The organism is Priestia sp. JV24, from assembly GCF_025910025.1.
GTDB classification, from domain to species: domain Bacteria; phylum Bacillota; class Bacilli; order Bacillales; family Bacillaceae_H; genus Priestia; species Priestia megaterium.
Window position 1 is genome coordinate 1 of the sequence record NZ_JAPCIN010000016.1, and the last position, 57,671, is coordinate 57,671.

61 protein-coding genes and 1 pseudogene (1 of these 62 running past the window's edge) are annotated in these 57,671 nt (G+C 36.9%); 24 read left to right on the forward strand and 38 right to left on the reverse strand.

The features are described from left to right. Nucleotides 1-40: 40 nt before the first annotated feature. Both OK414_RS12435 and OK414_RS12440 read right to left on the reverse strand, forming a co-directional pair. On the reverse strand, nucleotides 41-505 hold the full coding sequence (locus tag OK414_RS12435; RefSeq protein ID WP_263045752.1) for a hypothetical protein: 465 nt from the start codon (nucleotides 503-505) through the stop codon (nucleotides 41-43). A gap of 49 nt (nucleotides 506-554) precedes the next feature. Next, complete coding sequence (locus tag OK414_RS12440) at nucleotides 555-1,055, reverse strand: hypothetical protein (RefSeq protein WP_263045753.1); 501 nt, start codon at nucleotides 1,053-1,055, stop codon at nucleotides 555-557. A 123-nt stretch (nucleotides 1,056-1,178) separates the two neighbouring features. Here OK414_RS12440 and OK414_RS12445 point away from each other — a divergent pair, with 123 nt between their 5' ends. Then, nucleotides 1,179-1,688, forward strand: a complete 510-nt coding sequence (locus OK414_RS12445) for a hypothetical protein (RefSeq protein ID WP_263045754.1) — start codon at nucleotides 1,179-1,181, stop codon at nucleotides 1,686-1,688. Nucleotides 1,689-1,850: 162 nt separating this feature from the next. Here OK414_RS12445 and OK414_RS12450 read toward each other — a convergent pair whose 3' ends face one another. After that, nucleotides 1,851-2,510 carry a hypothetical protein gene (locus OK414_RS12450; protein ID WP_254176971.1) on the reverse strand — a complete coding sequence of 220 codons (660 nt, stop codon included), beginning with the start codon at nucleotides 2,508-2,510 and terminating at the stop codon, nucleotides 1,851-1,853. A gap of 403 nt (nucleotides 2,511-2,913) precedes the next feature. Between OK414_RS12450 and OK414_RS12455 the strand changes: the two genes are divergently transcribed. The 11 genes from OK414_RS12455 (at nucleotide 2,914) to OK414_RS12505 (ending at nucleotide 9,353) form a co-directional block, all read left to right on the forward strand. Further along, the gene (locus OK414_RS12455) at nucleotides 2,914-3,204 is read left to right on the forward strand and encodes a hypothetical protein (RefSeq protein ID WP_230586555.1); all 291 of its coding nucleotides are present in this window, start codon (nucleotides 2,914-2,916) and stop codon (nucleotides 3,202-3,204) included. Nucleotides 3,205-3,653: 449 nt separating this feature from the next. Then, complete coding sequence (locus tag OK414_RS12460; RefSeq protein WP_263045755.1) at nucleotides 3,654-3,983, forward strand: hypothetical protein; 330 nt, start codon at nucleotides 3,654-3,656, stop codon at nucleotides 3,981-3,983. A 129-nt stretch (nucleotides 3,984-4,112) separates the two neighbouring features. Further along, on the forward strand, nucleotides 4,113-4,928 hold the full coding sequence (locus OK414_RS12465) for a protein-glutamine gamma-glutamyltransferase (RefSeq protein WP_034651922.1): 816 nt from the start codon (nucleotides 4,113-4,115) through the stop codon (nucleotides 4,926-4,928). A 432-nt stretch (nucleotides 4,929-5,360) separates the two neighbouring features. Then, nucleotides 5,361-5,831, forward strand: a complete 471-nt coding sequence (locus OK414_RS12470; RefSeq protein WP_128820634.1) for a DinB family protein — start codon at nucleotides 5,361-5,363, stop codon at nucleotides 5,829-5,831. A gap of 133 nt (nucleotides 5,832-5,964) precedes the next feature. Beyond that, complete coding sequence (locus OK414_RS12475; protein WP_013057146.1) at nucleotides 5,965-6,180, forward strand: DUF378 domain-containing protein; 216 nt, start codon at nucleotides 5,965-5,967, stop codon at nucleotides 6,178-6,180. A gap of 133 nt (nucleotides 6,181-6,313) precedes the next feature. Then, nucleotides 6,314-6,499, forward strand: coding sequence for a hypothetical protein (locus OK414_RS12480; RefSeq protein WP_013083262.1), 186 nt, complete (start codon nucleotides 6,314-6,316; stop codon nucleotides 6,497-6,499). A 122-nt stretch (nucleotides 6,500-6,621) separates the two neighbouring features. Beyond that, nucleotides 6,622-6,792 carry a hypothetical protein gene (locus OK414_RS12485; protein WP_263045756.1) on the forward strand — a complete coding sequence of 57 codons (171 nt, stop codon included), beginning with the start codon at nucleotides 6,622-6,624 and terminating at the stop codon, nucleotides 6,790-6,792. 100 nt (nucleotides 6,793-6,892) lie between these two features. Continuing rightward, nucleotides 6,893-7,699 carry a cobalamin-binding protein gene (locus OK414_RS12490; RefSeq protein ID WP_263045757.1) on the forward strand — a complete coding sequence of 269 codons (807 nt, stop codon included), beginning with the start codon at nucleotides 6,893-6,895 and terminating at the stop codon, nucleotides 7,697-7,699. 18 nt (nucleotides 7,700-7,717) lie between these two features. After that, entirely contained in the window at nucleotides 7,718-8,143 is a 426-nt protein-coding gene (fabZ, locus tag OK414_RS12495; protein WP_034651912.1) for a 3-hydroxyacyl-ACP dehydratase FabZ, read from the forward strand. A 137-nt stretch (nucleotides 8,144-8,280) separates the two neighbouring features. Next, the gene (locus tag OK414_RS12500) at nucleotides 8,281-8,556 is read left to right on the forward strand and encodes a hypothetical protein (protein WP_047932440.1); all 276 of its coding nucleotides are present in this window, start codon (nucleotides 8,281-8,283) and stop codon (nucleotides 8,554-8,556) included. Between the two features lie 176 nt (nucleotides 8,557-8,732). Then, nucleotides 8,733-9,353, forward strand: a complete 621-nt coding sequence (locus OK414_RS12505; RefSeq protein ID WP_263045758.1) for an NUDIX hydrolase — start codon at nucleotides 8,733-8,735, stop codon at nucleotides 9,351-9,353. A 35-nt stretch (nucleotides 9,354-9,388) separates the two neighbouring features. Here the strand turns inward: OK414_RS12505 and OK414_RS12510 are convergent, their stop codons facing one another. Continuing rightward, nucleotides 9,389-10,033: an SDR family oxidoreductase gene (locus OK414_RS12510; RefSeq protein WP_013083268.1), complete on the reverse strand. Its 645-nt coding sequence runs from the start codon at nucleotides 10,031-10,033 to the stop codon at nucleotides 9,389-9,391. A 411-nt stretch (nucleotides 10,034-10,444) separates the two neighbouring features. Here OK414_RS12510 and OK414_RS12515 point away from each other — a divergent pair, with 411 nt between their 5' ends. Next, entirely contained in the window at nucleotides 10,445-11,956 is a 1,512-nt protein-coding gene (locus tag OK414_RS12515; protein WP_263045759.1) for a class I adenylate-forming enzyme family protein, read from the forward strand. Between the two features lie 34 nt (nucleotides 11,957-11,990). Here OK414_RS12515 and OK414_RS12520 read toward each other — a convergent pair whose 3' ends face one another. Continuing rightward, on the reverse strand, nucleotides 11,991-12,449 hold the full coding sequence (locus OK414_RS12520; protein WP_013057155.1) for a MarR family winged helix-turn-helix transcriptional regulator: 459 nt from the start codon (nucleotides 12,447-12,449) through the stop codon (nucleotides 11,991-11,993). Between the two features lie 400 nt (nucleotides 12,450-12,849). Between OK414_RS12520 and OK414_RS12525 the strand changes: the two genes are divergently transcribed. Further along, nucleotides 12,850-13,824, forward strand: coding sequence for a VanW family protein (locus OK414_RS12525; RefSeq protein ID WP_034651904.1), 975 nt, complete (start codon nucleotides 12,850-12,852; stop codon nucleotides 13,822-13,824). Nucleotides 13,825-13,872: 48 nt separating this feature from the next. Here the strand turns inward: OK414_RS12525 and mbcS are convergent, their stop codons facing one another. Together mbcS and OK414_RS12535 are read right to left on the reverse strand one after the other, a co-directional pair. Further along, nucleotides 13,873-15,447 (reverse strand): acyl-CoA synthetase MbcS, encoded by a 1,575-nt coding sequence (gene mbcS / locus OK414_RS12530; protein ID WP_034651902.1) that lies wholly within the window; start codon nucleotides 15,445-15,447, stop codon nucleotides 13,873-13,875. 155 nt (nucleotides 15,448-15,602) lie between these two features. Continuing rightward, a complete protein-coding gene (locus OK414_RS12535; RefSeq protein ID WP_095379747.1) occupies nucleotides 15,603-16,301 on the reverse strand; it encodes a hypothetical protein in 699 nt (232 codons plus the stop codon). A gap of 1,507 nt (nucleotides 16,302-17,808) precedes the next feature. On the opposite strand from OK414_RS12535, the gene OK414_RS12540 reads away from it, so the two are divergent. Then, nucleotides 17,809-18,744, forward strand: coding sequence for a 3'-5' exonuclease (locus OK414_RS12540; RefSeq protein WP_263045760.1), 936 nt, complete (start codon nucleotides 17,809-17,811; stop codon nucleotides 18,742-18,744). Here OK414_RS12540 and OK414_RS12545 read toward each other — a convergent pair. The 3 genes from OK414_RS12545 to OK414_RS12555 form a co-directional block, all read right to left on the reverse strand. Further along, entirely contained in the window at nucleotides 18,730-19,059 is a 330-nt protein-coding gene (locus OK414_RS12545) for a hypothetical protein (RefSeq protein WP_034651898.1), read from the reverse strand. The genes OK414_RS12540 and OK414_RS12545 overlap by 15 nt on opposite strands. A gap of 184 nt (nucleotides 19,060-19,243) precedes the next feature. Then, on the reverse strand, nucleotides 19,244-20,257 hold the full coding sequence (locus tag OK414_RS12550; RefSeq protein WP_263045761.1) for a hypothetical protein: 1,014 nt from the start codon (nucleotides 20,255-20,257) through the stop codon (nucleotides 19,244-19,246). A 214-nt stretch (nucleotides 20,258-20,471) separates the two neighbouring features. Beyond that, entirely contained in the window at nucleotides 20,472-21,875 is a 1,404-nt protein-coding gene (locus tag OK414_RS12555; protein ID WP_263045762.1) for a glutamate decarboxylase, read from the reverse strand. A 224-nt stretch (nucleotides 21,876-22,099) separates the two neighbouring features. Between OK414_RS12555 and OK414_RS12560 the strand changes: the two genes are divergently transcribed. Beyond that, nucleotides 22,100-22,627 carry a hypothetical protein gene (locus OK414_RS12560; protein ID WP_263045763.1) on the forward strand — a complete coding sequence of 176 codons (528 nt, stop codon included), beginning with the start codon at nucleotides 22,100-22,102 and terminating at the stop codon, nucleotides 22,625-22,627. Nucleotides 22,628-22,686: 59 nt separating this feature from the next. Here OK414_RS12560 and OK414_RS12565 read toward each other — a convergent pair whose 3' ends face one another. The 10 genes from OK414_RS12565 to OK414_RS12610 form a co-directional block, all read right to left on the reverse strand. Beyond that, on the reverse strand, nucleotides 22,687-22,998 hold the full coding sequence (locus OK414_RS12565; protein ID WP_263045764.1) for a hypothetical protein: 312 nt from the start codon (nucleotides 22,996-22,998) through the stop codon (nucleotides 22,687-22,689). Between the two features lie 131 nt (nucleotides 22,999-23,129). Further along, nucleotides 23,130-25,031, reverse strand: coding sequence for a GTP-binding protein (locus OK414_RS12570; RefSeq protein ID WP_263045765.1), 1,902 nt, complete (start codon nucleotides 25,029-25,031; stop codon nucleotides 23,130-23,132). A gap of 116 nt (nucleotides 25,032-25,147) precedes the next feature. Further along, entirely contained in the window at nucleotides 25,148-25,330 is a 183-nt protein-coding gene (locus OK414_RS12575; RefSeq protein WP_230586613.1) for a hypothetical protein, read from the reverse strand. A 436-nt stretch (nucleotides 25,331-25,766) separates the two neighbouring features. Beyond that, nucleotides 25,767-26,561, reverse strand: a complete 795-nt coding sequence (locus OK414_RS12580; RefSeq protein ID WP_233335114.1) for a formate/nitrite transporter family protein — start codon at nucleotides 26,559-26,561, stop codon at nucleotides 25,767-25,769. Between the two features lie 188 nt (nucleotides 26,562-26,749). Beyond that, nucleotides 26,750-27,094: a DUF2294 domain-containing protein gene (locus OK414_RS12585; RefSeq protein ID WP_034651882.1), complete on the reverse strand. Its 345-nt coding sequence runs from the start codon at nucleotides 27,092-27,094 to the stop codon at nucleotides 26,750-26,752. Between the two features lie 398 nt (nucleotides 27,095-27,492). Next, nucleotides 27,493-27,684 carry a hypothetical protein gene (locus OK414_RS12590; protein WP_263045766.1) on the reverse strand — a complete coding sequence of 64 codons (192 nt, stop codon included), beginning with the start codon at nucleotides 27,682-27,684 and terminating at the stop codon, nucleotides 27,493-27,495. A 411-nt stretch (nucleotides 27,685-28,095) separates the two neighbouring features. After that, complete coding sequence (locus OK414_RS12595) at nucleotides 28,096-28,659, reverse strand: MFS transporter (protein ID WP_263045767.1); 564 nt, start codon at nucleotides 28,657-28,659, stop codon at nucleotides 28,096-28,098. Then, nucleotides 28,656-30,092 (reverse strand): FAD-binding oxidoreductase, encoded by a 1,437-nt coding sequence (locus OK414_RS12600; protein WP_263045896.1) that lies wholly within the window; start codon nucleotides 30,090-30,092, stop codon nucleotides 28,656-28,658. The genes OK414_RS12595 and OK414_RS12600 overlap by 4 nt, the downstream gene beginning before the upstream one ends. Nucleotides 30,093-30,288: 196 nt before the next feature. Continuing rightward, nucleotides 30,289-30,429: a hypothetical protein gene (locus OK414_RS12605; RefSeq protein WP_016764236.1), complete on the reverse strand. Its 141-nt coding sequence runs from the start codon at nucleotides 30,427-30,429 to the stop codon at nucleotides 30,289-30,291. A 74-nt stretch (nucleotides 30,430-30,503) separates the two neighbouring features. After that, a complete protein-coding gene (locus tag OK414_RS12610) occupies nucleotides 30,504-32,486 on the reverse strand; it encodes a methyl-accepting chemotaxis protein (protein ID WP_095379754.1) in 1,983 nt (660 codons plus the stop codon). Between the two features lie 149 nt (nucleotides 32,487-32,635). Here OK414_RS12610 and OK414_RS12615 point away from each other — a divergent pair, with 149 nt between their 5' ends. Beyond that, nucleotides 32,636-32,860: a hypothetical protein gene (locus OK414_RS12615; RefSeq protein ID WP_014459961.1), complete on the forward strand. Its 225-nt coding sequence runs from the start codon at nucleotides 32,636-32,638 to the stop codon at nucleotides 32,858-32,860. A 29-nt stretch (nucleotides 32,861-32,889) separates the two neighbouring features. Here OK414_RS12615 and OK414_RS12620 read toward each other — a convergent pair whose 3' ends face one another. Beyond that, nucleotides 32,890-33,390 carry a metallophosphoesterase family protein gene (locus OK414_RS12620; protein ID WP_034651868.1) on the reverse strand — a complete coding sequence of 167 codons (501 nt, stop codon included), beginning with the start codon at nucleotides 33,388-33,390 and terminating at the stop codon, nucleotides 32,890-32,892. A gap of 155 nt (nucleotides 33,391-33,545) precedes the next feature. Here OK414_RS12620 and OK414_RS12625 point away from each other — a divergent pair, with 155 nt between their 5' ends. Together OK414_RS12625 and OK414_RS12630 are read left to right on the forward strand one after the other, a co-directional pair. After that, nucleotides 33,546-33,845 (forward strand): hypothetical protein, encoded by a 300-nt coding sequence (locus tag OK414_RS12625; protein ID WP_013083290.1) that lies wholly within the window; start codon nucleotides 33,546-33,548, stop codon nucleotides 33,843-33,845. A gap of 148 nt (nucleotides 33,846-33,993) precedes the next feature. Continuing rightward, nucleotides 33,994-35,103 (forward strand): metallophosphoesterase, encoded by a 1,110-nt coding sequence (locus OK414_RS12630; RefSeq protein WP_095379755.1) that lies wholly within the window; start codon nucleotides 33,994-33,996, stop codon nucleotides 35,101-35,103. A gap of 20 nt (nucleotides 35,104-35,123) precedes the next feature. Here OK414_RS12630 and mug read toward each other — a convergent pair whose 3' ends face one another. The 11 genes from mug to pxpA form a co-directional block, all read right to left on the reverse strand. Next, nucleotides 35,124-35,636, reverse strand: a complete 513-nt coding sequence (gene mug, locus OK414_RS12635) for a G/U mismatch-specific DNA glycosylase (RefSeq protein ID WP_016764240.1) — start codon at nucleotides 35,634-35,636, stop codon at nucleotides 35,124-35,126. 68 nt (nucleotides 35,637-35,704) lie between these two features. Then, a complete protein-coding gene (locus OK414_RS12640; protein WP_016764241.1) occupies nucleotides 35,705-37,042 on the reverse strand; it encodes a coiled-coil domain-containing protein in 1,338 nt (445 codons plus the stop codon). Nucleotides 37,043-37,631: 589 nt separating this feature from the next. Continuing rightward, on the reverse strand, nucleotides 37,632-38,441 hold the full coding sequence (locus tag OK414_RS12645; RefSeq protein WP_095379756.1) for a uroporphyrinogen-III synthase: 810 nt from the start codon (nucleotides 38,439-38,441) through the stop codon (nucleotides 37,632-37,634). Nucleotides 38,442-38,468: 27 nt separating this feature from the next. Beyond that, the gene (locus tag OK414_RS12650) at nucleotides 38,469-39,233 is read right to left on the reverse strand and encodes an IclR family transcriptional regulator (RefSeq protein WP_034651862.1); all 765 of its coding nucleotides are present in this window, start codon (nucleotides 39,231-39,233) and stop codon (nucleotides 38,469-38,471) included. A 131-nt stretch (nucleotides 39,234-39,364) separates the two neighbouring features. Further along, nucleotides 39,365-40,729, reverse strand: a complete 1,365-nt coding sequence (gene accC, locus OK414_RS12655) for an acetyl-CoA carboxylase biotin carboxylase subunit (RefSeq protein ID WP_263045768.1) — start codon at nucleotides 40,727-40,729, stop codon at nucleotides 39,365-39,367. 28 nt (nucleotides 40,730-40,757) lie between these two features. Beyond that, entirely contained in the window at nucleotides 40,758-41,219 is a 462-nt protein-coding gene (gene accB / locus OK414_RS12660) for an acetyl-CoA carboxylase biotin carboxyl carrier protein (protein ID WP_034651857.1), read from the reverse strand. 22 nt (nucleotides 41,220-41,241) lie between these two features. After that, complete coding sequence (locus OK414_RS12665; protein ID WP_263045769.1) at nucleotides 41,242-42,237, reverse strand: biotin-dependent carboxyltransferase family protein; 996 nt, start codon at nucleotides 42,235-42,237, stop codon at nucleotides 41,242-41,244. Then, nucleotides 42,234-42,989 carry a 5-oxoprolinase subunit PxpB gene (gene pxpB / locus OK414_RS12670; RefSeq protein WP_263045770.1) on the reverse strand — a complete coding sequence of 252 codons (756 nt, stop codon included), beginning with the start codon at nucleotides 42,987-42,989 and terminating at the stop codon, nucleotides 42,234-42,236. Before pxpB ends, OK414_RS12665 begins: the two co-directional genes overlap by 4 nt. 17 nt (nucleotides 42,990-43,006) lie before the next feature. After that, nucleotides 43,007-43,798 (reverse strand): putative hydro-lyase, encoded by a 792-nt coding sequence (locus OK414_RS12675; protein WP_034651850.1) that lies wholly within the window; start codon nucleotides 43,796-43,798, stop codon nucleotides 43,007-43,009. Nucleotides 43,799-43,850: 52 nt separating this feature from the next. Further along, nucleotides 43,851-45,014: an NRAMP family divalent metal transporter gene (locus tag OK414_RS12680; protein WP_095379759.1), complete on the reverse strand. Its 1,164-nt coding sequence runs from the start codon at nucleotides 45,012-45,014 to the stop codon at nucleotides 43,851-43,853. 99 nt (nucleotides 45,015-45,113) lie between these two features. Continuing rightward, nucleotides 45,114-45,875 carry a 5-oxoprolinase subunit PxpA gene (gene pxpA / locus OK414_RS12685; RefSeq protein ID WP_258355830.1) on the reverse strand — a complete coding sequence of 254 codons (762 nt, stop codon included), beginning with the start codon at nucleotides 45,873-45,875 and terminating at the stop codon, nucleotides 45,114-45,116. A 425-nt stretch (nucleotides 45,876-46,300) separates the two neighbouring features. Here pxpA and OK414_RS12690 point away from each other — a divergent pair, with 425 nt between their 5' ends. Together OK414_RS12690 and OK414_RS12695 are read left to right on the forward strand one after the other, a co-directional pair. Next, nucleotides 46,301-47,863 (forward strand): alpha-amylase family glycosyl hydrolase, encoded by a 1,563-nt coding sequence (locus tag OK414_RS12690; RefSeq protein WP_263045771.1) that lies wholly within the window; start codon nucleotides 46,301-46,303, stop codon nucleotides 47,861-47,863. 574 nt (nucleotides 47,864-48,437) lie between these two features. Continuing rightward, nucleotides 48,438-48,668, forward strand: coding sequence for an alpha/beta-type small acid-soluble spore protein (locus tag OK414_RS12695; RefSeq protein WP_034651839.1), 231 nt, complete (start codon nucleotides 48,438-48,440; stop codon nucleotides 48,666-48,668). 652 nt (nucleotides 48,669-49,320) lie between these two features. Here OK414_RS12695 and OK414_RS12700 read toward each other — a convergent pair. Then, entirely contained in the window at nucleotides 49,321-49,824 is a 504-nt protein-coding gene (locus OK414_RS12700) for a peroxiredoxin family protein (protein ID WP_263045772.1), read from the reverse strand. A 308-nt stretch (nucleotides 49,825-50,132) separates the two neighbouring features. After that, nucleotides 50,133-50,564, reverse strand: coding sequence for an ASCH domain-containing protein (locus tag OK414_RS12705; protein ID WP_013056457.1), 432 nt, complete (start codon nucleotides 50,562-50,564; stop codon nucleotides 50,133-50,135). Nucleotides 50,565-50,736: 172 nt separating this feature from the next. Here OK414_RS12705 and OK414_RS12710 point away from each other — a divergent pair. The 3 genes and pseudogenes from OK414_RS12710 to OK414_RS12720 all read left to right on the forward strand — a co-directional run. Further along, nucleotides 50,737-50,844, forward strand: a pseudogene (locus tag OK414_RS12710) (peptidase M4 family protein); the annotation flags it as partial. 1,023 nt (nucleotides 50,845-51,867) lie between these two features. Beyond that, a complete protein-coding gene (locus OK414_RS12715) occupies nucleotides 51,868-53,073 on the forward strand; it encodes an MFS transporter (RefSeq protein ID WP_263045773.1) in 1,206 nt (401 codons plus the stop codon). A gap of 304 nt (nucleotides 53,074-53,377) precedes the next feature. Then, a complete protein-coding gene (locus OK414_RS12720; protein WP_016766056.1) occupies nucleotides 53,378-54,271 on the forward strand; it encodes a LysR family transcriptional regulator in 894 nt (297 codons plus the stop codon). Between the two features lie 484 nt (nucleotides 54,272-54,755). On the opposite strand, the gene OK414_RS12725 is transcribed toward OK414_RS12720, so the two are convergent. From OK414_RS12725 to OK414_RS12740, 4 genes are all read right to left on the reverse strand, one after another. Beyond that, nucleotides 54,756-55,646 (reverse strand): aldo/keto reductase, encoded by an 891-nt coding sequence (locus OK414_RS12725; protein ID WP_263045774.1) that lies wholly within the window; start codon nucleotides 55,644-55,646, stop codon nucleotides 54,756-54,758. A 257-nt stretch (nucleotides 55,647-55,903) separates the two neighbouring features. After that, the gene (locus OK414_RS12730; protein WP_234943522.1) at nucleotides 55,904-56,623 is read right to left on the reverse strand and encodes an SDR family oxidoreductase; all 720 of its coding nucleotides are present in this window, start codon (nucleotides 56,621-56,623) and stop codon (nucleotides 55,904-55,906) included. A gap of 99 nt (nucleotides 56,624-56,722) precedes the next feature. Continuing rightward, the gene (locus OK414_RS12735) at nucleotides 56,723-57,235 is read right to left on the reverse strand and encodes a type 1 glutamine amidotransferase domain-containing protein (protein ID WP_263045775.1); all 513 of its coding nucleotides are present in this window, start codon (nucleotides 57,233-57,235) and stop codon (nucleotides 56,723-56,725) included. Nucleotides 57,236-57,309: 74 nt separating this feature from the next. Further along, nucleotides 57,310-57,671, reverse strand: the 3' portion of a protein-coding gene (locus OK414_RS12740; protein WP_263045776.1) for an iron-containing alcohol dehydrogenase. The gene runs 805 nt beyond the window's last position; only the last 362 of its 1,167 coding nucleotides appear in the window; its start codon lies beyond the right edge, outside the window — the gene reads right to left on this strand; the stop codon is at nucleotides 57,310-57,312.

Genomic DNA, 57,671 nt, shown 5'->3' on the forward strand with positions numbered 1-57,671 from the left:
CCTCTTTGTAGAGGTTGGGGTTTATTAATTTCTATGTTATTTATTTAACAACAACGTTCCCTACATATTGGGCATAGCCTCTATCAGTTTGAAGTTCTAGCACATAAACATAATTCCCTTTTTTCCTTGGGAACGTAAAAGTTCTATCTTGTTCGTTTATTCTAATATCTTGCTTCGCATTACTAGTGCTTATTATATAAGAACTAATGTCATTAACAAGAAAATCTTCGCTATCAAACCTTAAATTTCCTTGTGTTTCAGGGGCTACAGCTAGCTGTTGCTGCTTTTTAGCTCCATTTATACCATTCCTTGTATTTGTTTCCTTTCTGTACTGTTTTCCTTCTTCTCCGCGCCAATCTACATTAGTTTCTTTCAGTTCAACATCCACAACATCATTGGCCGATAATGTAACCGTAGGGGGAGAGAAGTCATATTCCTCGCCTATACACCCTGATAATCCAACGATAATAAACGTAAACAGAGATAATTTTATAAACACTTTCATATATAATGTCCCCCTTAGTTGCGACTAGTAAAAAATAAAAAATTGCTACTTAATTTCTTGGGACAGGGGAGAGGTAGTAATAAATATCATATTCTTTATCAATATGAGGGACTACTTCAGTATCGGTACGGGTTTCAATTGTCATAGTTGATTTTGTTGGGGTACCGGCATAAAAATCGTACTTTACACCTTTTGGAGTCGTTATTTCACTAGTGATATCTGGATTTCCATTTGATTGTTTGATAATAGCTGGATTTCCATTAAAATACCAACGGATTTTTTGATCCTTTTGAGTTAATGTAGCTGTTCCTACACCTACATGTGATTTTTCTTTAATTGTATAGATAACAATCTTTTCGTTATCTACATATTTGCTTTCACCGATAATATCTTGTATTCCTGTAGACTCTTTTTTTGCATTTTCAAAAGCTTCATCTTCACTCGAATAAAATTCTCCGTCTTTTTTACCGTTTACGTCTATTTCTGAACAACCTGTTAGTATACTTGCCGACAGTAGAGGCGCGAGTAATGCAGAATATAACTTTTTCATATAAACCCCCATTTTATTAATTTCTTTAATTTTAATCTTAATATAAATAGTTAAAATAATCCATTTGTGTGATATAGTTGTTCAATATGTAAAAGTTAAACAACAAAGAAATGGAGTTTCACAATGAAGAATGTAAGGAAGATAGCAGCAGCAGCTGTTCTAACTGTTGCTTTTAGTCTAATGGGATGTACCTCAAAAGAATCAATTAGCAAAAGTACAAAACAAGAAGAAGCCCAAAAAGAAATAAAAATAGGGTTAACGTTTCTCCAAAATGAATGTGATCGTCTTATTAATAAAGATGAGGACATAGAAAGAACGTTTCAAAGTTATAAAAATAATTTTAATTTGTTATCTGCGTCCGTTAACAGTACTGCAAAGGTTAATAGAATGAATAATGACGAGTTAGAAATAAGTATTAATAACCTTGAAAAAGATGTAGACAAACTAAATGGAGAAGAGGCTTTAAAAGCTTATACGAAATACACTTCTTCTAACACAATATATAAAGTGACAATGATGGAAAATATGCATTCGGTTATAGAGGCCATTAGAGGTTGGGAGGACGGCAAGGATCTAGGTATATCATTTTTCTACGACCATCTCCATTCTTCTTACAGGTGTTTTCACGGATAATGAATAAGCATAGCAAAAACAATAGAATCGAAGTTTGATATGTTGAGCAAATAAATTAATGTTTTTTAAGTCTTTCGATGTTGTAATTGAGCCTATTCAAGAAATAAAAAAGCTGAGTTCTAGTGTAAATAGGAGCTCAGCTTTTTTAGTATAAACTAATATTTATATCTTCTTTCGTCTGACCAAAATGAAATGTCCTGCAACTGCTAAAGCAAGAGCTAATGAAATATTCTTTACAGCTAACAGGATAATCCTTGGATACAACTGCATATCTATAGAGAATGACATTACGTTATATATCGGAATGTCCCTAGTCGTCCAATACTTGACCGCTATATATGTTAATAAAATAAATAGCGGAATAGCAATGTTTCGTGACAATACCATAAGGAAAAATCCTAAGTAACAGTACAACACAGTTTGAGGAGCATAAATAATAGTTAAATTAAATAATGATATGTAAGGATAAGGGTACCTTAATGTAATAGAAATTAGTAATACAAAAAATGCCGCTAGAAAAATAAGAAAGAAAGCTGTCACTCTAATAAGGCCGTAAGACAAAATAGATGGCGAGGAGTTAGGTGTTAACTCAGCTGTTTTATCTTTATCAACAGAGTGATTTAAAAATAAGTATACGGACCACCAAGCGGCCATGGGACATACAACAAATTCTATTATTCTTGATATATATTGAAGACTTTCTAGATCAGGGGAAAAGCACGTATAAAGTATGGCAATTAAAATAATTAAAAAAGGTACATAGAAGTCTATACCCATTGATTTAGCTTCGGACGAGATGTTTATTTTTTTAACGAAGGCCATTAGCATTTTCCTTTCTCTTAATTATAAGGGCGTAGTTACAGAAATAACCAAGTTTAACTGGTAGAGTTCTTACGCATCAAATTAAGATGTTACTAGTGTATAATTAAAACATATTTAGAAAAACAAGTAAAATAAAAATGTGATAATTTGTTAATATAAAAATCGAAGAAGATTACGCGTTTAGTAAACCTCCCGTAGCTCCAAAAACGTATCCTTCCTATAAAGTTTTTGGGGGGATTAACAAAAAGTGCTTGTATATTTAAATATCCAAGCACTTTTTTTATAAATTATTTTAACTAGAAAGATTAATCAGGTGGCAGATACCTAAAATTCACAAAAAAAGTGTAATTATTATAAAATTTAGTTAGGTGTACTTTTAAGTGATTTCTATAGGGGGGATAGTATGAGTTTAAAAGAAAGAGCAACTAAAGAATTTAAAGAAAAGATAGATAGCGACGAAGAAATTAGAGAATCTATTTTAACTTACTATGAATGTGAAAGTGGATTTTCGGGACTTGTAGGTGTACCAAATGGAAATTCTGTACCTATTCGAGGTGTTTTAGCTTATACAGAAAAAAGCCTACTTTTTTACGGAGAAGTTTTCTCTAATCTGCCTATTGTATTACATATCCCATTCAATAAAATCAGAGAAATAAAAACAGGAAAGCAAATCCTTACAATTCAGGACTTATAATAGCTTTAGCAAACATTTTTAATTCTGCATTCCAAGGAAGTATGCGTTGGATTATGGTTGGGGGTGGTTTGTTGATTTTTATATACAATTTAATAGTAACTTTTGATCAAAAACAAAATGAAGCGGTTAATCAAAATAAAGAACAGAACTAACTAAAAGTCTCGTGGAGAACAAGTTCATTTTAAGCAAAATTTAATGAAGAGGGACATTTCGAAAAGAAGTATAAACATTTACCTAGTAGATTGCCAAGAAATTTTAGCTTCTAGATTCTATATAAGTAAAAGGGTTATCGAGATTGGAAGGAAAAGATTGAAATAAAAATTAAAAAAACAAAGTTATTAAACATATTAGGACTTCTATTAATAATGAGCGCTACGCTTTATCCAGCTGGCTACATAAAATCACTTTATACTTTCATAGCGCTATATTTTATAGAAAAGAGGGAAGAAATGGACGTTCAAAAGGTAGCAAACTTATTTTTGATTTTTGTCTTAATTGCAGCAGGCATTTCATTGGTGATTGGCTTTGTTGTTGCTGTGAAAAGTACAAACTATAAGAAGGGATATATATGTACTTTTATATCCAGTGTGGTCTTTTTACTACTGATTATGAGCTGGTATGATAAAGCATCTTCAAACATTTTTATGGGGACAATACCTTGGATTTTAAATGTTATTGCCGTCATTATTGTGTTACCACTGTACTTGTTAGTTGCTCGCTTTATATTTAAAAAGGCTACAAAAGGACAAAAAGGAACAAAGAAAAAGTTTACTGGTTAAATTACTTTCTTTCATCGTTTTTTCTAATCTTCACGATTTTAAATAAATGAAGATACACAAAAAAAATTTTTATCAATATCCTGTTAGAGAAAGTGATTGATATCATTTTCTGTAAAGGAGAGAACGTCTATGATTAAAGTTAACCACCAAATTGTGAAAATAAGTGATCTAAATAATAGTTCGTTAACGAAAGAAAAAGCAGACATTTTAAAACAGATGGATGCCTATAGGGAAGTGTATGAGTATGCTACATTTGACCAGCTTGATTTTGATGTATCTGTTAAATTACAAATTATTGAATCATCTGTACTGCTGCGCAAAAGCGGCGCTAAGTTTGCTACATTTGCACGTTCTAGGTGTAACGAAAAGTATTGGAAACGAACCGATAATGGAGGGTTTCAGCTACTGCCTACCGTTTCTCCTCATCAGGCCATCGATGATATTTTTTACAACGGACACGAATACGCGTTTGAGTGCGCGACGGCTGTTATCATCATCTTTTACAAAGCTGTATTAAATAATATTGGCAAAGCAAACTTTAACAGGCTTTTTGCTGATCTTTACTTACACGATTGGCAATACGATGAAGATCTTGAGCTCCATGGTTATAAAGGATCTGACTACTTGCCCGGAGACTGTGCGTATTTTAAAAACCCTGATTATAACCCTGATACTCCCCAGTGGAAAGGTGAAAACACTATTGTATTAGATGAAACTCTATATTTTGGTCATGGAATTGGAATCACGACGCGAGAAAGAATTATTGAAGTGTTAAATTTAAAGAGAAAAGACGATGCAAAGCAATCAGCTTATCTGTCAGATGAAATTGTCAGGCTGCACACGGCTCACCTCAGTTATTTTGCAGTTAGATACGAACCTGTTGTTTGGTACGACAGAAACAGCGCTATTATTTCCACTATTGGGTCGATTACGTATGTAGCTTGATTGATCAAAGTTTTGATACTTTGGTCTTTTTGTGTAAAAAGGAAAGAATTACATGAAGGTAAATTTGAGAATTCAAAAGGATTTTATGTATAAAAGAAGAATCCATTTAATACACAGGTCTTAAAACTAAAAGGAAAGGAGGAGATTCCCATTAAAAATCGTGATAAAAGACGCAAGAGAAAACGCGGCGCATTAAAAGATTATCTGAAAAATAAGCTTGGTCAGCTAAAACCGAAGCCAAACAAAGGACCTGTCTCAAATTTGAAGTCTTCTGCTTAAAACATCCCCCTAGTTTTTATATAGGGGGATGTTTCTTTTGGATTTTCTTTTATTTTAAGGTTTAAATGTTATGAGTGGCATTTGAGGGTTAATTTGTGCACAATAGACATTGAATAGTTTATCTAATACGACAACGTAAGGAGAGATTAGACGATGGAAAACATGATTTTAAAACATATGGACGTTGTAAGAGGAATTACGATTAGTATCCTCGAAAAAACAACAGAAGAGGCAGCGGACATCACACCAAAAGGATTCAATAACAATATCCGCTGGAATCTTGGACACATTGCCTTTATTCAAGAAAAGCTTGTGTTTGGCTTAGCTGGTGAACCGATGCAAACGCCAGAGAGTTATGAAAGCTTTTTTGGCGCAGGAACAAAACCTGCCGATTGGACGGAGGCTGCTCCTTCTCTTGAAGAAATTGCGAATGTGTTGAAAGACCAAGCACAGCGTATTAAAGAGTTCATGCCCGGGCAGTTTGATAAGCAGTTAATCACACCTTTTACAAATAAAGCGGGTATTAACTTTACAACAGTTGGCGAAACGTTTTTATTCAGCTTCTACCATGAAGCGATGCATGTAGAAACGATTAAGAAAATTGGGAAAGCTGCAGCAGAATAAGGAAATAAAAAAGAATAAATCACATATTCTTTATAACTATTTTACATAGCGCCTATGCATATACTGATCTATACAGCGCATAAGATGTAACATGAGCTGCTTTTCCTAATGCAGTTCGCAAGGAGGTGACAACGTGAAATTTCTTTCAGGTTTAACGACTCTTCTTGTGATTTTAGGCGGTTTAAATTGGTTAGCTGTAGCATTAGGCGTGAATGTAGTAGAAGAGCTATTTGGCTCTTGGGATTGGTTAGTAACAACGATTTATTGGTTAGTCGGCCTGTCTGCTCTTTATCAAATTTTTGATAAGTTCTTCGGAACGGGAGCGAGTGTCAAAAGCAAAGCGCTATAATAAATATTATTTTTTATTATCTCTTTAGGGAGTTTGAATGTATATTCAAACTCCCTTTTTCATGGAGAAAAGATGTGACAACTTTACAAAATACGGTAAAATAAGGTAATAACCAAAAAATAGGAGGGATGAGATGGAGCTTTGGGGTGTAGTACCTATCTTAGTGTTCGGAGTTCTTTATATAGGAATCATTGCTGGTATTATAGCTGTTATCGTTATAGTGTTAAAGCGAATGAAAGAGAGAAATCAATATTTACGTGAAATACGGGATGAACTGAGAAATCAAAACAGAGCAACTATAGCAGAAAATAAAGAATAGAAGAGGGTTTAATAGATGAAGAAAAGTGTACTTCCTATATTTTTTATCGTAAATCTTTTTTTTATTTACTGTTTATTATTTAATCAAGGATACATCTTTCAGCTAAAGAATCTACCTTACATATGGGCTATTTATTTACTTCTTGGCACCTGTTTAGCTTTTTATTATATGCTGCGATACAAACAAAAAAAGACGGACAAGTGTTGCTTTCAATCGGCATTTTAACTACAAGCATTAGTTCACTTGGCTGTTTAGGTTTCTTTTACTTCTTTTATCGCGCAATGGGCGGATAAGAGAGAGCACCACAAGCAGGGACTTCAGTGAAAGTCTCTGCTTTTTATATTTGGATCTATTGTATAATAGAAAAAAAGAAATGAATGCAGGAGGGGAACTATGCGAATTGTTTCGCTTTGTCCAAGCAATACAGAACTAATAGCGTATTTAAAATGTGAGCATTTGCTCGTAGCAATTGATGATTATTCCGATTGGCCGCAGTCTATTCAAGGTCTGCCGCGTTTAGGTCCCGATTTATCTATTAATATGGATGCGGTGGAAGAAGCTAAACCCGATTTAGTCCTAGCATCACTAAGCGTTCCTGGAATGGAGCGAAATATTGAAGAACTAAAAAAACGAAAGCTTCCTTATATCGTATATAATCCTAATTCGCTAAAAGATATCCGTCAAAATCTACAGGATTTAGGTCAGCGATTAAACATTGAAACAAAAGCAGCTGAACTGTTAAAGCGTTATGATCAGTTTCTTTCTACATATAAAGGGATTGCAAGTCAAATTGACGAAAAAGCCACTGTATACTGGGAATGGTGGCCAAAACCTGTCTTTACTCCTGGCAAAGCAAACTGGCTGACTGAAATTAGTGAGTTAGCGGGAGGAGAAAATATATTTGCTGATCATAAAGAAGCAAATGTACAGAGTGATTGGGAAGAAGTGCTCAAACGAAATCCACTTCATGTGTGTTTGGCTTGGGTGGGCGTACAGACAAACAAAATGAATCCAAAGATTTTACACAAGAGACCGAACTGGTCTGACATGTCTGCCATAAAAGAACATCGCGTATACGTACTAGAAGAATGGATGTATTGTCGTCCTTCACCTAGGTTGCTGTTAGGGTTAAAAAAACTCGCGCCGCTCCTTCATCCAGATACGTTTCCTGTATTTGACGGCAAGGACCCCTTACTATAAGAAAAAGGAGCGATACATATGAAAGATATAAAACAAATAAAACATACCATTCAACACCGCTATCCTTTTTTACTTGTTGACCGCATCTTAGAGCAAGAAGAAGGAAAGCTTGCGATAGGGATTAAACAAGTAACAGCAAATGAACCTTTTTTCAAAGGCCACTTTCCCGACTATATGGTAATGCCAGGGGTACTTATTGTCGAAGCTCTTGCTCAGCTCGGTGGATTTGCCATGGCTGCGGATGACCAACAAAAAGGAAGACTTGCTTTTTTAGCAGGGATAGACGAATGTCGTTTTAAGCGTCAAGTAAGGCCAGGAGATACACTGCGTTTAGAATTTGAGGTTCTGAAGCAGCGTGGAAAGATTGTAAGAGGAAAAGGAAAAGCATTTGTAGATAGCGAGTTAGCTTGTGAAGCGGTCATTACCTTTGCTCTTGATATATAATACAAACCAGGATAAAGCGTATTGAAGGAAACCCCCTTATGGCATAAGAGCGCTTTTTTTGTAAATACCTTAGTCAAACTTCCTTTTGATGAAAGAAGAAACGGGGTATAGAAGAAAAAAGGAGAGGGGAGAATGCGGTGAGAACATTCACGGAAGTTGTTGTATTACTCACACTATTGGGTACGTATATAGGCATCTCACTACTTGTCTACAAACGGAAAAGAACGAATCCGTTTTTCTACAGCATTTACTTTTATTTAGCTACCAGCGTCATTTTGATTTGCTTGGTTATCTTTTGGCTTCAGCTTCGTTTTGGACTCACTGATAAGCAAGTAGGAGGATTGCTTATCAGTGTGGTTGCATTCTTTTTACTTATTTATGGGTTGTTAAAAACAAAACAGAAAGACAGGTAGCCGATGCTATCTGTTTTTATTTATATTCATGTTATATATTTTTATCAATTGTAGTGTCAATTGAATGGATCTCTTCATATACTAAAGATAACAGCTTTCTTTTGCAGGTTAGTTGACATCGTAGCTTATAACTCGCTATTCTTTTGATAATTCATTTTGTGAAAGGAAGTGGACCTATGGATGCATCCCGTATTATAGCTAAGTTAGAAAATCGGATACCGACAATTCTTGGGATGAAGCAGTTTTCTCGCTTCGGTATTCTTGTTCCGCTTATTGAAAAACAAGGGGAACTGCATGTTTTATTTGAGGTAAGAGCGCTCGATTTACGAAGACAGCCCGGAGAAATTTGTTTTCCAGGAGGGCGTGTCGAGAAGACGGATGCAGACGAAAAAGAAACGGCTATCCGTGAAACATCCGAGGAGTTAGGGATTACGCCTGAATCTATTCAGCAAGTACAAGCTTTAGATTATATTGTTTCTCAATTCGGAACAATCATTTATCCTTATGTAGGTTTTATTGATGAGTTGCTTGAACTTCGACCGAATCCTTCGGAAGTAGCAGAAATATTTACCGTGCCTCTTTCTTTTTTTCAGCGTACCGAACCTGATATACACAATATCCATTTCAGAGTAGAACCCGAACATAATTTTCCTTATGACGCGATTATTGGTGGTGAAAATTATAATTGGCAAACAAGAGAGATGGAAGAACATTTTTATTACTATGAAGATCGAGTCATATGGGGACTGACAGCAAAAGTGATTTATCATTTAATACATGTACTAAATGATAAATAAAAAGCAGCGAATACGGATTCGCTGCTTTTTTTATATTAAATAGATTGAATAGCCTCTGCGATAGGCGTATCGCCTGAAACTAAATCAAAAGAACGTCCGAATGTATGATCTTCACTTAGCGTTTCCACTACCACACGCGCTACATCTTCGCGAGGAATGGATCCGCGCTCTTTGTTCTCCCCAGCATCTACACGTCCTGTTCCTGGTTCGTTTAACAATCCGCCTGGTCGAACAATTGTATATGTTAATCCGCTTGCTTCTAAGATTTTATCTGCGTAATGTTTGGCTACATAGTAAGGAATTAGTGAAGTATTCCAGTTTTCACGGTGATGTGCTTGAAGTGCGCTTACCATGACAAATCGTTTAATACCTAAATCTTCTGCAGCTTCCATCGCTTTTACCGCACCGTCTAAATCAATTAAAAGTGTCTTATCATGGCCTGTATTTCCGCCTGATCCTGCGCTAAAGATAACAGCGTCACAACCTTTCATCACTTCCTTGATTTCATGTACAGTGCCTTCTAAGCTTGCAAAAGCCGTTTCGATACCTCTTGCCTCAAGTTCTTTTGCTTGTTCTTCTTTACGAACCATCGCACGTACAGTGTGCACATCACTTTCATTCAAAATGTTTATAATATGTTTGCCTACTTGACCATTCGCACCAATTACAAGAACTTTCATGTCTAAATTTGCTCCTTTCAAATCCAAATGCTTATATATAATTGTTTCATATTCACTCTTTTCATTCAATAAATGAGCTCAAAATCCGGTGAATAAGGGGAAAGTAAGAAAATATATTAAAAAAATGAAAAACAAGAAATAAAAACTAATTTACAAACAAAAAAAGGAAAAAAATAGTTCGTTAAACCCAGTGTCTGAACTATTTAAATTTTGTAAAATTTTCTCAAACCCTTGGTAATACAACACTTCTTAAAAACAGTATCTCTTTTAACATTTCCCGATACAACCTATATAAACACATTTTGATAATTTTAAACTTTTACTTCGGAAAAATTTTTTGTTATTATGTTTTAGTCATTAAAATATTCATAAACGAAATATTTAGTCCGAGCGGACAAAGGAGAGGATAAAATGAACACATTACAATACTTAGTCGCAGAACGTGCAGAGATTTCTCCTCAACATGAAGCACTAGTTGAACATAATGAACGTTATACATTTAATGAATTTCATGAAAAAGTAAATCAATTGTCTCATTACTTCTTAGAGAAAGGAATTCAAAAAGGAGATCGTATAGGTGTTTTAGCTCATACAAGCATTGCTTACCCAGTCGTTACAATGGGGATTTTACAAGTGGGAGCAGTCGTTGTTCCATTAAGTAAGAGCATGACGCCTTATGAGCTTGATAGCATTATTACGAGCGGACAGTTAAAAGCGATTATCCACCACAATGAATTTACGTCTGTATTAGAAAAAGCGGAACAAACGGAGGGACTTAGTTTCACGTTAAAAATTGAGGATGCAAAAGAATTTACAACTCAATTCTCAGCGTATAACACAAACACACCAGAAGCACTTCCTGAAGTGCTTCCTGAAGATCTAGCATTGATGATGTTCACATCAGGTACAACAGGTAAGTCAAAAGGATGTATGATTGCACACGGATCGGTAAGTGCCTTTTTAAATTCTGGCGGACAGGAAAAACGTGCAAATATTGATAAAAACATGCGCTATTTGTTTGTTCATCCATTCTTCCACATGAGTTCGATGAGCATTTTATTTATGTGCATTAACACAGGAAACACAATGGTATGTTCTGAAGAAACAGATCCAGCTAAAGTAATTGAGGTAATTGAAAAAGAAAACATTAAAATGCTGTTTGCACTACCACCTGCATTAAAATACATTGTAGAAGAGCTTGAAAAAGGAGATCACTATGATTTCCCTCTAAAACTTGCTGTGTCAGGCGGAACAAAAGTATCAGAGTCTTTAATTGAACAATATGATCGTAACGGAATGATTTTAGCTCAAGGGTACGGAAGCACAGAAGCTTGGATTATCAGTTCATGGCATCCTCAAATGGGATGGAAGAAAGTAAGCTCTGCTGGAAAACCTGCTCCACATGTGGAAGTTAAAATTGTAGATCCGGATACACGTCAAGAAGTACCAACTGGAGAAAAAGGTGAAGTACTCGTACGAAGCCCTTATCTTTTCAAAGGCTACTGGCAAAACGAAGAAGCAACAAACGCTGTCTTACAAGATGGCTGGTTAGCGATGGGCGATGCAGGTCGATTAGATGAGGACGGATTTCTTTACATTGAAGGACGCTATAAAGATGTAATTGTATATGGAGGAGACAACATCTACCCAGATCAAGTAGAAGAAGTTGTCCTAGCAGCAGATGGGGTGTTAGAAGCGACAGTTGTCGGCATGCCTGATGATGTGTACGGCGAAGTTCCATATGCATTTGTTGTTAAACAAGAAGCATCTGCTTTAACTAAAGAAGATGTAGTGAACTTCTGTAAAGAACGATTAGCACCATATAAAGTGCCAACTGTTGTATTTGTTTCATCACTTCCTAAAAACAGCGTAGGAAAAGTGTTGAAAAACGAAGTGAAAAAACAAGCCTTAGCACACGCATAATAAAAAAGCGGCCTTTATAGCCGCTTTTTTATATTTATTGCTGTAATTTTTGAGATATTTTTTTCATAATGTGAAAGTATTGATCTCTTTCTTCTTCTGATAAGTGTGAAAGTAAATCTGACCAAAAATCGACACGAGTAGCTTGCAATATTTCGACAACTTTTTCGCCTTTTTCCGTCAACTCCACCCACACGCTTCGGCGGTTTTGCTTTTTATAAATACGATTCACAAGCTCATCATCTTCTAATTGATTTAATACAATGGTGATAGCCCCAGGTGAGAGTCCAAGTACTTTTGTGATATCGCTAACAATACAGCTTTTTTTATCGTGAATGGTCTTTAAGATTGCCTCTTTTGTTGAAGTTAAATGGTAGGGAAGCAAATCATATTTCTCACCGATTACGGTGTTTTTATATTTTAAAAGAGCTTCTTTTACATGATCTATACTTTCTAGCTGATGACTAATCTCTTCTTTGCTATAACGTTCAGTCAAGCGTAAATCCTCCTCATAAAACAAATTCCATTTTTACCATTATACCATGTATAATGCCCATAGAAAAATGAACAACACCGGGGAAATTGTCAGAAAAATTTTAAAATAATTACCATAATTCGTTAAAAAATCCTTGTTTTCGTGCTATTATATATAAGAATAGTAATAACAGGAAACGCATACAACATTTGTTTTCTATTGAGTTCATAAGAAAAAATGGGGTCTATGAACATCATTCCGCTTTACCTCATGTGTTGAACAAAGAAAAAAATATAAAAAATGGTGATTATTCACTTTGGCAGATCGTCTTTTATAAGATGTTTGTATAAAATGAATGTATACATATTTTTATAGAAAAAACATATTGAGGTAAAGCCGAGATATGGGGGGATTCAATTACATGAAGAAAGTCTTAGGGGCGCTTTTGCTTGGCGCGACAATTGTTAGTGCGTTTATTGCGTACAGCATGTATACCAATCATTCTGCAAAGCAAACAGCCGCGATAGAACAAAAACAAGCAGCGAAAAAAGCAGAAAAAAAGACTGAGAAAAAGACTGAGAAAAAGAAAAAACCAGTCCTTAAAGTCGAAGACCTGACGTATCAGTTGAAAGATTCCCGTACAGGACAAGTAATGAAAGAATTCAAGCCGGTTCATTACAAGGATAAAGACATATACGACCAAGAAATTAAGCAATTAGCGTCTGAACTGGCAAAAGGGATCGACACGCCTATGCAAAACATAAAAATGGATGCAAATGGATCGTTAACCGGCGGGTCCAAACAAATTATTTTAAAAGAAGCAGAGCTTGTTAAAAATCTGCAGAACTTAAATACGAAACAATTGGATGTGAAGGTTCCGATTTACGAAACCGCTCCAAATGTAACGGCAGCATCTGCTCAAGGGATCGCTGATGTATCGTTAGCTTCTTATTCTACACGTTTTCGTCCAAGTGATACAAGTCGAAACAGAAATGTTCAGCTATCCGCAGAAGCGATTAACAACGTTGTATTAGGTCCTGGAGATTCATTTTCTTATAATCAAACAGTTGGGGAGCGCACAGCAGAAAGAGGCTATCAGCCTGCTCCTGAAATCATCAATAAACAGCTGGTGATGGGAATTGGCGGAGGGATCTGCCAAACATCTTCTACGCTATTTAATGCTATTGACGGCGCTGGTCTTCAAGTGACAGCTAGGTCTCACCATTCAAAACATGTAGGTTATGTACCTGCTGGAAGAGATGCAACCGTATCGTGGGGAGGACCTGATTTTAAGTTCACAAACAACAAAGATTATCCTGTCATCATTAAAGCCTACGCAAATGTAAATACCGGTGTTTTAACGGTAGATGTTCGTACTTCACAGCGTTCCATCTAATAAAAAAAGACGTATCCGTTAGGATACGTCTTTTTTTATTTATTATGCTTATTGTTGCTCCCGTTCACGAAGTTCCACACGTCGAATTTTACCTGAATTAGTTTTTGGCAATTCATCAATAAATTCAATTACACGAGGATACTTATAAGGTGCAGTAAGAGTTTTTACGTGATTTTGCAGCTCTTTAATAAACCCTGCATCTGTTGTTTTTACATGATCAACAAGAACAACATACGCTTTTACAACATGGCCGCGATCAGCATCTGGGCTAGCTACAACGGCACATTCTTTCACCGCTGGATGCTTAATTAACGCATCTTCAACTTCAAATGGTCCAATTGTATAGCCGGAACTGATAATAATATCATCTCCGCGTCCTTGGAACCAGTAATAGTTCTCTTCATCTTTAGAAGCGCGGTCACCTGTTAAATAGTAGTTTCCTTTATACGTTTTCTCAGTGCGCTCCATGTCTTTATAGTAGTGCTTGAAAAGAGAAGGGAGGTCTCTACGAACGGCAATGTCTCCAACTTCTCCAGGCTTACAAGGTTCGCCATCTTCATTAATGATTTCTACAAACCCTTCAAGCATCGGTTTACCCATTGAACCAATCTTCGTTTTTACACCTTTTAAGGTACCAATCAAAAGGGTATTTTCCGTTTGACCGTATCCATCACGTACTTGGATATTAAAATATTTTTTAAACACATTAATCACTTCTTCATTTAGCGGCTCTCCGGCAGATACAGCGCTATGAAGGTGAGATAGGTCAAAACGTTCCAGCTCATCAATTTTAGCCATAAAGCGGTACTCTGTTGGCGTACAGCACAGTACGTTTACTTTTTCATCCTGTAAAATTTCTAAAAACTTTTTAGGTTCAAAACGTCCGTTATAGATAATGCCTGTTGCACCTTGTCCAAGCACAGATAAAAACGGAGTCCAAATCCATTTCTGCCAACCAGGACCTGCTGTTGCCCAGACCGTATCGCCTTTTTTAATATCTAACCATTCAGCAGCTGCGATACGAAGGTGAGCATAAGCCCATCCATGAGTATGAACAACGCCTTTTGGCTGTCCTGTTGTACCAGATGTATAAGGAAGGAATGCCGTATCATCCTTAGTTGTTTTAGCTGCTTGGAACTGTTCTGATGCATCAACCGTAAGTGACTCTAAGCGCGTCCATGACGTAACATCAGCACCAAACGTAATTTTATGTTGTAGAGAAGTAGGGAAGTTTTCAATCTTATCGATCTCATTGCAGAAAGGATGGTAAGAAATAATCGCTTTTGCTTCAGCGTGATGTAAACGATATTGGATATCTTTTGCGCGTAATAGTTCTGAAGAAGGAATTACAATAATACCTGCTTTTAAGCATGCTAAGTAAATAGCGTACGATTCAATAAGGCGAGGTGCAATAACTAAAACATGATCGCCTTTTGTTAATCCTAGCTCTGTTAACCCGTTTGCCACTTTATTGGCTTTTGCTAACAGCTGGTTATATGTAATTTCCTCACGCGCACCGTCAGCGTTCTGCCACTTTAACGCAAGCTGATCGGATGCATGTTTTTCAATTTCCTCTGTTAAATTGTAATGTTCACTTGGAACTAAATCTTTTAGTTGAATCATAAAAACGACTCCTTATATTATAGATATCAATGATTTTTTATCATTACTATTATTATATTACTAACTATTAGTACTTGCTACTAATTTGTTTTGGGTTTTAGTAAAAAGCAAAAAAAGACCCGCTTACCTTATTAAGACAGCGGGTATAACGTATGTTATTTAAATAAGCTCCATTTTGTATGAATAGGTACTAGCTCTTCTTCAGACTCGTCCTCTTCGTATAAACCACGTTCTTTTAAATACTCCACAAAATATAAGTCTGCTTCCTTACGTTCATCATAAGGCTTGATCGATAAAACAAACCCTACTTTATGCTGATCTTCATTTTCAACGCCTGAGAGATACGCTTTTACATTATGCTGCAAGAAAAGCTCTTTAGCAGGAATAATCAAGTCTTTAACGAACTTCGACAGCAATTCCAGCTCAAAGTCGAAGGTGAACTTAGCAATTTTTTCTAGATCTGCAAATACCACGCCGATAAAGCTCGTATTATGTATTTCGTAGTCTTTCGTTTTTTCATCCCACTCAATATGTCCGATTTCCTTTAAGTAATTAATAAAATACCCAATGCCTTCATTGCGGCCAAAAGGCTGTTTAGAAAGGACTAAACCAATCTTCTTGTACTTAGGAAGATACACGCATGAGATAGCGGCTTCAACTTTATGCTGTTGAAATAAGTGCGTTGCCCCTTGAAGCAAGGCATCTAAGACATGATGGGCAATTTTCATTTGCTTACGAGGAAAGTGATATTCATTGCGTGCTAATTCATCTGTATCAGCAAACGTTGCTCCAATAAAGCCTGTATTGGATAGGGTAGGAGGGAGCTTCTTTCTTTTTCTTTTTCGTACCGTCATTCAAAAACACTCCTTGTGATCATCAATACGATAAAAATAAAACGAACATACGTTCTTATCTAATGATACAAAAAATGTGTCGAAAAGTAAAGAAAAGTTAACGGAGAATTTGAAATTTTATAATAAAAGTAACTAAGATTTGTAAAACGTAGCGGTTAGTAGAAGTTAAAGAGGAGAGGGGGAGAGCAAAAAAATAAAAGGCTGCAGATGAAAAGCATCCACAGCCTTTTATATATTCATTAACGAGCTTCTGTTAAAGCTACCATATCTTCATCATCTAAATCGATATCTACGTGACAATCCATTGTATGAATTGTTTTATCTTCATGATTTCCATAATAAATTGTAATGTTCATGAGTATCGCTCCTTTAAAACTGGATAATGACATCCAATTTATACCGTCATCTATTTGTTTAATATTATACCCGATGAAAAAGGAAACTACAACTAAAATCACTAAAAAGCTGATAAGAAAGGGGTTTTTAGTGATTTTAATAAGGTATCAGATAGAATAAAAATACTATTTTATGTATTTTATTACAGAAAATACGAGGTTTTAACTTTTGCAAATGAATAAAAATCCATTTAATGCAAACATATGTACTGAATGAAAAATATACGTTCTGTAGAAAATAAATCCTTAAAAGATTACACACAAACAGATTTTATCAATTTGCAAAGAGTTTATTGAGAATACGATGAGAAAAAATAAATGAGTATAAAATCTAAATCCTACAAGTAAACTCATTTATTTTTCAAAATCTATAAATATAAATCGAACTGATCAAACTTAAAAACAATCTGGTGAAATCAATATGCATTCTATAAAATCATATCCGCATTTGTTCTAATTGAACAAATATTGCTGATAATTAGTTTAGTGAGTTAAATCATATAAACACAAACCCTATCTCATTTTTGAATTCTGTCTCACTATCATAAGTATACTTTTTAAATGAGACATAATTCACGTTTTATCTATTGGTTCCTAGAATATATATTATGTAAACTAGAAAAAGAAATAAAATCATTGAGGTCTCCCTTACTCTTAGATCTTTGGAATACATATCACCTATTGCGTTGTCTTGGTTACTCGTTTGCTTTATGGCTTTATCAAGACTTCCTATAAGAAAATAATCACTCACTTGATTTGGATGACCTTTTTAAGTGTACGTCGTTTTGTGCAGAATTAAGTAATTAATCATCGAGTTAAGCCTAGAACGTTACAACGCCGTATATCAAGCTACTTAGTCAATATCGTTTAGAAGAAAATTATATGAAGTCAGACTTCACTGCTGACATCCAAGCGCCAAAATCAGACAAAAAGCTTCCTGTTTATATGTCCCTCCAAGAGCTTCAAAAACTTTTCCGCTACCTAGAAGCTGATAAGCGCCCCCTAGCCTTTTGAAATAATTCATTGTTATTCTCAACGTTTGGAATTTATTAGTTCTTCCTCTTTCGCCGCTCTTCCCTTATAATAACCTGTTAGAGAGAGGAGCATAGAATATGGCAGATGTAAAACAATTTATCTTTTTTGATTTTGAAATGCTGTGTTCAAACAAAGGAATGCCGTTTGAAGATATGGAAGCAATTCGGCTCGGCGCGGTGAAGTACAATATCGAGACAGAAGACATTGAGTTTTTTGACCGTTATATTCAACCTACAAAACGGGTGTCCTTAAGCCGCTTTTGCACAGAGTTAACCGGCATTAAAGATACTGATTTAGTCGGTGCAAGTAATTTTAAAAATGTTTTTGAAGACTTTTTAACCTGGATTGGTGGAATTAAAAAATCCCGTTTTTTCTCTTGGTCTACCAGCGATTTATCTCGTTTAAAAATAGATGCGGTAAAGCACGAAATCTCTCTTGCTACTATAAAGAAAATAGAACAGCGTTATGTTGATTTTCAAGCAATTTTTACAAAGCGTGTTTCTAAAAATAACGTATCAGTAGAAAATGGGTTAGCTTTATATAATTTGCAGTTTGAGGGTAAAAAGCACAATCCGATGTATGATGCGTATAACACTCTTCGTATATACCTAAACTTTTTGAACGAACCAGTGCAGTCTGATTTCATTATGATAAAGCAATTTATTCTGGAAGAAGTACCGCAGAACATTAAAGAAATGAATGCAGTGCTTAGAAAGGCAATACAAAAAGACCTCCACATATTTGCGGAAGAATTAAATGAAATGTATAAAATGAAAGATGCGGTAAAAATTATAAAGAGAACTCAAAGAATCGTTAAAAAATACGAAAATATTCTTATCAATCGCTCTGGTTTGTTTTCGGAGGAAAATAGTTTTTATGTCGGTCTTTTAGTGGATTTTTATCATAATTTGCTGCTTTGTTATAATGAACATCTCGAATACTCATCGAAAATTATCATTTTAGATGAAAGCACTCTATATCCTTTAAACCAGCTTTCTTTAAAGAGAGGATGAAAATCCGTTCTCTTTGGTACATAATTTAGCTCTTTCCTTATCCCCTTCATTCCATAAACTCTCAAGAACAGAATCATCATATTCAGAACCTAAGTATTCTAAATAACCATGATCTTGATATTCAATTGCTAAAAATAGTAAATCGATATTGGAAGTAGTGTCTGTTCCAACCGTTACTAGTAAAGCACCTTTTCCAGATACGTTCACCTTATAAAAATCTATATCAAGAGTATCTTCGAATTGCCCAAATGTTACTCTCTCGTTTAGCAGTGTATCTACTATTTTGAAATCATTATTAGGCTCACTTTCATACATTGGCTGACCACTGCTGCCCTTAATACTTGTACTTGATGCATTAAATTTTGATGTTTAGTTTTATAATGCACTTTCTCTTTACAAAAGTGAATGAACTATAACAGGAATTAAAACCTCAAAAGTATAATAGCTGCTTTTGAGGTTTTGTATCGCTCTTTTTATGTTTAATTAACAGCTTATTTTATTAGTAACCGTCTACCGTAACATCAGTAATTGCCCCATCACTAGGACTTACTTGATACCAACCTTGTGTAGCTGTATGTTCTTCTCCTGTTTCTTCATTATCCACAACATTTTCATAAACATGGATAATATAGTTTCCTGAATCGTCAACGTGATCATATGCTACAAGGAGAGGTGAATCTTCAGATATGCCTTGCTGATCACGAACTAGCTGGATAGCTTGCTCTTGGGAAACTGTTTGTTCGGCTGGTTCCTCTTCCTCAAGGGCTTCTGTATCTTCTTCTTGCTCTGATTCCGATTCTGTTTGCGCCTCATCTTCTAAAAAAGCTTCAGCCTCAGCTTCTTCCTCATCCGATTTTGCCTGAGCTTCCTCTTCCTCCTGTTTCTTCTTCTCTTCTTCTGCTAAACGCTCTTCCTCCGCTTTGCGATCTGCTTCTGCCTGAGCTACAGCTTCTGCATCAGCTTTGGCCTGCGCCTCTTCTTCTTTTTGTCGGTCTTCTTCTAGCTGCGCATAGTAATCATCTAATTCCTTTTCCATTTGCTGCTGTTCAAGGTCTGATAATTGCTTTTGTTGTTCTTGTATTTGGTTTTGAAGCAAAGCAATTTGTTCTTCTGAAGCATTATCAACAAAATTGATGTTTTCTACATAATCACCACTGGCGTCAAAATTAACTTCCATCATACAAAAAACATTTTGCTCTTGATTAATGCCATAGTAAATATACTGATTGTCACCTACTTGGATATACTGATAACCATTCATTACGTTTAATAAGTAATCGCGATCAGCTTCTTTAGAATTAACTGCTTTTTTAATTGTGGATGCTTTTGTTTGTAATGTATTCGGCGATGATTCTTTTACAGCCGTTTTATTGCCATTTTCTTTCGTATGAACCGCTGTTGATTTCTCTGTAGGCTCTTCTTTTTGCGATACAGTTTCACTGGTCTCATCGCTACAGGCTGCTAGCAATATAGCTAACAGTGGAATACCAAAAGCAATTTTTAACATTTTCATAGACTATTATCCCCTTTTTTTATCTTTTTTTAGGTTTTATGTAATTCTAAAGAACTATAAAAACCTTAGGGGTTATTATACCAAAATTAAGAAAATATAAGAATGTTTTCTTGTGTTGTTTATGGAATTTTTTGAAAAAAATATCTTTTTATGCATAAAAAAACACAAAGCCATGCAATTTTTTATAACACGGTTTTGTGTTTTCGTAACAGAGTTAATGATGAAATCCATTGTCGTATTTCGTGTCTTTAAGAACAGGTCTATCCAACGAGTTAAGAAATTCAACGGCTTGTTTGAAATTAACCATAAATAAATGAGCAAGGTCCCTTGAAAATCCATTTCTAACGACAATGCGCATGATTGTTATTTCTTCCATGTCTGCAGGCAGCGGATAAGCAGGAACTTGCCATCCATACGTACGCAGTTGTCTAGACAAATCATAAAGCGTCCAGTTTGGCGTATATCCTTCTTTCAGTTTCCAAGCAAGAACCGGGATATCTGAACCATCAGCAAGAATTTCGAATGCTTCCATTTCTCCAATTTCTTTGCTGAGAAACAGCGCGTTTTCTTGAGAGGTTTTTTGCACAGCATAATAGCCGTCTTTACCTAAACGCAAGAAATTGTAGTACTGTAAAAGAACTTGTGCTCCTGGTCTAGAGAAGTTGAGCGCGAAAGTTGGCATGTTGCCTCCTAAATAAGAAACGCGGAAAATAAGATCTTCAGGCAAGTCCTCTTTTTCTCTCCAAATCACCCATCCCAAGCCAGGATAAACTAAACCATACTTGTGTCCTGACACGTTAATGGACTTTACTCGAGGCAAGCGGAAATCCCAGATAAGGTCTGGTTGAAGAAATGGAGCGATAAAACCTCCAGAAGCGGCATCTACATGAATAGGAATATCCAACCCTGTTTTTTCCTGTAACTCATCTAATACTTTTGAGATAGCAGCAATTGGTTCGTAAACTCCTGTATACGTCACTCCAAGAATCGGTACGACGCCAATTGTATTTTCGTCAACCGCATTAATGACGCCTTCTGCATCTAAATAAGGATGATCTGGATTAATGTTCACATAACGAGGTTCTACGTCCCAATAGTTTGCGAACTTCTCCCACACCACTTGAACGGATGAACTAAATACAATGTTCGGGCGGTCCGTTGATAGCCCTTTACTTTTACGCAGTTTCTGCCAGCGTCTTTTTAAAGCCAGTCCGCCAAGCATACATGCTTCAGATGAGCCTGTAGTAGAAACGCCCATCGTTGTATCAGGATTAGGTGAATTCCACAAATCCGCTAAAATACGTACACATCTCTCTTCAATAGCCGCTGTCTGCGGATACTCGTCTTTATCGATCATATTTTTATCAAAAGATTCTCCGTACAAACGCTTTGCATCAGGCTCCATCCACGTAGTAACAAACGTAGCTAAATTTAAACGGGCATTTCCGTCTAAAGCAATTTCATCATGAATGATTTGATAAGCTGTTTCTGGAAGCATACCTTGATCACTGATACGCAGCCTTGGAATCGTCACTTCTCCTTGTCGAGAAAAAAGTGGATTAACAGGAAATTCATCAGGTAAATTTTTTTGTTCACGATGCGGATGCCATTGAGGCATAAAGTATCATCTCCTTATGTATATCTAACAAACTGCTTTACGTTCACCTGGTGTTATAACAAGCAGGTCTCCTTTACACATTATGAGCTTTGAAGACTATTTTCATTCTTTCCATTATCCGCAGCACATAAGGGTGATCTTTATTTAGTGATACTCATAAAAATCTGCTTGGCACAACTCAAAGGGTGGAAAATATGGTAATATATTCTAAAGGAGGTTTTTAAATGGAGAAACAAGGGATTATCTTGCAAGACAAGTTTTTCGAGTTAGGTGAATCTCCTATTTATAATGAATCACAAGACGTCATTGGAAATGTCGCATATAAGTTATCTATTGCTAATAAATTTGAGATTTTAAAGGACGAAGAAATTATATTTACAGGTAAATCTAAAATGTTTGCCCTTATGCCGAAGCTGATTATTTCTGATCACCACGGAAATGAAGTTGGCATGATTCAGCGAAAATTTACTTTTTTAAAAAAGAAGTATCTTTATATCAGAAACGATGGCGATACATATGAAATTACGGGGAATATAACAGATCGCAAATTCGACGTTTTGCGTTCCGGCGTTCCTGTTATTCAAGTCCGCACACTCTCTTCTTTTCTGTCATTACGTCCCCACACGTTTGCTTTAGAATTTCTCGAACCTGATCTCGATAAGTGGGAAGGAATTGCGGTTATACAAGGCGTAAGGATGATGGTGAAAGACGAAAACAGCAGTACAGCTACTGCTCCGGCTCCGGCTCAATAGTGGTTATATGATATAAAAAAACGAACAAACTTTATATTGAAGTTTGTTCGTTTTTTTAATTAAGGGCCAAATACTAATGTACGGATAATATGGTAGCTAATTGGTACAAGAAACAAGATGATATTTAAAATAATCGCCCATAGACAGAGCTTGTCTTTTTTTATAAAAAAACCAATAATTGCAGGAACAATCATGAGCGGAACTAAAAAGATAGGTGCGATAATAGGCAGTCCTTGAAGCTTTTCGGCCGCAATAAGCCCTGTGAAAAAGTTAAGGATCAATAAAGTATTAATAATGACATATAAAAGTGAAATTCCTCCAAGAACCCCGCCTATTATCCCGCTTTTAGTTGTTTTAACAGTAGCATCCACGTTTCTATCACCTCTTTTTTAGAAATATAAGTAAACTATACTATAATATGGATTTTATTGTAAAGGTATAGAGAAAAAAACTGATAAAAACCCATTACGAAAAAGCACTGTAGCAATCGCTACAGTGCTTTTTATAAACAGTGCATTTTTTCTTCTGCTTCTTTCCAAGGAACCGTATAGCCCTGTCCTTTTGCGCAAAAGACGGACGATGAACTGTATTCGGGATCCGCCTCTTTATTGTAGCGGATTTGTTCAATCACTTCTGCTTCATTATGACAGCGTTCATACCCTCCGAATAATAGAGACATCGCTCCTTTTCCATGCGTAAAAGATGCTAGCGTCGAACCGTAGGTCATAAAAGTAGCAATAGGAACTTTTCCTGTAATAATCGCTTTATTTTCGGTTGTTACAGGAGAATCAAAGCGACCGTGTGCACTTTGAACATCAGCTAATACTCTTCCCATTTGATCAATATCTACTTTAATTTTAAAGTCATAATACGGTTCTAGCACAATATTTTCTGTTTTTTCTAACCCTTGTCGCAGTGCACGGTACGTTGCTTCTCTAAAATCTCCTCCGCTTGTATGCTTGTTGTGAGCTCGTCCAGTGCATAATGTCACTTTTATATCAGTAATAGGTGAACCTGTCAGCAAACCATGATGCGGCTTTTCAAATATATGCTGACGGACTAGATTTTGATACCCCACGGATAAATCCTCGGCGTGACAAGCATTTTCAAAAGTAATTCCGCTGTTTCGTTCCGCTGCTTCTATTTTCAAATGAACTTCTGCATAGTGTTTCAACGGTTCAAAATGCCCGTAGCCCATCACTGTATTTTGAATGGATTCTTTGTACAAAATTTCTGGTTCTTCAAACTGTACATTTATATTAAAACGTTCTTTTATCAGTTTTTCGAGGACTTCAAGCTGAATTGCTCCCATCACATGAATATGAAGCTCTTGAGTCCTTTCTTCCCACGTTACATGTAAAGAAGGGTCTTCAGCATCTAATAATTGAAAAAGTTTAATTCCTTCTTTTGGATGAACAGAAGGCTCAAAAACAACTTTTGATTTTAACGTAGGCAAAAGTTCGTAGGAGCGGCTTTCTTTTAATGTTCCAAGACCGTCCCCAATCGATGCTGAAGACAACCCTGTAACCGCAAAAAGTTCGCCTGCTGAACCTTCATTTACGTTTTTAAATGTGCTTCCGTTATAAGCACGAATTTGAGTGATTTTTTCTTCGTATAGATCTCCTTTTTTTTCATAAGCCACTTCATCACGCACTTGTAACTTCCCGCTCAGAGCTTTGATAAACGTGATGCGCATGCCATTTTCATCGTGCCGAATTTTATATACACGACCTGAAAATGCTTCTTCCTGCGAGTAGCGAGTTTCTGTTAACAAATCAACCTTCTCTAAAAATTCTTTAATACCGAAGTCTTGTAAAGCTGAACCACTGGCACACGGGAAAAGCTGATTGGTTTGAATAAGCTTTTGCATAGCCGCTCTCCAATAAGCTTGAGCATTCTTGCCTTCCATAAATGCATCTAAAAGCTCTGACGTTATGTCAAAAACATCGGGGGTTAAGTTATGTTTAATATCGTTTATAACACGTTCAGGATCTGCTCCTACACGATCGATTTTATTGATAAAAAAGAATACGGGCACACGATGTTTTTGAAGCAGCTGCCAAACAGTTTCTGTATGGCCTTCGACTCCTTCTACTGCACTTAAGATAACAATCGCATAGTCCATCACTTGAATAGAACGTTCCATTTCAGGTGAAAAATCGACGTGGCCCGGTGTATCAATTAAATAGTAAGTAGAACCGTTATATGAAAAAGTTCCTTGATCGGCAAATACCGTAATCCCTCGTTCTTTTTCAATCGTATGGGTATCAAGAAAGGAATCTTTGTGGTCGACTCTTCCTCGTTGTTTAATACTTTTGGTATGATAAAGAAGCTGTTCGGAAAACGTTGTCTTTCCTGCATCGACATGCGCTACGATGCCGATCGTTTTGTTAGATTGTTTCATTGTTAAATACCACCTTACTGCTGTATGTATAGCTGTTACTTTCTATTTTATAATAATCGCAAGAAAAAGTGGACGACAAAGGCCTAGAACTGCTCACATCAAAAAAGAATGCGTGATTAAACATCGCATTCCCTTTTTGTCCGGCGTTTAGTATCTTTTTTGCCTTTTGCTATAAAAATAGCTGCTATAAGGCACCCAATTCCAGCTAAATGCAGGATGTTATTACCCGTCGCGCCTAGACTGTTAATAGTCAACCCAACTAAAATGCTGCCAAATATAATCAATAAAACAGCAAACATGAACTTCAATTTCTTCACTCTCCGTTAGTAAGTTATTAAATATGATTTGCATACGGATCATATAAACCAGTAAGTAATACTAGACTTGCTGATAAAATCAATGTTCCTACGATTAACCAACTGTTGCTACATACCTTTTTTCCCTTTTTGCGTAAAAACATTCCTAATATAAGAAATAGTAGTGCGACAGATAGTAGAATCAATCCTATACCAATATTCAATATTTCTTTCTCTCCCTTGTACATGTATTCATTACTATCTAGTTAACCATAATATTATTATGAAAATAAAAAGCGAACTTGAACTTTTACCGAACTTAATTGTTTTATATGTTATCATACATAAATTGTTAAAAATACATTTTTCACCTTTCTCTATTAGAAAAAACAGCCTCTTGACTAAGAGACTGTTTTTAATAACGACTGATAAAACCTGATTAAGAAGCTTTTTTTAATTGTTCTTTTTGTTTCTGTTGATAAGAAGAAAAATAAATAAGGCCTACAAATACAGCTCCTCCTATCATATTTCCGATAAAGGTAGGAACAATATTTGTCATAAAATCAATCCATGTAAAGTGACCTGCAAAAATAGCGGCGGGAATAATAAACATATTGGCTACAACGTGCTGAAAGCCAATCGCAACAAATGCCATGATCGGAAACCAAATACCAAGAATTTTCCCCGTAACATCGTCAGCGCCGTATGAAAGCCAAATAGCTAAACATACAAGCCAGTTACAGCCCACAGCAGAAATAAGCGTTTTAAAAAATGAGTCATCAATTTTAGCTTGAGCAATTGCTACCGTTTTATCTAAAAAAGGCCCCGTTTCTGTTAACCCGACAATATGTCCAAAGAAATACGCAATAAATACGGCTCCTAAAAAGTTAGCAAGCGTGACCCAAAACCAGTTATGAAACAAGTGACGAAGTGAAATTTTTCTTGCATACAGAGCAATGGAAACAGACATCATATTCCCTGTAATAAGCTCAGCTCCCCCGAGCACAACCAGCATAAGACCTACAGGAAAGACGACCCCTCCTAAAAGATTCGATAAACTTCCCCATTCAACTGGTAAATTACCAATGACGCGCACATCTAGTAAAAAACCAAGCGCAATAAACGCTCCTCCTAAAAACCCAAGCATAAGAATAGAAGAAAGGGACAGCTTAGTTTTTGAAACCCCCGCTTCTAAAGCGATGTTTAACATTTTATCCGGCTTGTGAAATGCCATAAAACTCCTCCTTAACTAAAAAAGGCAGCACTCAAAAACACCTTTTACACAAGGTTTTTGAATGCTGCCTAATAATCCTGCACTTTCTTTACAGTATATCAGTCATCATTATCTATAATAAAATCAAATAAAAAACAAGCAGATCCTACTTCTCTTTCATTTAATTAAATTATGTATTTTACGTTGTTTTATTGAATATTGGTTTCAAACACAAACACAGAAACAGCGATATCTTCTTCCACTTTGATATCAGAAAATAAGTACTCCAGCTTAGCTCCTAACAAGTCTTCAAGCCCTTCTGGAGGAGATGCAGCATAAAGGTTTTGAATAAGCTTCGTTCTTGCCATATGTACCGTCTCTTTACCTTCGGTTGTTCTCGCGATAAATTGTTCAGCTGGCGTTAAGTTGCCGTACAAAGTTGAAATAGCCATATTTTGAACAAATACAGTATGAATTCGTTCTGGACCTTTTCCAAAAAGTTTTTTGCGCAGCTTTCGGATAATATCATTAAAATCATGTATTTTCTTAGACACTGGTGTATGCCTCCGCTTATCTCGAGTATGTCTCCCCTGCTCATTCAAGTTTTCAACTAAGAATAAGTTACATTATACATGACGACGTTTACATTGTATACAATGTATCTGTTTTATCCCCGTTAATCCAAACAATCGCAAAACCATTACAAAATGATAAAAAAAATCCTCCACTTATTAAAGTGAAGGATTACCTTTATATCTCTACTTAAAGGTTACAAATGGATTCTCAGTTATTAAAGAAATAACTAAGAACTTTGACAAAATAGTATGTCAAAATAGTCAAGTGGTATGTTTGTACCAGTAGTTAATGCTATCACGTTAAAGTCATGGAATCCAATTAGTTTACTTTCATAATACTTTATTTAATTTAAATATTCTTTTTTGATAGGAAACCCTTAATCTTCATCACGATCTGCTCTAAATTCATCATCAGATAATGAATTTAATTGGTGGCTAAGCTTTTCGTAGTTATCTTGTTTCTGATTTTGTTGTATATCATTAGATATAGGAGCTTCACTAGAAGCAGTAGATTTTTTTCTAGTCTCTTCGCCTCCGCTAACTCCAAACCCAACATTGTTATCTGTCATGGGATTCACCTCTTTAACTGTTATTATGGAGAATTGCTCTAAAAAAATAACAGGAAACAAAAGGGATTCCCACTTAGCTAATAGCGGTCCAAGCTTCCTTACTTACACCAAATCGTATTTATATAAGGAAATGACCTGCTCTAACCCCATAGGCAATACCAACAAAAAAACTTGCTATACCTAGTGTTTGACTTTTACATACATACTTTATAGTTAAGCCTGGAATCAGACCCCATATAATGATGAAAATAGCGAACGATACCATAATAGAAGACCATGCACCTTGCCCTGATATACTTATACCTTGCATAAACGTTTCTCCTTTCAGTACTTATATCGGGAGAACATAAATTTTTTATAGTATCTTATAATACGAACTAAAAAATTCAAGTGACCTGTCCATATATGCTTTTACAGCGAATGGTGGCGTTCAAGCTCGATTGTTTTTGGTTTTTGCCATATTAATACCCCTGCCGCTACATACATAAACGAAGTGATATAAAAAAGGCTGCCGATTGTAAGAAAATCAATGATATACCCTGTTGCAATTACGGCTAAAGCTGCCCATATAGAGGTCCATAAATGATAGTGTCCTACTTGTTTTCCCCTATGAGCACGATCTGTCTGCCTAGATAACGCTATTTTTTCTGCTGTTTTTTGAAGAGCTCCAAGTAGCCCCATTATAATTTGAACTATATACACCTGCGTGATCGTTGTTAAAACAGGAATAATAATCATAACAACTGCCATCCCAAACGTATATAAAAGAAGCAAGCGCTTTTCTCCTACCCTATCACTCCATGAACCGATTAAAGGGTGACTCAAAGCTGCGGTTAAAGCGAAAATTCCGTAAGCTAAGCCAAATTGTGAATAACTATCGCCAAGATTTCGAAGCAGCAAAAGGTAAAAAGGAAAAATAATACTGCTTGCGGTAATCATCAGGCTTTGTGAGTGTAAGAGTTGTTTGTACGTCATTTTCCATACTCCTTATAAAATAAATTAACGAACGTTTCGTTCCAATCATATTTTCTTTTCAAATTAAAAAAGGCGGTTGTATGAGGGTAAGCCTCTTTTAATTGCTTCTTGCTTGGGTAGCCGTAATAAGGCAAGTAATAGCTTCCCTGATGCTGCAGCGTCACATCCACCATTTTTCTGACAACTCTTTGTGTATCAGCCATCCCTTGAGGGTCTTTTTTCTGGTTAATAAGTAAAACGAGAGCAAACATATCGTCTTTTGCATAAGACATGACTGCTTTATTGTCTTTTTCTACATAGCGAACAGTAATGTTCAGTAAATTTAATTTCTCTGTTGCTAACACTTCGCGTAAATCATCGATGTAAGAAGCAAATTCATCCACCGGAACGAAGTATTCCTGTAAAACTTCCGTCCGGCTAGCACTTTTGTATTCCATAAAATCACTTTCAGAACGCATAACATTATTTCTCGTTTCAAGTCGTCCATTTTGTTTTAAGAAATAAGCCTTTTGTGTTTCCCACAGCATATCTTTTCCCCAGTTACTGTACCGAGACAGTCCTAGCATAAATTTAGGAAGCGCCACTATTTTCTCTGTCGTGAGCGGTTCGTTTACAGTAGAAGTATTTTGAGAAGATAAACGGTAGTTTGTGACGTACATATCTGTTAGCAATTGATTAGGAGAAACAGAAATACGCGCCATATGCATACGAACGTCAGAGTTATGCTGTACGTAGTTTTTAAAATACGCTGTATACTGCCTATAATCTAAGCGAATAATTTCATCTTCATACCATTCATCGTCCGTCAAACGAAGCGTCACATCTAAAATGACCCCAAATAACCCGTAGCCTCCGTTTACTAAAGAAAACAGCTCAGGGTGTTTTGTCCGGCTAATTTCGATAATAGACCCGTCGGCCTGCAGGAGACGCATAGATTTTATCGTATCCATTAAAGAACCGTATCGAATATCTCTGCCGTGTACGTTCACGCTGATAGAACCTCCAACGGTAAAAATATTTTGTGATTGCATAACCTGAAGAGCAAGACCGTCTTTATGTATATATTGCTGAATATCATTCCACGTTGTCCCGCTTTGAACCGTAATTTCTTTTTGACGGGGCTTGTAATCTATAATTTTATTGTACTGCTTCATATCAAGTAAAATAGCATTTGGATAGTACGTCTGCCCTCCTTGACTGTGCTGCATGCCTGCAATCGCTATTTTTTCATGATGCTGTGAAGCGGTTTTCACCCAATCTTTTATCTGTTTTTCAGTTGTTCCACGCTTTATTTCTTTGACTTTTGTAGGAAGAAGCCGAGCAACATCCCCCGTTACAGGACGGCTTTGCTGCTGTTTATAAATATGATAGGAGGCATATGAACCTACTAGATAAAAAGATAAAAAAGTTCCTAACAACACGTTTTTCTTCATCACAAACTGTAAGCTCCTTTCTTTATTTCTGTGAAATTATACCATATTAAAAGTGAAATAACACCAATAAAGTGTAATTTTACACTTTATTGGTGTTATTTTGAGAAAGTATATGAAGAAAACTTGTAATTTAATGTATCTTAACCTTATTGAAACAAAAAAAGAAAAGACCTAGCGTCTTTTCTTTTTTGTTTCTTTATTTTTCAGCTTCGTATGCAACTAAAGCTACTCTTTTTCCTAACGTTTGTTGAAACTGCTCTTCTAGCTGTTTAAGCTTCGCATGCATATCATCGTTAATTGAAGCTGGCTCAAAGGTCATTTTTGTTTGCTCCATCATACTGTCACCTCTTTCATGTGTGTATGTTCTACTTTTTCCAATATAAAAGAGGTCTATGACGATTTGACGAAAGTTTACAAATTAAATTTGCTAATGAGCGCTGTTAATTGTTCTGCCATTTGAGACAGAGATTGTGCGGAAACAGCAATTTCCTCCATTGAAGCCAGCTGTTCTTCAGTTGATGCGGCCACTTCTTCAGATGTAGCTGCATTTCCTTTAGCAAGGATCGCCATTTCACCTGCTGTACGAGCCACTTCTTCAACCGCTGCTGAAATTTGCTGAGCAGTCGCAGCCACTTCTTCTACTTGCGGAGTCGTTTCATTCATGCTGCTTAGAATTTGTTCAAATTTTTGAATAGCCGTTTGTGAAATTGTTCGTCCTTCTTCAACTTTGTTTGTAACTTGCTCCATTGTATGTACAGATTCCTGAGTATCTTGTTGAATAGCTTGAATAAGCTCAGAAATTTGAGACGCGGACACTTGGGATTGTTCTGCCAGCTTTCTCACTTCCGCTGCTACAACGGAAAATCCTTTTCCCTGTTCTCCAGCTCGTGCCGCTTCGATTGCAGCATTTAAGGCTAGTAAATTTGTTTGAGCAGCAATGCCGCTGATTACTTCTAAAATGGTTCCAACTTCTTTTGAACGTTGAAACAAAGTACGAATTGTTGTATTAGACAGGTCGACGGATTGATAAATGGATTCCATTTGTTCGACCGTTTCTCTAACGGCTTTTCCGCCTTCTACAGCTTCAGACGTTGTGTGGTTTGATAGCTTAGAAACAATTTCTGTACGCTGAGCAATGGTAGAAACTCCTTGCACAATCTCATCTAAAGAAGCTGCATTTTGGTCAATAACAGCCGTTTGTTTTTCTGCACTAGAAGCCACTTCTTGTATTGCAACCGATACTTGTTCAGTCGCAGCGCTCGTTTGCTGTGAACTGGCCGTTAGCTCTTCTGAAGAAGCAGCCACTTGTTCTGCACTCGTTTCAACATTTTGAATTAATGTGCGAAGGTTGTTTTGCATCTGACTAAAAGCATACCCTAACTCACCGATTTCATCCTTTGAATTGACGGTAATCGCTGTTGTCAAATCTCCTTCACTAACGCTTAGAGCCTGATTCTTAAGCTGTTTAAGCGGTTTAATAATCGATTGCAACACCACGAAAATGGTAAGACTCCCGATTATCAGACAAGCTAAAATAATAAATAGTGTTTTGTAAAAAATAGGCTGTGCTGCTTCACTCACTTCTGATGAATACATAGTGCCTGCAACTTTCCAGTTCGTTGTTTTATTTGTTGTAAAGACCATCTTTTTTTCATCGCCGTTAAAAGTGTATTCAAAGGATCCGGAGCTCTTTACATAAAGCTTGTCAAAAAGAGAATCTGTTGCTTTTGTACCTGCTTTTTCCGTAGGGTGAACAATATATTTTCTTTCTCCATCTAAAAGAAATGGATATCCTTTTTCTCCGATTTTTACTTTGCTGACAGCTTTATTGATGCGGCTTATATCTAAATTCAAAGCAATAACCCCTGTGCCATCCGCCGTTGTTTTTGCTACAGTAATAACGGTCTGACCTGTAGAGGCTGATGGATAAGGTTCAGTGACAACTGTTTTTCCTTTGTTTTGCATGGCTAACTTGTACCAATCTCGTTTTCTGGGATCATAGCCTGCTTGTGTCACTTTTTTAGGCGCTTGAATAAACTTCCCCTGCTGATTTCCTGTAAAAATGCTGACGGCTTCTGGATGAAGCGAAGCATATAAGTTAAAATCTTTGCTTAAAGTAGCCATATCTTTTTCATTGTAGCGCTCGTTGTTTACCACTGATGCAAAAAACTCTACATCATGAATTTTTGGTCCAATGGTATCGTCAATCACTGAATTAATGGACTGTACATTTTGCTGTGCTGTGTTAATAATTTGGTTTTCAATTTCAGGTTTCGCTGTTATGTAAGCTGATACACCTATCGTAACAGATGGCACTAATAAGATCGCTGCAAATGCTAGCACCAGCTTTGTCTTAAAGTTATTAAGGGACCTTTTTTTTCTTGCTCTCTCCATGCTATGTAGCCTCTCTCTCCGTAGTTAAAAGTGATCGTGCACTTTCTTTCTATCGGCAAGACTTCATATTCGTTTAGTCATCGAGTGTATACATAATTAACAATGGGGGTGAAAAGATAAGAGTACGATAAAAAAAGTAGGTGAATTTAATGGAAGAAAGTAAAAACAGCAAGTCTTTTTCAATGTTTGAAACAGAAAAGGTTCAGCGCGGGGAAGAAAAAGATATTTTTAATATCTATAAAGAAGGAGTAAAAATTGCAGAAGTAAGAGGAACGGATCCTCAAACTCAGCAGGTTATTCCAATGCATGACTTAAACGACTATGAAGAAAATAAGCTTCACGAATATATCGCTCATTTAGACCACACAACGTAAACGGACTAAAACAAGAGCCCTCTCTTGTTTTAGTCTTTAGAATCATAAAAAATATGTTCAAAACGCAGCGTGTTTTTTTGTATGTACAGAACCCCAAACGAAAATTGCTTTTCACGCCGCTTGTCAGTAGCGGAACCTGGATTAAACAACGTAATATCACCAATTTGTTTATGAACAGGAATGTGAGAATGACCAAAAATTACTGCGTCGACTTGTTGATGTTCAAATGTGATAAGCGCACGTTTTTCAGTTGTTTTTCCTTTGCCATGACCGTGGACTACGCCAATCGTAACACCGTCAAACGGAAGAAGTAATGAAGTTGGAAGTACTTGTTGAAGCTCTTCACTGTCTACATTTCCAATCACGCCGTGTACAGGAGCAAACACGCGCAGGTCATTGTAGACATCTATCGTTTGAAAGTCTCCCGTATGAATAATCGCATCAGCTGTTTTCAGTTCGGCTAGGAGTCTTTTCGGAAGATGTTTCGCTCTTTTTGGAATATGAGTATCACCTAAAATAACAATCTTCATTCACGATACGCTCCTTTTTCATTCAATATGGTGTAGTGTATCGTATTAAGTTGAGATGAAGCAACTTTATACGAGCGTCAGGCAAAAAATTTCTCTTTTTCGTTTAAGTTTGCGAAAATACGTTACATACCAAGTTACAGAATGGAGTTTTCAAAATGGAAGTAAAAATTAATCGAAACGCAGCAAAAGTGTTAAAAAATGCCTTGGCTAGCCCAGAAGGTCAAGGAAAAATGATTCGTGTATATGTAACTATAGATCACGGTGATCACGCGCATTATGATTGGAAATTCGATACGCCGACTGAACATGATGAAATCGTAAAAACAGATAAAGATATCGATATCGTTTTAGATAAACGCGAGAAATTTTTAGAAGGCGTATGGATTCAATATTTCCACGTTCCAGAGCCTGAGTTTGTGATTAGCAGCCTTCACCACGCGCATCACCATCATTAATACAAAAAACACACCTTGTTTTATAGGTGTGTTTTTTCGTTTGTAGGACAAGCAAAAATTTTATTGATGAGAAGAAGAGATAAAATTTTGTTGAAGCAATAAAAATGAGCTATAGTGGAATTATGGATGAAAGAAAAGAGGTTAGCGTATGAAAGTAAGTGTGTTAGCAAGGTCTATTTTAGTTGTTATTTTATATAATTTATTCGTTTTGTACATCGGATGGAACGCTTGGGTGTGGCTTCACACAATGTTTGAAGTAGAAAACAAATGGATTCTTACGTTGATCGTTGTCTTTTTTGCTTATTCCTTTATCATCAGTCGTGCGTTTCAACAAGTGAGCATATTTAAAATTGTGGGATCGTACTGGTTAGGATTTATTCAATATTCGGTTCTTTTGCTTCCTATAAGTAATCTAGCCGTATATATTCTTACTCTTCTAGGCGCTTCGCTTTCTACAGCTATCGATTCAATCGGATTTTTCATAATTGTCGCTTTTTTATTTATTTTTGCTTACGGTACGTATAATGCTTACAGTCCTGTGGTAAGAAAATACACGATTTCGCTTGCTAAAAAGACGAATCGGAAAAACCTTCGCATTGCTGTAGCATCTGATATGCACTTTGGCACATTGTCGGGCAAAAAACACTTGCAGCGGTTAATCACTCATGTACAAAAGATACAGCCGGATCTTATTTTACTTCCTGGAGATATTATTGACGATGATCCCCACGTATTCTTTAAAAAAGAAATGGATTATATGATGAAACAGCTCAGAGCGCCTTTAGGCACATATGGAATTTTGGGAAACCATGAGTATTATGGCGGGAAGATTCCTCAGTTTGTGGAAAGAATGAAAGAAATAAACATTCCTATTTTAATGGATGAAGTGGTAAACATAGGTGATAGCTTGTATTTAATAGGAAGAAAAGACAAGACGGATAAAAACCGAGACAGCTTTTTCGATTTAGCGAGTGAAACGGATCGTTCTCTACCTGTCATTGCAATGGATCATCAGCCGTTTTCTTTAAAAGAAGCGGAACAAGCAGGCGTAGATTTACTTCTATGCGGTCATACTCACAGAGGGCAAATGGCACCTAATCATTTAATCACAAAGCGGTTATTTGAAATTGATTGGGGCTACAAGCAAACTAATCAACTGCATACCATTGTCTCTTCAGGATTTGGCTTTTGGGGTCCTCCGCTTCGAATCGGGAGCCGATCAGAAATTATTCAAATTGATATTTCGTTTACAAAATAGAGAAAGCCCTAGGGCTTTCTCTATTTTAATGTACGCAGCAGATTGGGAAGCTCTGCATAAATGGCGACTACTTCATCTACTTTCATTCGAACGAGCCCGCTTGAAGACGGGGCAACAAAATCCATTATTCCTGATACCATCGATTCTTCTTGTTTACCCCACTTTACTTGCTTGCGCCCGCTGTACTGCTGATAGACACCTTTTCCAACAAAACAAACGATTTTAGGCGTATATGTAGCTATTTTTTTCTTTAAAATTTCTCTGCCTTCTGCATATTCTTCTTTTGTAATCTCATCAGCTGCCTTTGTAGGACGCTCTACAATATTGGTTAAACCGTATCCTAGCTGTAACAGCGAGTGATCTTCCTCGGAATGGTATTTACGCTCTGTTAAACCTGCTTTATGAAGAATCGTCCAAAAACGATTAGTTGGGTTCGCAAAATGATGACCCGTTTCGCCGGAACGGATGCTTGGATTAAAACCAACAAATAAAATATCTAAGTCGGGCTGTATATGATCAAAAATAGAGTTCATAGTCATACGCTCCTTACAATGTAAAAAGAAAACATCCAATTTGAATGTTTTCTTTTTACTATACCCTATTAAATACGAACTACGCGTCCGTTGAATTTTTGTTTCCAGTAGCCGCTGCTCATGTTTGCAATTGCAACACCTGTTGAGCTTTGAGCACCGATGAACTTGCCGCCTCCTACATAAATACCAACGTGGCCGTCTTTTTTATATGTATCGAAGAAAACAAGATCGCCAGGCTGCATTTGACTGGAAGACACCTGCGTTCCAGCATGCTTTAACGTTTCTGTGCTTACAGATCCAAGAGGTCCAAGGTTAACACCTACTTGAGAATATGCCCAGTGTACAAATGACGAGCAGTCAAATAAACCGTGGTTAATATCAGATTGACTTCGTCCTCCGCCAAATACGTACGCAGAGTTTCCAATCCAGCGGTTTCCTACCGTTACAACATTGCTAGCTTTTGGAGCCGGAGCGCTTGTAGGTGCAACATCATTGCTGCTTGCTTTTGGTGCTGCTTTAGGAGAAGGCGAATCGGCTTTTTCTGATGGTGCCGCCGCTGCTTTTTGGGCTTGTTCGGCTGCTTTCTTAGCTGCCTCTTTAGCCGCTTGTTCAGCTGCTTTTCTTGCTGCTTCTTCCGCCGCTTTTTGATCTTTAATATTTTGTTCAAGCGTAGACTGTTCATTCGCAAGAGAGCTGTCTTTTGATTGTAGAGAAGCTTTTAGTTCTTCATTTTTTGCTTCTTTATCTTTTAGTTCTTTTGCCAACGCATCTTTTTGTTTCTTTTGAGCTGCCAGTTGGACAGTCATTTCATCCAGTTCTGCCTTCATATCTTCTAAGCTAGCAAGCTTAGATTTAACATCTGCTTGTTTTGTTTTTAGTTCGTCTTGCATATTTTTAGTTTCTGTTAAAATACCGCGGTCTGCATCTACAATAGTCGAAACAGCTAGCGCGCGGTCTACAAAATCACCAAAACTTGAAGAACCAAGTAAAACTTGTAAATACTCTACGTTACCGCCGCTTTCTTGCATGGAACGTGCACGATCTTTTAAAATATCATTTCGCTTTTCAAGTTTTTCTTGAAGCAGCTTAATTTCTTTTTCAAGCTGGTCTACTTGTTTAGACGTTTCTTTAATATCCGCTTCTGTTTTTTGGGCTTTTTTATTATTTTCTTCTTCTGCTAATGTTAATCGCTCAAGCTGTGCTTTCATTTGATCTTGTTCTGCTTGAAGGCGTGTTAATTCATCAGAAGCTGCTTTGATGTTAGATTGCACATCTTGGCGCTGATTTTGAATTTGAGATTTTTGTGATTCCATATCCTGAATGGTAGAGGCATATGCTGGGGTTGATAAAACTCCTCCTAAACCTAATAAAACCGTTGTATTAAGTAAAAGCATTTTCTTTTTCAATATGAATTCCTCCGCTTTCTCGCTCTGTTAAACTAGTAATTTCTAATTATGTATCAATATGTATAAAAGTCTTACAATTTATGTAAAGTTCACTGTATTTGTCGATAAATAGCTAAATATGCTAATGAAAATCTACGAAAATTATACCACGATAAGCGTTCAAAAAAAGAATAACAATATTACAATTGTATTTCAGTAATGTAACATTTAACGCTTGTGTACATATTCACTTCTTACCCGCAAAAATATACCTTTATTTACCCATCAAAATAAACAATCTACTAGACTTTACATAGCACTGTTTTTAACCTCTGGAAGTAGGTGATTACCATTTTTAAAGCTGGACGAATGTAAGTTATGCCTAAAGTGAACGTAACAACTCTTTAACATATTCGTCTATTTTTACCCTTTATCTGCCATTTTTACAATATTTGAAAATGATTTCCTGGAATAATAATAAATTTATTTCTATTCGATATTTGAAGAAGTTCAAAAAGAGGGCAATAGGCAATTTCAAAATAATATTCGACAAGATATGAATGAAGTCATACAAAAAACCTTCTCGCTGTGAGGCGAGAAGGTTTTTTTGTTAATCACGCTGCTGATAATAGTGTTCTAAAGCTACAATTGCGCTTCCCATTCGCTCTTGATCAGGAATAATAATACGATCTACTCCTTCTTCTTTTAAAGCAGCAGCGGTTACTTTCCCAACGGCCACAGCTACTACAGAGCTTTCGAAGAGTTCTCGAATTCGATCAGCTTGCCCATATTCTCTCGCAAACGAAAATAAAAATCGGGCTTGGGGAGCACTTGTGAAATTAACTGCATCGATTTTCCCGCTTATTAGTTCGTTTATAAGCTGTTCCATGACTTCTGCTTTTGGAGGAATATGCTGATACGGTAAAATCTCTTTAAATTGGGCTTTTTGATTCGAAAGAAAGTCAATCAATTTTGGTGCAGGATCTCCGTGAAGCTGAAGCGCTACATGCTTTTCTCCAAAAGAAAACGAATGAAGCGCTCTGACGAGTCCTGCGGTACTTCCATCATCATCTCGAACGGTTGGAGTAACGCCTAGCTTTTTTAACATATTTACGGTTTTATACCCGCGTGCAGCAATATTAGCTGCTTGTAAAGAAGAAAGGAATTCGTCGGCCAGCCCTAGCTTATCTGCCGTTTTATAAAGAATTTCTGTACCGACGCCTGTCGTGAAAATAAACCAATCATAATTTCCTTTTACCAGTTCTTTAATATCTGCCTCTAAGTGTGTGTCATCTAAAAGAATGGTTCCTTGCGCAGGTCGTACAAGCGGGGTTCCGCCAAGATTTTTAACAATTTTACTGATTTCTTCTACTTTACGCTGACCTACAAGTGCGACTGTTTTTCCTTCTAATCGTTTCAATGGTCTACCTCCATTTTTCTATGTATGCTATTTTAATGATCCTTGATAACCGAGTTTTTCAGAAATTAGACTCGCCGCTTCTGTGACTTTTTGAATAATGAACGGCAGTCTTTCTCCTTGAAATCTCGCTTCAATTCCCGCTACGCTAATGCCTGCAACCACTTCATTTTGATGATTTACAATCGGCGCGCTTACAGATGTTGTAAAGTTCTCTAATTCAGAGGTGCTAATGGTATACCCTTTTTCTTTTGCTTCTTTTAATATATTTCTTAGCTTCTTTTGATCTGTAATGGTTCCAATACCTATTGGAGCTAGCTCCGTTTGACTAATATATTCCTCTTGTTCTTTTTCGGGTAAATGCGCCAAGATAATGCGTGAACAAGCTCCTGCATAAAGAGGTGAACGCCTTCCAATTGATGTATAGAGACGCACCGGATGAAGCGTATCTACTTTTTCAATATACATAGCTTCATTCCCATCTCGTACAATTAAATTAACCGCTTCTTCTACTTCATCTCGGAGCGTTTCCATTACAGGCTTCGCCACACTTCTAATATCTAAACGATTAGCCACTAGCTGACCAAATTGCAAGAATAAAAGTCCTAGTGAATAGTATCCTTGCGCGTCTTTTGTTAAAAATCCCATCTCTTCAAGCGAACCAACCATCCGGTGCAAAGAAGTTTTCGGAACGCCTGAATATTCCATCATTTCTGTGAAGGACAGCTTAGGGTGCTTGATAAAAAGTGTGAGAATCTGCATAGATTTAACGACTGTTTTATTGTTAGCTTGCATAAAACCTTCTCCCTTATTTGTGCCAATACATATATTTGATAGACGTATAGCTTACTAGCTAATCATATGTTCTTTTTATTATACATGAAGAAAAAAAGGAAAGCACTCCCTTATAAGAGCACTTTCCTTTCTTACACCATTTCTAGTTCTTTAATGGAAATAGGATTACTTTCTAGAAATTTGGTTGTAAAATCCCCTTCTTTAAAAGAAGGATGGTTCAGTAATTCTAAATGAAAAGGAATGGTTGTATGAATACCTATAATAATAAATTCTTCGAGCGCGCGTTTCATCCGTTGAATCGCTTCATTTCGATCTTTACCCGTTACAATTAATTTTGCCACCATTGAATCATAAAATGGGGAAATTTCATAGCCTGGGTAAACCGCGCTGTCTACACGAACGCCGTATCCGCCAGGAGGTAAATACATCTCGACTTTTCCAGGAGAAGGCATAAAGTTTTTAGCTGGATTTTCTGCATTGATCCGGCACTCAATTGCCCATCCTTTTAACTGAACATCTCCCTGAGCAAATGATAGCGCGTAGCCTGCTGCGACCGAAATTTGTTCTTTAATTAAGTCGATGTTTGTTACAAGTTCTGTAACAGGGTGTTCAACTTGAATCCGTGTGTTCATTTCCATAAAGTAAAAATGTCCGTGCTTATCTAATAGAAACTCCACCGTTCCCACACCTGTATAATCGACTGCTTTAGCTGCCGAGACTGCCGCCTTGCCCATTTTCGCACGAAGGTTTTCATCTACCGCAGGAGACGGAGCTTCTTCTACCAATTTTTGATGACGGCGTTGAATCGAACAATCTCGTTCACCTAAATGAACCACATTCCCTTCTTCATCAGCAATGATTTGAATTTCGATGTGTTTTGGCTCTTCTAGGTACTTTTCAAGATATACGCCGCCGTTTCCAAAGGCTGTTTCTGCTTCATGCTGAGCTTGACGAATCGCTTTTTCTAGCTCCTCTTCGCTATGAGCCAGCCGCATTCCTTTTCCGCCGCCGCCCGCTGTAGCTTTTACAATGATTGGATAGCCTATTTCTCTTGCTACTGGAATAGCGGTGCTGCTATCTTCAATCAGTCCTTCTGTGCCAGGTACAATAGGCACGCCTGCTTGTTTCATTGTTTCTCTTGCTACAGCTTTTGCTCCCATTTTACGGATGGCTTCTGCTTTTGGACCAATAAAGGTAATGTCATAGGATTCACACATCTCAGCAAAATCAGCATTTTCAGCTAGAAATCCATAGCCGGGATGAACAGCGTCTGCCTTGGTTACTTGCGCTACGGTAAGCAGATTACGAATATTTAAGTAGCTTTCTTTAGAAGACGTTTTACCAATACAAAATGACTCATCTGCTAGCTTCACGTGAAGTGCATCTTTGTCTGCTTCTGAATAAACCGCTACGGTTGCTATTCCCATCTCTTTACAAGCTCGAATGATACGAACTGCAATCTCTCCGCGGTTTGCGATTAAGACCTTTTTGAACATAATGACTCCTCCTGACAGTATGTATGCTTTAGTATGTTTTTACAGTAAATAGAGGCTGACCAAACTCAACAACATCTCCGTCTTTCACAAGAATTTCAAGTACTTCTCCTTCTATTCCTGCATCTACTTCGTTAAACAGCTTCATCGCTTCAATCACACACACAACATCTTTACGTTCAACTGTTTGTCCTACTTGAACAAAGGGATCGGCGTCTGCTTCTGGCTTGGCGTAAAACGTTCCGACCATTGGTGATAAAATTTGCTTTTCATTGTTTTCTGGTGAGTTTACAGACATAGAATCTTGAGGCGCTTGCTCAGCGGCAGCGGCTTTCACTTCCTCCGTTTTTACTTCTGTAACAGCTGTGTCTTCTAAAGGAATTCCCGCTTTATCAATGACAACTTTCGTCCCTTCATGTTCAATATGGAGCTTTTGAATACCAGATTCATTCATTAATGAAACAACTTCTTGCAATTCACGTACGTTTATCATTTTTAGTCACTCCTGTTTTGTGTTATTTAGTTGACGCAAGGTTAATAGCAATCTTCAATTCTTGAAGCAGCTGTTCTTTTTCTAAATAGATTTTTTCTGCTTCATGAAGCAAAATGTGAGAAAAGTAAATGGATTCCCCGGGCTTTATTTGAGCTAAAAGCGGTAAATCCGCTGTGATGACTTGAGCGATTTTAGGGTATCCCCCCGTGGTTTGACGGTCTGCTAACAGGATAATAGGATTTCCATCTGGCGGGACTTGAACAGAACCTTGTGAGACGGCTTCAGACAATAGCTCTTTTTTTTCTTGAAGCTGAAGAGAAGGTCCATCCATTCGATAGCCCATTCGATCTGATTGATTCGATACTTTAAAGGGCTCTTTCATAAAATGACTTTTACTTTCAGCTGTAAATAAATCAAATTGACTGCCATTCATAACACGGACACTTGGTTTCTTTGTAAAATGAACAAATTCTTTATAATTTACGGACCATGAAGAAGTATATACTCCGTTTATCAGTTCATTGGAAAGAAAAGTAGGCTTCGAAGCAGCAGGAGCTGACAGCGGTAAAACATCGTCTGTTTGTAATGCTCTTCCTTTGTAGCCCCCAATTTCGCCTCTCAAATACGTGCTTTTACTATTTAACACTTCATCAATAGCAAATCCTCCGGCTACAGATAGATAGGAACGACAACCGGTTTTGCAAGGTCCAAATGATAAAGTGCTTCCTTTTGGAATAAATAAAGGTTTCCACATCGAGACTGGCTTTCCATTGACCGAAGGAGTTAAATCTCCTCCCGTGATTGCTACTAGACAATCACTTTCTATTTCAAGGGTAGGCCCCATCAGCGTAACCTCAAGTCCCGCTTCTTTTTCATCGTTACCAACTAATAAATTAGCAATTCGGAGGGAATAAGAGTCCATTGCTCCGCTTACAATCACACCGTGCTGCTGAAATCCTCTTCTTCCTAAATCTTGAATGCTCGTTAATAACCCGGCTTTGTTAACTCTTATACTCATTTTTCACCCTCCTTTGCCTGTAGTTCTTGATACTCTTCTTTAGAGATAGGTTTGAATTTCACGATATCTCCTGCTTGAAGCAAACTTGGCGGATTTTGCTCCGGCAAAAACAGTTTAATAGGCGTTTGACCAATTAATTGCCATCCTCCGGGAGTGGAAATAGGGTACACTCCTGTTTGCATTCCTGCAATACCAACCGAACCGGCAGGAATAGAGGTGCGAGGAGACGGCCGGCGAGGCGTAGCGATTTTCTCAGATAATCCTCCGAGAAACGGAAATCCAGGAGCAAATCCAATCATGTACGCTAAATATTCGCCTTCAGAATGAATACTAATTACCTCTTCAGGTGTTATGTTATGATGACGAGCGACATATTCAAGATCAGGTCCATACTCTCCTCCGTAGCAAACTGGAATAGAAACCGTACGATGGTTTAACTCTTTTTCTGTCTGTTCGTTTTCTAGTTTACTTTGAATGATAGAAGATACTACTTCAAAAGGAGAAACAAACTCCTTCTTCTGCTTTTTTTCCACGGCCGCTACAACTTCAAGAGGGTTGTAGAAAATTGTAAGATTTGTAAATGCCGGCACGCATTCACCAAACCCAGGGAAAGGGTTTAATTCGATCGAATCTTTATACGTTTTAATTTGTTTATGAATGTCGTACTGAATACTATCTCCAAACGTTATTACAAGCGCTGAGTCGCCAAGCGGAGAAATAACAGCCGATGCTTTTGTTACAGTTTGATTCATATTTACACCTCTTTCTTTTATAAAACACCTAGTTTTTCATCTCGAATATCTGTAATAAACATATGCCCCGGAGCATGTGTAATCATAATAGAAGGTTTTGTTTCCATTGCTACTGCTTGAGGGGTTACACCACAAGCCCAAAATACGGGCACTTCCCCTTCCTTAATCGAAACAGCATCGCCAAAATCCGGAGAGTGAAGGTCTTCAATGCCTATCGCAGCGGGATCTCCAATGTGAACAGGCCCCCCGTGCACAGCTGGAAAACGTGAAGTTACTTGGGCTGCCCGCACTACGTCTTGCTGAGGAATTGGACGCATACTAACTACCGTCGAGCCGTGGAATATTCCCGCTTCAGCGCATGAAATATTTGTTTTATACATAGGGACATTACAATTTTCTTCAATGTGACGAACAGGTATGTCGTTGTTTAAAAGCGCGTGTTCAAATGTAAAGCTGCAGCCGATAAGGAAAGCTACCATGTCTTCTGTCCAGTAATCTGTGATATCGGTTACTTCTTTTACTAGTTCCCCATTTTCATAGATTCGATACTTGGGAATGTCTGTACGAATATCTCCCGATGGAGCAGCAAACTTTGGCACCGGAGATCCAGCGTCTGTGACATCTAAGATCGGACACGATTTAGGGTTACGCTGACAGAATAATAGAAAGTCAAAGGCTTGTTGCTTTGGTAAAATAGCTAAATTAGCTTGAGCATAGCCGTTTGCCATGCCTGCTGTTGGTTGAATAAGCTGATTGTTACGGATTTGCTGACGAAGTTCAGCTGGAGTTAGTTGTGAAAGGTTTGTCATATTTCTCTCTCCCATCATTGCCCACACGCAACTTACGTGCGGGCACATTGTTTTATTTAAATAATTGAGGAAGTTGATCCATTAACGTATAGCCGCCCATTAAAGCCATTACAATAACGACAAGTACACCAGAAATGGTAAGCCATAAAGGATGTTTATACTCGCCAACGATGCTTTTTTTGTATGCAGCAACCAGTAACGTCCCAAGAGCGATCGGCAGAATTAATCCATTGATTGCTCCAACTAAAAGAAGAACTTTTACAGGTTTTCCAATTAAGACAAACGACAGAGTTGAAATAATAATAAATCCAATAATAATCCAATTTGAGTTTTTATTAAGTTTTTCACTAAACGTTTGAATAAACGAAACAGATGTATAAGCAGCTCCCACTACAGACGTAATAGCGGCAGACCACATAACAATACCAAAGATTTTATAACCGACGTTTCCTGCTGCAAGCTGAAACACGGATGCTGGAGGATTGGCTGGGTCAATTTGTAATCCTTTAGACACAACGCCAAGTACAGCTAAAAACAAAGCGATTCGCATAACGGAAGTAATGAGAATGCCTGTTACAGAACTTTTGGTTACTTGAGGTAAAGAATCAATGCCTTTTACCCCAGCATCTAGAAGACGATGTCCGCCGGCAAAGGTAATGTATCCACCGACAGTTCCTCCAACAAGCGTAACGATTGCAATGATATCGATTTGATCAGGTTTAATAGATTTCACGACAGCTTCTCCAACGGGAGGTGAAGTGGTAGCTGCTACATATAGCATCAGCCCAATCATGACAAAACCAGCAATTTGCGTGAAGCGATCCATTGCTTTTCCAGCTTCCTTTACAACGAAGATTAGCACGGCAATAACTGCACTAATTGCAGCTCCGGCTGTTGGAGAAATACCCGTAATCGCATTTAATCCAAGACCGGCACCGGCAATATTTCCAATATTAAATGCAAGTCCTCCAATTACAATTAAAATAGCGAGCACGTACCCTAATCCAGGAAATACCATGTTGGCGATTTCTTGTCCGCGTTTTTCAGAAACGGCAATAATTCTCCATACGTTGGTTTGAGCAAAGATATCAAGAATAATTGAAATTAAAATAACGAATCCGAAGCTTGCCGCTAAATTTTGTGTGAATACGGTAGTTTGAGTTAAAAAGCCTGGTCCAATAGCCGATGTGGCCATTAAAAAAGCGGCTCCAAGCATTAACGTCCAGTTTACTTTAGGCGCAGCCGAAAGCTTTTGTTGAGGTGTTGATTTTTTTATTGGCTCCAATATCCTCTTCCTCCTGATTGTATGTAGTTTTTATTGTGAAATAGCCTTAACTACCACTTCTGATGCTCGTAAAGAACGGTTGACATGACGGGCAAATTCAAGTGCGTGAGCTCCGTCTCCATGGATGCAAATCGTATCTGCCTGCAATTCTACATCCTTACCTTGCTGAGATTTTACCTTCCCTTCTTTCACCATTGTAATAACTTGAGAAACAGCTTCGTCGTCATTTTCAATTAAAGCATTTGGTTCTGTACGAGCAGTGAGAGAACCGTCTAACTGATAGGTACGGTCTGCAAATACTTCGTTAGCCGTTTTTAAACCAATTTTGTTACCTGCTTGAATCAGCTCACTTCCAGATAACCCAAATAAAATCAGCTCAGGATTTACGTTATAAACAGCTTTTGCTATTGCTTCAGACAAGGCTTTATTTTTAGCAGCCATGTTATATAGTGCACCATGAGGCTTTACATGCTGCATCAATACCCCTTCCGCTTGCAAAAAACCGTTTAATGCACCAATTTGATAGACCACAATATCGTAGGCTTCCTGAGGTGAAATATTCATGTTTCTGCGTCCGAAACCGATAAGGTCCTGCAAACCAGGATGAGCCCCAATTTGCACCTGTTTTTCAGCAGCTAATTTTACCGTTTTTCTCATGACGCTCGGATCCCCTGCATGAAATCCACAGGCTACGTTCACAGACGTCACGTGCTCTAAAATAGCTTCATCATTGCCAATGCGATAAGCACCAAAGCTTTCCCCTAAATCACAGTTTAAATCCACTTTACTCAATGCGTTCTTCCCCCTTAAAAACTTCATTGTAAGCGTAATCATTTGCAGATAGTAAATAAAATTCAAGCTTTATTATCTGCATCAATACTTAAAGTTCCGTTTTTCGGAACTAAAGTACCGTTTTTCAGTTATATTTGGATTTTAGCACGAGATGATGAATTGAACAACAACATTGTCAGAATATTTGACATAGTCATTATTTTTATTTGGATAATACTCCCTTATTTTATTCGTGTTTTCTATCTATAGCCTTAATATAATGCAGCTGCTTAATGCCATTGGACACAGTAAATAACTAGGTTGTCAGAATAATTACTAGTTCAAAATAATCAAAATAAAATTTTCGTTGTAATCGTTTTCAAAGAGGTGCTATATTTCAATTGTAGTCAATTTATGCAAACGATTGCAAAAAAGGGGATGAAACGATGAAAGGGAAAAAATGGACAGCTTTAGCTCTAACACTGCCGCTGGCTGCTAGCTTATCAACAGGCGTTCACGCCGAAACCGTACATAAAGGTAAATCTCCAACAGCAGATAAAAACGGTGTATTTTATGAGGTGTATGTAAACTCTTTTTACGATGCAAATAAAGATGGCCATGGTGATTTAAAAGGTCTTACACAAAAGTTGGATTATTTAAATGATGGCAATTCTCATACAAAGAATGATCTTCAAGTAAACGGGATTTGGATGATGCCGGTCAACCCTTCTCCCAGCTATCATAAATATGATGTAACGGACTATTATAATATTGATCCGCAGTATGGAAATCTGCAAGATTTTCGTAAGCTAATGAAAGAAGCAGACAAACGAGACGTAAAAGTCATTATGGACCTTGTTGTGAATCATACGAGCAGCGAACACCCTTGGTTTCAAGCTGCGTTAAAAGATAAAAACAGCAAGTACAGAGATTACTATATTTGGGCTGATAAAAATACCGACTTAAATGAAAAAGGATCTTGGGGACAGCAAGTATGGCATAAAGCTCCAAACGGAGAGTACTTTTACGGAACGTTCTGGGAAGGAATGCCTGACTTAAATTACGATAACCCTGAAGTAAGAAAAGAAATGATTAATGTCGGAAAGTTTTGGCTAAAGCAAGGCGTTGATGGGTTCCGTCTAGATGCTGCCCTTCATATCTTTAAAGGTCAAACACCTGAAGGCGCTAAGAAAAATCTCCTGTGGTGGAATGAGTTTAGAGATGCGATGAAAAAAGAAAACCCTAACGTATATCTAACGGGTGAAGTATGGGATCAGCCGGAAGTGGTAGCTCCTTATTATCAATCGCTTGATTCCCTATTTAACTTCGATTTAGCAGGAAAGATTGTCAGCTCTGTAAAAGCAGGAAATGATCAAGGAATCGCCACTGCAGCAGCGGCAACGGATGAACTGTTCAAATCATACAATCCAAATAAAATTGACGGTATTTTCTTAACCAACCATGACCAAAATCGCGTCATGAGTGAGCTAAGCGGCGATGTGAATAAAGCAAAGTCAGCTGCCTCTATCTTACTTACGCTTCCTGGCAACCCTTATATTTATTACGGTGAAGAAATCGGCATGACCGGTGAAAAGCCTGATGAGTTAATCCGTGAACCGTTCCGCTGGTACGAAGGAAACGGACTTGGACAAACCAGCTGGGAAACACCTGTATATAACAAAGGCGGCAACGGCGTGTCTGTAGAAGCACAAACAAAACAAAAGGACTCTTTGTTAAATCATTACCGTGAAATGATTCGCGTGCGTCAGCAGCACGAAGAGTTAGTAAAAGGAACGCTTCAATCTATTTCAGTAGACAGTAAAGAAGTCGTTGCCTATAGCCGCACGTATAAAGGCAAATCGATTAGCGTGTATCATAATATTTCAAATCAACCGGTAAAAGTATCTGTAGCAGCAAAAGGTAAATTGATTTTTGCTAGTGAAAAAGGTGCTAATAAAGTCAAAAATCAGCTTGTGATTCCGGCGAATACAACGGTTTTAATAAAATAATTAAAAACACCTCTACGTGATTATCTGGTAATCACGTAGAGGTGTTTTTCACATAGAAAGAATAAAAAAGCGTCACAGTTTTTTGTTCTTTCTATGTGAAAAATGCAGTATTTCTCGTCAGAAAGTGTAAACAGTGAAACTTTAATAATATATAGTGTGTTAAATCTTTCTTTCTTGATTCAAGGGTGAGGTTTTGTTTTCCAGCTTTATTAGTTTACATAAGATAAACTATGTTAATTAGAGACATATGAAAAAAGCACTGGATTTTTATCAGTGTACAACCTTTTGTCCTCATTGGTTATACTTATTCTCAATATTTAGAGCAATTAAGGTTCCTTCTTTTAAGGAAAAAGGAATATAACGATGTCGTTATATTCCTTTTCACACATGGCAACCATAAATTTTGAATCAACAAAGAGATGAAAGTACTGAATTTCGTTATTTCTTGATGAAATTTTTTTCTTTCAACAGGTTTATTATCACTGAATTCTATCTTATTATCCATCCAATATTTACCTTGTATTCTTTTTTTGAACAAAAGGAATCTTAAAAGCATACAAGGAGGTGAATCAACATGTCAAACAACAACAGTGGTAGTCGTAATCAATTATTAGTACGTGGTGCTGAGCAAGCAATCGATCAATTGAAATATGAGATCGCTAGCGAATTTGGTGTAAACCTTGGTGCTGATGCAACAGCTCGTGCGAATGGTTCAGTAGGTGGAGAAATCACAAAACGCCTTGTAGCAACTGCTCAACAACAATTAGCTGGCGGTGTCTCAGGACAATCTGGTACTTCTCGCTAATAACTCGTGAAGAGTTATAAAAGGTTAGATAATTAAATAGGTCTTGATGGCTTTGGCTACCTATATTTGTAGGTAGCCTTATTGTTTTTAAGAAAACATCTCTTCATACTTGATAAATCCCTTCTTTTATACCCGATACGCTTATCTTCTACAATAACGAATAAGGAAATGGAGTATTTTCTAAGAGTTTTTCTTGGTCTTTTCATAGACAGATAAGTAGACTGTGACTATTGAAGAGTAATGCTGTGTAGTTTCAGCTATTACTCTTTATTCAATAGAAAAATTGTGGCTTTTCCTTTTTAATTATATACCAATCTATCTTCTACTCCCCTTTTAAGAAATTGTTATATTAATGATAACTCAATAGAAAATTTAAAAGTATTTAACTTTAGTTTGCTTTTAATAAGATATATTCAATCAAAAATATAAAATTAATACACTTCATATAAAGGAGTAAAAAGATAAATTAACTTATAAAAATCAAAGTTTGACTATTTACTCCACCTGACGACAAATAGAACCTTTTTCCTCCCTACATTCGTAATTATTTATAGATTAATTTATCATTCAAAAACATTCTGTAATACATATTACATTGCCGTAAAGGTAAAGAGTCAGCACAAAATGCCGACTCTTTAATGTACCGGAAAGACTATTTAAGATTTTTACTTATATATTGTACTATTTTTCTTAGCTCTGTACTTGTAGGACGACCAAAAGGGCTTGTTTGTTTTTGTTGATAAAGAAGACGTCCTTTCTCATCTACAAGGAAATAGGCAGGTTCCCCGTGAGCTCCATGGTCTTCATATGGAGCGTCTTCACCATGAAAGAATACGTCAAAAGCTTTTAAAGCCTCTAAATTTTTATCTGATAAGACAGGATATGAAAGGTTGTATTCATCTGCCATTTTCTTTAAATTATCAAGTTCATCCGTAGAGATAGTGATTAAATGCACATTCTTACTTTCAAAATAATTCTTATTTTCTTCTAAGTCTTTTAAATCTTGGACACAGACTGGACACCATGCCCCTCTGAAGAAAATAATTAAGTGCCAGCTTTGATGTTCTTTTTGATGAGTCTCATATGAAAATGTTTCACCTGTAGTGGAAGGGAGAATAAAGTTAGGGATGCTTTCATTCAATTTTAATTGAGTCATTTTGGTACCTCCAATATCTTAATTCACTTTGCAAGTGTTGACCACAATATTACCTTACTCTTGATAAGAAATATGTAATGCTATTTACTTTTTAAGTGATTTGTAACAGAGTATGTAAGCTATCTTACATTTTCCCAACAGACTAAGGTTTGATTTAGTTTGATTAGGTAAATTAGTCTATATAGAGTGAGATTTTATGTGTAGAGCGGTAGGATGTCTGAAAAAATAAAGAAGCTAGAAGATTTTGTGCGTGAAAAGTGGGTTCCTGAAGGAGCTGATTCAGCGCATCGTGTGCAATGTATCAGCTCCTATAAAATTAAAACATGCTCCCATAATCCTAGCTTTCCCTTTGCTGGAATAAATTCATCCAGCATCTGCATATCCTCAACTACCCAAGCATAACCTCCCACTATAAAGTTACCCATAAAATAGTCATTCCCTGATACGATTCGACCATCCTCCAGAATGGCCCATGTCTCATTGTTTTCAGTTACCTTCAAACAATCTACAAGTTTGCATACAGCAATAATCTGGCCAGTTGGAAGATTCTCTGGTGTGTATCCGTGCTTACCAAGCAACGACTTTATGGCTATATGGTTAGAGACGTCTTTATCTATTTTTTTACTTGTGTGAATGGCAAGTGGCCCCCGATAATTCGTTCTCCATGACCTTGTTTCATATGTTGCCTCTCTAAGGACAAAAAGGCTTGCCCACGGCTGGATCATTGATAAAACCTTCATTCTGACAGCCTCCAATCTATAGAAGTTTATTTTGAGTATAGAGTGTCCCTTTCAAGGAATATTATGAACAAAAGGCAGAATATCAGTTCACAGAGATCCAATTTATGAGGCATGAGTCATGACTAGTGATCATTAATATCATATATTCATCAGCGAACTATTTTTGTTGGGTTTTACAAACTCACTAGATGTGATTGGGCACGAACTTACACATGTAGTGACCCAGTTCACAAGCGGGCTAGAATATGAAAAGCAACCTGGAGCTTTAAACGAACAGATTTAAGGTGGTTTGTTATACCAATTGTGGAAGTTTACGTAACGGAAGGAATTCAACTGGTGAATCGATTCAGCTAGGCGTAAGTAAAATTAATATTTATAGTGATATGAAGTATGCATATTTTACAAAAGCACGCGAAATTCTAAGTACTACTGAATACTGGGATCTACTTTTTTTCCGAAAAGCTAAACAAAAAGCGTTTGTCAGGTTGAAGGGTGCAATGGTAAACACAAGAGTTTAGGTTATTGTTCGAAGCATTATAAACGATTTAGAAGTCATGGAGACCCTTTTTTAGTTGCGACAACACATGGAGAGATTAAAACTGAATTTTGTTGGAGTACTACGTGTAGAAGGGCATATAGCTTCTAAAATAGTAAAACATCATAATGATATGCTAGATAGCAGATTCGTTACATTAAAAAAGTAAACGAAATTATGTTTTAAGCTAATAAATAACTTATCACAGGAACAAAAAATATATACTTTTACGGACTATGAATTTGATTTTGTTTCAAAACGCTAAAGGGATAAAATCAATTATCTTTCTTTTAACTTACTTTTCACCTGAAGCAAGTTTTTTTGTTTCTCCTACTAAAAGACGTAAGAAAATCATATAAGTTATACCGTATCAACCTATTCTATCCCTCTTCCCTCTAATTTCCACATAATATTGACCTGGAATAAAAGAAGTAACAAGCTCGATTAAGTAACCATCTTAGAGTCATAATTTGTTCGTTAAATAAAAGATCCACTATTTTTATGGAGAAAAACACCAAATTTATATATCTAATATGCAGAGAAATACGCTTTGAAGAAATTAACTTTAGTTTTACATATAACGAATCATTCAATACAAATTTCAAGAGTTTAAAAACTTTTTTATTTCTTTTTATCTGTCCAAAAACGACTTAACATTTACCATCAAAAATAATGAATGTTATCATCAATTACCTTCACTGTTATTGATGGTAATGCAATGTTATTCTATATAAGAAATCAATCAAACACATCTTAGGAGGTATTTACATGAGTGGACATGAACGTTCACTACCGAAGTCAAAGGGAAACACATCTGCACTATTTGCTTTGGCCGCAACATTTTTTGGTGTAGGAGTCACAGAATTCATAAGCGTAGGTGTCCTTCCTGCTGTCGCCAAGGAATTTACTATATCAACATCGACAGCTGGATTAATTGTTTCCATGTATGCGCTAGGAGTTGCTGTAGGAGGTCCTATTTTAACTTCTCTGACGGCTAAAATTTCACGAAAAAAAGTGTTATTATCCGTTATCTTTCTGTTTATTATAGGGCATATTATAACGGCTATCGCTCCTACTTTCAGTATTGTACTAACAGGACGTATACTATCAGCATTCGCACATGGTGTGTTTTTTGCTATAGGTTCAACGGTTGCTGCAAGTCTTGTTCCTAAAAACCGTCAAGCAAGTGCCATTGCATTTGTATTTGGAGGATTCACGTTGGCTACTGCCATTGGTGCTCCTATAGGGACCTATATCAGTGATATTTTCGGTTGGAGATTTCCTTTTTACGGAATTGCATTTATTGGTGTAATTGCTCTTATTCTTAACGCTATTGCAATTCCAAGTCAACAATTAAAAACAGAAACACCTCCATCTTATAAAGATCAATTAAAGTTAGTAAGAAACGGAAGAATCTTGTTGGTTTTAGCAGTTACTGTTCTAGGATACGGTGGTACATTTGTAACCTTTACGTATCTTTCGCCAATTCTTCAGGAAATCATGGGTATTGCTGCTAAGAACGTAAGTATTATTTTATTTATATACGGTATAGCTATTGCAATTGGAAATGCTATCGGGGGACGTTTTGGAGATCGAAAACCACTTAAAGCTTTACTTTATATGTTCATTGTACAAGCTATTATTTTATTGATTTTCACATTTACTGCGCCGTTTAAAGTAGTCGGTCTTATTACAGTTGTAGCTATGGGACTGTTAGCATTTATGAGTGTTCCTGTATTACAATCATACGTATTAACCCTAGCTCAACGTTATGTGCCAAGCGCTGTAGATGTTGCTTCATCTCTTAATATTGCTTCATTTAATGGAGGAATTGCATTAGGCTCATATGTAGGTGGACTTACTACGGATATCATGGGGTTAAATCACACGCCTTGGGTTGCCTCTATTATAGTTTTATTAGGTGTTCTTCTTACTTTCGTAACGATAGGGTTGGAAAAGAAAGAAGATGAATAATAAAGTTTGAAAGATAAAAATTAGTTATTGAAATGTCATCAAAGGTTCTTATAAATAGAATTTCTTACAAGAAATAAAATGCTTTAAAAGGGAATTATATGAAAAAATTGGCAAGGTGGTTATAGACGAAGTATGAATCTATAGCCTTCTTGCTTTATTTTTTTAATCACAAAATTGATATAGAATAGGCTCAACCTTATTCATATTTTTATCTGAAATTGTTAATAAAATGTAATCATGAGATGATGAAGTACATGCAAAAAAATGAACGAATGATTGGGTATTTTCGAAAGGAGTAAAACAGATGGAGTTACGTCAACTAGTGACTTTTCGAATGGTTGCTCTAACACTGAATTTTAGTCGAGCTGCAGAGGCTTTAAACTATGTTCCCTCAAATGTTTCCATGCAAATTCAATCCTTGGAGGAAGAGTTGGGGGTAAAACTGTTTGATCGTTTAAACAAACAAATTGTATTAACAGATGCTGGCGAACGTTTCTATAAATATGTAGAAAGGATTTTAAATGATGTTGAGGAAGCAAAAAATAATGTGAATGATAGTGAAAACATGACTGGCACCATTACCATTAGTGCAAATGAAATTTTATGTGTTTATTTGCTTCCAGCCATTTTGTATGAATTCAGGAAACAATATCCTAACGTACGTGTGATTTTCCGTCCAACACCTTCTAACGACCTAAAACAATCTATTTATGAAGGGAAAACGGACATTGTATTTATACTAGAGGAGCCTGTAAATTCAAATGGATTAAATATTGAGCTTCTTCGTGAAGAGAGCTTTCGTCTCCTAGTTGCTCCTAATCATCCCCTTGCAAGTCAGAGCAAAGTTGATTTTGATGACATTCAAGGAGAGTTTTTCTTATTAAATGAAAAAGGATGCACATATCATACAACATTTGATCGACTACTTGTTCGTGAGGGAGCTAATGACTTTACAACCCTTGAATTTGATAGTGTGGAAGCCATCAAACAGTGTGCCATGCTGGGAATGGGAATTGCTTTTCTTCCTGAAATCTCTGTTGCTTCCGAGCTTGAACAAGGTAAGTTAGTTTCTTTATCTTTAGATTTAACAGAAATTAATTTTGTTTCTCAGATGATTTGGCATAAAGGAAAGTGGATATCGCCTGTCATTCAAGTATTCCTTGATATTGCAAGAAGTTCATATCAACATAAAAATTAACTATTTCTTTTATGAAGTTACTATCATCGCTTTTATGGAACCGAATTGGGCTATTTTTATAGGGACGAGCAAATGTATAAAACATGCGCTTTTTATACATTTTTTTCTCGTTCGTCTCCTAATAAAGCGTTAGTATGCCAAAGATGTATAAGAAGCTGCATATCCGATAAAAGTCATCCTACTCCGAACCCTTCTCTTGCATGGGTTCATTTTTTTGCTTGATTCCTTTAAGAGACATTATGGTGCGACAAGAAGTCGCTTTCTTACAGTGTAGCTGACATATATTTGTATGTCCCTTTTCTCTTTTTAACGATTAACATTAAACAAAAACTAACTAAATAGAGTTTTGATGCGAGAATAATTCGATAAGGATAGTAAATTTCCCCGATAAAAAAACTGTATGGAATAAATTCTACACAGTTTTTTTGAAATTCCTATTAGATTGTCAGCAACTCCAACAAGAGTCCTTTTTTAAAGTGGATTTTCAAATAACATCCAAGGGCATTTTCCTAGTAGGTTTAGGAAATACTTGATCAATTCTAATGAGATCTTCTTCAGTAAACTCAATTGTTGCAGCTTCAGCATTTGCTAGAACATGTTCATCTTGAACCGCTTTTGGAATAGCGATGACGTTATTCGAACGGATGGTCCAAGCAAGAGCGATTTGTAATGGTTGGACATTGTATTTGTCGGCAATATCATGAATAGTTGGATCGTTTAAAAGCTGTCTTCTTAAAGAGCCTCCTTGAGCAAGGGGACTGTAGGCCATGATTGGCATGTTATGTTCACGCTGCCATGGTAAGAGATCGAAGTCGATTCCTCTTGAACCTAAATGGTATAGCACTTGGTTCGTCACACAATTTTTCCCGTTCGTAGTGTTCCATAGCTCTTCCATATCAACCGTATCAAAATTAGAGACGCCCCATCTTAAAACTTTCCCTTCTTCACGTAGTTTTTCCATTCCTTCAATTGTTTCCTCTAAAGAAACACGTCCTCTCCAGTGAAGAAGATATAAGTCCAAGTGGTCTGTTCCGAGTCGTTTTAAGCTGTTTTCACATGCTTTTGAAATCATATCTAAACCTGCATGATGGGGATACACTTTTGAGACTAAAAAGACTTCATCTCTGAGTCCTTTAATGGCTTCGCCAACTAAGCGTTCAGAATCGCCATTTCCGTACATTTCAGCAGTGTCAATAAGTGTCATGCCCAATTCTACGCCGAGCTGCAAGGCTTTTATTTCTTTGTCTCTCACTTGGGGATTTTCCCCCATGTACCATGTTCCTTGTCCTACACTAGGTAAAGAAGTGCCGTCAGGTAGGGTTACCACGTGTTTGGCTAATGCATTTTTAATTTCCTCTCTTTTCTTCTCATCCATTAGGCTCGACCCTTTCTTTTATGTATCTGGTTATCATAGAAGTAGACTGTTAACGTCTCTACGTATAAAGTACGCATATATTTAGAATTCCCGTAACCAACAACTCCATTCTTTATTGCATGATATGGCCCTTTCTGCTTCCGTCTGTGCAAAAAAACAAAGAAAGTGAGGATGGCCTATGAGTGTCAGACACTCATAGGCCATCCTCACCACTTCTATTCTAAACCAATTTATCAATTGACTTTGATATTAATGGATTAGATCAGATGAGCTCCTCCATCGATAAGAACGGATGTGCCAGTTGTAAACCCATTTTTCGCTAGGTAAACATAGGTTTCAGCTATATCTTTAGGTTGAGCAACACGTCCGACAGGTAATTGCTTAGCAATCCCATGGTACATAACTTGTCTTTGATCTTCTGACATTCCGCCATAAAGAGGAGTGTCAACAATACCAGGTGATACCACGTTTACTCTGATAGGTGCCAGGTCTACTGAAAGTCCTCGTACTAATCCATCGATTGCTGAATTAATGGAAGCTAGAGTCGTTGCACCTTGAGGAGGACGCACACCATATACACCTGAAGTTAATGTAATAGAACTTTCATTATTCAAGTATGGAAGAGCAGCACGAACCGAAATATACTGCCCCCAGAACTTACTATCAAAAGCCTCCCTTACTGTTGCAACAGGCAGTTCGCTAAAGTGACCCATTGCGCCTTCACCTGCAGTCACCACTAGGTGATCAAATTTTCCAACCTTCTTGAAAAAGTCAGCAACCTTTTCTTCGCTACGAAAGTCGATTTCATAGCCCTCTACGTTACCACCAATCTTCACTTTTGCGTCAGATAATTTTGAAGCAGAACGGCTAGCAATAATGACTTGAGCGGATTCATCGAGAAACGCCTTAGCAGCGGCTAAACCAATACCAGATGTACCTCCTAAAACAACCACTCTTTTTCCTTTTAATGATGACAACGAAATACCTCCTTTATTCATATGTTTGTTTGATCAACTTGCGGATTCTGATTAAAGAATCCGCAAGTTAAAAACAGTTAAGTTTTTACATCACCATTGTTATTTAGCTAAAAGTTTTAGTGATTCACGATTGAATGCTGGAATATCTTTTGGTTCTCGACTTGTTACAATATTTTTGTTAATGACAACTTCTTCGTCTTTATAATTTGCACCAGCATTTTTCAAATCGTTGCGAATGGATTTATAGCCAGTGATGTCGACACCTTTTAAAAGGTCTGTATCGATTAACACTTGTGGTCCATGACAAATAGCAAAAACGGGTTTTTCGTCTTGGATAAATGCTTTTGCAAATTCCCCAAAACGATCGTCTTCACGCAATAAATCGGGAGAGAATCCACCAGGTATAAGCAACGCATCAAAGTCTGCAGGATGAACTTCATCAATAGATTTATCAATTTTTACGATTGTGCCTTTTTTACCAGTGACTTCGTTACCTGATTGTTTGTCAATCGTTATAATTTCATGACCAGCTTCTTTAAAGGCTTGTGCTGGTTCAGTGTACTCCACATCTTCAAATAGGTTTGTTATAAGTGTAGCGATTTTTTTGCTCATGTTCATTAACCTCCTTAAAATCATAGAACAGAAGTAAAAATATTCATTTACGTACCATGCTCTGCTTATCTTCATTAGAAGTTGATTTTATCTCCGTTGTAAGCCGCAATATAGATTTTTTTCATATCCTCCACCGATACTTCTCGTGGATTGGATGGAGTACAAGGATCCTCAACAGCTCCTGCTGCCATCTGGTTCAGGTGCTTTTCAAACTCTGCTTCTCCCACACCAAATTCTTTTAGTGTTAATGGCAGGTTTAAAGATTTGTTTAAACGACGGATAAGGTCTGTTAACGAGTCAATCAATTCGTCATCCGTATTTCCGGTTAAACCAAGCATCCTCGCAATATCCGCATATCTTGAGCTTTCCGCCTTTCTGTTATAATCAATCACATATGGCAAGTAGAGTGCATTTGCTGTACCGTGCGGAATTTCAA

Coding starts and splice junctions, on each gene's coding strand:
- OK414_RS12545 (WP_034651898.1), bottom strand. CDS start 19,059: ATGTATGAAAGTGAGCCTAATAATGATTTCAAAATAGTAGATACACTG.
- OK414_RS12715 (WP_263045773.1), top strand. CDS start 51,868: ATGAGTGGACATGAACGTTCACTACCGAAGTCAAAGGGAAACACATCT.
- mbcS (WP_034651902.1), bottom strand. CDS start 15,447: ATGATTCAACTAAAAGATTTAGTTCCAAGTGAACATTACAATTTAACA.
- OK414_RS12535 (WP_095379747.1), bottom strand. CDS start 16,301: ATGACGGTACGAAAAAGAAAAAGAAAGAAGCTCCCTCCTACCCTATCC.
- OK414_RS12580 (WP_233335114.1), bottom strand. CDS start 26,561: ATGGCATTTCACAAGCCGGATAAAATGTTAAACATCGCTTTAGAAGCG.
- OK414_RS12555 (WP_263045762.1), bottom strand. CDS start 21,875: ATGCCTCAATGGCATCCGCATCGTGAACAAAAAAATTTACCTGATGAA.
- OK414_RS12630 (WP_095379755.1), top strand. CDS start 33,994: ATGAAAGTAAGTGTGTTAGCAAGGTCTATTTTAGTTGTTATTTTATAT.
- OK414_RS12540 (WP_263045760.1), top strand. CDS start 17,809: ATGGCAGATGTAAAACAATTTATCTTTTTTGATTTTGAAATGCTGTGT.
- OK414_RS12470 (WP_128820634.1), top strand. CDS start 5,361: ATGGAAAACATGATTTTAAAACATATGGACGTTGTAAGAGGAATTACG.
- OK414_RS12575 (WP_230586613.1), bottom strand. CDS start 25,330: ATGTTTGCTGTTTTATTGATTATATTTGGCAGCATTTTAGTTGGGTTG.
- OK414_RS12725 (WP_263045774.1), bottom strand. CDS start 55,646: ATGGATGAGAAGAAAAGAGAGGAAATTAAAAATGCATTAGCCAAACAC.
- OK414_RS12625 (WP_013083290.1), top strand. CDS start 33,546: ATGGAAGTAAAAATTAATCGAAACGCAGCAAAAGTGTTAAAAAATGCC.
- OK414_RS12490 (WP_263045757.1), top strand. CDS start 6,893: ATGCGAATTGTTTCGCTTTGTCCAAGCAATACAGAACTAATAGCGTAT.
- OK414_RS12440 (WP_263045753.1), bottom strand. CDS start 1,055: ATGAAAAAGTTATATTCTGCATTACTCGCGCCTCTACTGTCGGCAAGT.
- OK414_RS12675 (WP_034651850.1), bottom strand. CDS start 43,798: ATGACAAACCTTTCACAACTAACTCCAGCTGAACTTCGTCAGCAAATC.
- mug (WP_016764240.1), bottom strand. CDS start 35,636: ATGAACTCTATTTTTGATCATATACAGCCCGACTTAGATATTTTATTT.
- OK414_RS12455 (WP_230586555.1), top strand. CDS start 2,914: ATGAGTTTAAAAGAAAGAGCAACTAAAGAATTTAAAGAAAAGATAGAT.
- OK414_RS12600 (WP_263045896.1), bottom strand. CDS start 30,092: ATGAAGAAAAACGTGTTGTTAGGAACTTTTTTATCTTTTTATCTAGTA.
- OK414_RS12505 (WP_263045758.1), top strand. CDS start 8,733: ATGGATGCATCCCGTATTATAGCTAAGTTAGAAAATCGGATACCGACA.
- OK414_RS12620 (WP_034651868.1), bottom strand. CDS start 33,390: ATGAAGATTGTTATTTTAGGTGATACTCATATTCCAAAAAGAGCGAAA.
- OK414_RS12595 (WP_263045767.1), bottom strand. CDS start 28,659: ATGACGTACAAACAACTCTTACACTCACAAAGCCTGATGATTACCGCA.
- OK414_RS12615 (WP_014459961.1), top strand. CDS start 32,636: ATGGAAGAAAGTAAAAACAGCAAGTCTTTTTCAATGTTTGAAACAGAA.
- OK414_RS12680 (WP_095379759.1), bottom strand. CDS start 45,014: ATGCTTGGAGCCGCTTTTTTAATGGCCACATCGGCTATTGGACCAGGC.
- OK414_RS12695 (WP_034651839.1), top strand. CDS start 48,438: ATGTCAAACAACAACAGTGGTAGTCGTAATCAATTATTAGTACGTGGT.
- OK414_RS12610 (WP_095379754.1), bottom strand. CDS start 32,486: ATGGAGAGAGCAAGAAAAAAAAGGTCCCTTAATAACTTTAAGACAAAG.
- OK414_RS12435 (WP_263045752.1), bottom strand. CDS start 505: ATGAAAGTGTTTATAAAATTATCTCTGTTTACGTTTATTATCGTTGGA.
- OK414_RS12700 (WP_263045772.1), bottom strand. CDS start 49,824: ATGACTCAATTAAAATTGAATGAAAGCATCCCTAACTTTATTCTCCCT.
- OK414_RS12485 (WP_263045756.1), top strand. CDS start 6,622: ATGGGCTATTTATTTACTTCTTGGCACCTGTTTAGCTTTTTATTATAT.
- pxpB (WP_263045770.1), bottom strand. CDS start 42,989: ATGAATCAAACTGTAACAAAAGCATCGGCTGTTATTTCTCCGCTTGGC.
- OK414_RS12460 (WP_263045755.1), top strand. CDS start 3,654: ATGGACGTTCAAAAGGTAGCAAACTTATTTTTGATTTTTGTCTTAATT.
- OK414_RS12550 (WP_263045761.1), bottom strand. CDS start 20,257: ATGAAAATGTTAAAAATTGCTTTTGGTATTCCACTGTTAGCTATATTG.
- OK414_RS12560 (WP_263045763.1), top strand. CDS start 22,100: ATGGAGAAACAAGGGATTATCTTGCAAGACAAGTTTTTCGAGTTAGGT.
- OK414_RS12690 (WP_263045771.1), top strand. CDS start 46,301: ATGAAAGGGAAAAAATGGACAGCTTTAGCTCTAACACTGCCGCTGGCT.
- OK414_RS12665 (WP_263045769.1), bottom strand. CDS start 42,237: ATGAGTATAAGAGTTAACAAAGCCGGGTTATTAACGAGCATTCAAGAT.
- accC (WP_263045768.1), bottom strand. CDS start 40,729: ATGTTCAAAAAGGTCTTAATCGCAAACCGCGGAGAGATTGCAGTTCGT.
- OK414_RS12510 (WP_013083268.1), bottom strand. CDS start 10,033: ATGAAAGTTCTTGTAATTGGTGCGAATGGTCAAGTAGGCAAACATATT.
- OK414_RS12735 (WP_263045775.1), bottom strand. CDS start 57,235: ATGAGCAAAAAAATCGCTACACTTATAACAAACCTATTTGAAGATGTG.
- OK414_RS12605 (WP_016764236.1), bottom strand. CDS start 30,429: ATGATGGAGCAAACAAAAATGACCTTTGAGCCAGCTTCAATTAACGAT.
- OK414_RS12590 (WP_263045766.1), bottom strand. CDS start 27,684: ATGACAGATAACAATGTTGGGTTTGGAGTTAGCGGAGGCGAAGAGACT.
- OK414_RS12445 (WP_263045754.1), top strand. CDS start 1,179: ATGAAGAATGTAAGGAAGATAGCAGCAGCAGCTGTTCTAACTGTTGCT.
- fabZ (WP_034651912.1), top strand. CDS start 7,718: ATGAAAGATATAAAACAAATAAAACATACCATTCAACACCGCTATCCT.
- OK414_RS12650 (WP_034651862.1), bottom strand. CDS start 39,233: ATGCAAGCTAACAATAAAACAGTCGTTAAATCTATGCAGATTCTCACA.
- OK414_RS12515 (WP_263045759.1), top strand. CDS start 10,445: ATGAACACATTACAATACTTAGTCGCAGAACGTGCAGAGATTTCTCCT.
- OK414_RS12525 (WP_034651904.1), top strand. CDS start 12,850: ATGAAGAAAGTCTTAGGGGCGCTTTTGCTTGGCGCGACAATTGTTAGT.
- OK414_RS12465 (WP_034651922.1), top strand. CDS start 4,113: ATGATTAAAGTTAACCACCAAATTGTGAAAATAAGTGATCTAAATAAT.
- OK414_RS12705 (WP_013056457.1), bottom strand. CDS start 50,564: ATGAAGGTTTTATCAATGATCCAGCCGTGGGCAAGCCTTTTTGTCCTT.
- OK414_RS12450 (WP_254176971.1), bottom strand. CDS start 2,510: ATGGCCTTCGTTAAAAAAATAAACATCTCGTCCGAAGCTAAATCAATG.
- OK414_RS12480 (WP_013083262.1), top strand. CDS start 6,314: ATGGAGCTTTGGGGTGTAGTACCTATCTTAGTGTTCGGAGTTCTTTAT.
- OK414_RS12720 (WP_016766056.1), top strand. CDS start 53,378: ATGGAGTTACGTCAACTAGTGACTTTTCGAATGGTTGCTCTAACACTG.
- accB (WP_034651857.1), bottom strand. CDS start 41,219: ATGATAAACGTACGTGAATTGCAAGAAGTTGTTTCATTAATGAATGAA.
- OK414_RS12570 (WP_263045765.1), bottom strand. CDS start 25,031: ATGAAACAATCTAACAAAACGATCGGCATCGTAGCGCATGTCGATGCA.